This is a genomic window from Cupriavidus sp. 96C5-1 (genome assembly GCF_057798855.1).
Genome location: NZ_JBYOJU010000014.1, coordinates 56,589 through 114,259, shown reverse-complemented (window position 1 = coordinate 114,259; position 57,671 = coordinate 56,589). Strand labels below are relative to the sequence as shown.

48 protein-coding genes (1 of these 48 only partly in view) are annotated in these 57,671 nt (G+C 66.2%); 19 read left to right on the top strand and 29 right to left on the bottom strand.

Features of this window, described 5'->3' with window-relative positions; translation table 11 throughout:
- The 12 genes from AC3FOF_RS17535 to AC3FOF_RS17480 form a co-directional block, all read right to left on the bottom strand.
- A protein-coding gene (locus tag AC3FOF_RS17535) for a polysaccharide biosynthesis tyrosine autokinase (protein WP_488727275.1) crosses the window boundary here: on the bottom strand, positions 1-2,272 show its 5' portion. The gene continues 194 nt to the left of window position 1, outside the view; 2,272 of the gene's 2,466 nt are visible here — the first part of the coding sequence; its start codon is at positions 2,270-2,272; its stop codon lies off the left edge, out of view.
- Between the two features lie 45 nt (positions 2,273-2,317).
- Positions 2,318-3,040, bottom strand: a complete 723-nt coding sequence (locus AC3FOF_RS17530) for a Crp/Fnr family transcriptional regulator (RefSeq protein ID WP_017230717.1) — start codon at positions 3,038-3,040, stop codon at positions 2,318-2,320.
- Positions 3,041-3,321: 281 nt separating this feature from the next.
- Positions 3,322-5,961, bottom strand: a complete 2,640-nt coding sequence (locus tag AC3FOF_RS17525; RefSeq protein WP_488727274.1) for a glycosyl hydrolase 2 galactose-binding domain-containing protein — start codon at positions 5,959-5,961, stop codon at positions 3,322-3,324.
- A 12-nt stretch (positions 5,962-5,973) separates the two neighbouring features.
- A complete protein-coding gene (locus tag AC3FOF_RS17520) occupies positions 5,974-6,966 on the bottom strand; it encodes a DUF1839 family protein (RefSeq protein WP_276269187.1) in 993 nt (330 codons plus the stop codon).
- Positions 6,966-7,970, bottom strand: coding sequence for an amino acid--[acyl-carrier-protein] ligase (locus AC3FOF_RS17515; protein WP_488727273.1), 1,005 nt, complete (start codon positions 7,968-7,970; stop codon positions 6,966-6,968). The genes AC3FOF_RS17520 and AC3FOF_RS17515 overlap by 1 nt, the downstream gene beginning before the upstream one ends.
- A 10-nt stretch (positions 7,971-7,980) precedes the next feature.
- A complete protein-coding gene (locus AC3FOF_RS17510; protein WP_051078413.1) occupies positions 7,981-9,141 on the bottom strand; it encodes an acyl-CoA dehydrogenase family protein in 1,161 nt (386 codons plus the stop codon).
- A gap of 35 nt (positions 9,142-9,176) precedes the next feature.
- On the bottom strand, positions 9,177-9,428 hold the full coding sequence (locus AC3FOF_RS17505; protein ID WP_017225097.1) for an acyl carrier protein: 252 nt from the start codon (positions 9,426-9,428) through the stop codon (positions 9,177-9,179).
- A gap of 127 nt (positions 9,429-9,555) precedes the next feature.
- Positions 9,556-10,965, bottom strand: coding sequence for an undecaprenyl-phosphate glucose phosphotransferase (locus AC3FOF_RS17500; protein WP_276269188.1), 1,410 nt, complete (start codon positions 10,963-10,965; stop codon positions 9,556-9,558).
- Positions 10,966-11,086: 121 nt separating this feature from the next.
- Positions 11,087-11,755, bottom strand: coding sequence for a phosphatase PAP2 family protein (locus tag AC3FOF_RS17495; RefSeq protein ID WP_488727272.1), 669 nt, complete (start codon positions 11,753-11,755; stop codon positions 11,087-11,089).
- 702 nt (positions 11,756-12,457) lie between these two features.
- Positions 12,458-12,769 carry a hypothetical protein gene (locus AC3FOF_RS17490; RefSeq protein WP_276269190.1) on the bottom strand — a complete coding sequence of 104 codons (312 nt, stop codon included), beginning with the start codon at positions 12,767-12,769 and terminating at the stop codon, positions 12,458-12,460.
- Positions 12,770-12,869: 100 nt separating this feature from the next.
- Positions 12,870-13,319, bottom strand: coding sequence for a response regulator transcription factor (locus AC3FOF_RS17485; protein WP_017228335.1), 450 nt, complete (start codon positions 13,317-13,319; stop codon positions 12,870-12,872).
- 204 nt (positions 13,320-13,523) lie between these two features.
- Entirely contained in the window at positions 13,524-14,384 is an 861-nt protein-coding gene (locus AC3FOF_RS17480) for a helix-turn-helix transcriptional regulator (protein ID WP_488727271.1), read from the bottom strand.
- A gap of 470 nt (positions 14,385-14,854) precedes the next feature.
- Between AC3FOF_RS17480 and AC3FOF_RS17475 the strand changes: the two genes are divergently transcribed.
- Complete coding sequence (locus tag AC3FOF_RS17475) at positions 14,855-16,549, top strand: phage integrase family protein (protein WP_488727270.1); 1,695 nt, start codon at positions 14,855-14,857, stop codon at positions 16,547-16,549.
- Positions 16,550-16,599: 50 nt separating this feature from the next.
- Here the strand turns inward: AC3FOF_RS17475 and AC3FOF_RS17470 are convergent, their stop codons facing one another.
- Positions 16,600-17,613 carry a ParB/RepB/Spo0J family partition protein gene (locus AC3FOF_RS17470; RefSeq protein ID WP_488727269.1) on the bottom strand — a complete coding sequence of 338 codons (1,014 nt, stop codon included), beginning with the start codon at positions 17,611-17,613 and terminating at the stop codon, positions 16,600-16,602.
- 2 nt (positions 17,614-17,615) lie between these two features.
- Complete coding sequence (locus AC3FOF_RS17465; RefSeq protein ID WP_276269193.1) at positions 17,616-18,275, bottom strand: AAA family ATPase; 660 nt, start codon at positions 18,273-18,275, stop codon at positions 17,616-17,618.
- Positions 18,276-18,640: 365 nt separating this feature from the next.
- Between AC3FOF_RS17465 and AC3FOF_RS17460 the strand changes: the two genes are divergently transcribed.
- The gene (locus AC3FOF_RS17460; RefSeq protein WP_006159056.1) at positions 18,641-18,844 is read left to right on the top strand and encodes a cold-shock protein; all 204 of its coding nucleotides are present in this window, start codon (positions 18,641-18,643) and stop codon (positions 18,842-18,844) included.
- 319 nt (positions 18,845-19,163) lie between these two features.
- Here AC3FOF_RS17460 and AC3FOF_RS17455 read toward each other — a convergent pair whose 3' ends face one another.
- From AC3FOF_RS17455 to AC3FOF_RS17445, 3 genes are all read right to left on the bottom strand, one after another.
- Complete coding sequence (locus tag AC3FOF_RS17455; RefSeq protein ID WP_236702259.1) at positions 19,164-20,207, bottom strand: replication protein RepA; 1,044 nt, start codon at positions 20,205-20,207, stop codon at positions 19,164-19,166.
- Between the two features lie 1,311 nt (positions 20,208-21,518).
- Positions 21,519-21,671 (bottom strand): hypothetical protein, encoded by a 153-nt coding sequence (locus AC3FOF_RS17450; RefSeq protein ID WP_488727268.1) that lies wholly within the window; start codon positions 21,669-21,671, stop codon positions 21,519-21,521.
- Between the two features lie 437 nt (positions 21,672-22,108).
- Positions 22,109-22,312 carry a cold-shock protein gene (locus tag AC3FOF_RS17445; RefSeq protein WP_017228340.1) on the bottom strand — a complete coding sequence of 68 codons (204 nt, stop codon included), beginning with the start codon at positions 22,310-22,312 and terminating at the stop codon, positions 22,109-22,111.
- 1,280 nt (positions 22,313-23,592) lie between these two features.
- Here AC3FOF_RS17445 and AC3FOF_RS17440 point away from each other — a divergent pair.
- Positions 23,593-24,063, top strand: coding sequence for a hypothetical protein (locus tag AC3FOF_RS17440; protein WP_035813677.1), 471 nt, complete (start codon positions 23,593-23,595; stop codon positions 24,061-24,063).
- Positions 24,064-24,188: 125 nt separating this feature from the next.
- Positions 24,189-25,559, top strand: coding sequence for a sigma-54-dependent transcriptional regulator (locus AC3FOF_RS17435; RefSeq protein WP_017228342.1), 1,371 nt, complete (start codon positions 24,189-24,191; stop codon positions 25,557-25,559).
- Positions 25,560-25,722: 163 nt separating this feature from the next.
- Here the strand turns inward: AC3FOF_RS17435 and AC3FOF_RS17430 are convergent, their stop codons facing one another.
- From AC3FOF_RS17430 to AC3FOF_RS17420, 3 genes are all read right to left on the bottom strand, one after another.
- Positions 25,723-26,094: a hypothetical protein gene (locus AC3FOF_RS17430; protein ID WP_017228343.1), complete on the bottom strand. Its 372-nt coding sequence runs from the start codon at positions 26,092-26,094 to the stop codon at positions 25,723-25,725.
- Between the two features lie 18 nt (positions 26,095-26,112).
- Positions 26,113-26,526, bottom strand: a complete 414-nt coding sequence (locus AC3FOF_RS17425) for a hypothetical protein (protein WP_276269197.1) — start codon at positions 26,524-26,526, stop codon at positions 26,113-26,115.
- 488 nt (positions 26,527-27,014) lie between these two features.
- Positions 27,015-27,188, bottom strand: a complete 174-nt coding sequence (locus AC3FOF_RS17420; protein ID WP_488727267.1) for a hypothetical protein — start codon at positions 27,186-27,188, stop codon at positions 27,015-27,017.
- A gap of 292 nt (positions 27,189-27,480) precedes the next feature.
- Here AC3FOF_RS17420 and AC3FOF_RS17415 point away from each other — a divergent pair, with 292 nt between their 5' ends.
- From AC3FOF_RS17415 to AC3FOF_RS17405, 3 genes are all read left to right on the top strand, one after another.
- Positions 27,481-27,648, top strand: a complete 168-nt coding sequence (locus AC3FOF_RS17415; RefSeq protein WP_017228346.1) for a DUF1328 domain-containing protein — start codon at positions 27,481-27,483, stop codon at positions 27,646-27,648.
- An 85-nt stretch (positions 27,649-27,733) separates the two neighbouring features.
- Complete coding sequence (locus tag AC3FOF_RS17410; RefSeq protein ID WP_276269195.1) at positions 27,734-28,723, top strand: YihY/virulence factor BrkB family protein; 990 nt, start codon at positions 27,734-27,736, stop codon at positions 28,721-28,723.
- Between the two features lie 136 nt (positions 28,724-28,859).
- A complete protein-coding gene (locus AC3FOF_RS17405; protein WP_035813690.1) occupies positions 28,860-30,434 on the top strand; it encodes a peptide chain release factor 3 in 1,575 nt (524 codons plus the stop codon).
- A 42-nt stretch (positions 30,435-30,476) separates the two neighbouring features.
- Here AC3FOF_RS17405 and AC3FOF_RS17400 read toward each other — a convergent pair whose 3' ends face one another.
- The gene (locus tag AC3FOF_RS17400) at positions 30,477-31,241 is read right to left on the bottom strand and encodes a TSUP family transporter (protein WP_488727266.1); all 765 of its coding nucleotides are present in this window, start codon (positions 31,239-31,241) and stop codon (positions 30,477-30,479) included.
- A 278-nt stretch (positions 31,242-31,519) separates the two neighbouring features.
- Between AC3FOF_RS17400 and AC3FOF_RS17395 the strand changes: the two genes are divergently transcribed.
- Complete coding sequence (locus AC3FOF_RS17395) at positions 31,520-32,419, top strand: LysR family transcriptional regulator (RefSeq protein ID WP_276264189.1); 900 nt, start codon at positions 31,520-31,522, stop codon at positions 32,417-32,419.
- Positions 32,420-32,507: 88 nt separating this feature from the next.
- Here AC3FOF_RS17395 and AC3FOF_RS17390 read toward each other — a convergent pair whose 3' ends face one another.
- Positions 32,508-32,747, bottom strand: coding sequence for a hypothetical protein (locus AC3FOF_RS17390; protein ID WP_488727265.1), 240 nt, complete (start codon positions 32,745-32,747; stop codon positions 32,508-32,510).
- Positions 32,748-33,025: 278 nt separating this feature from the next.
- Between AC3FOF_RS17390 and AC3FOF_RS17385 the strand changes: the two genes are divergently transcribed.
- From AC3FOF_RS17385 to AC3FOF_RS17360, 6 genes are all read left to right on the top strand, one after another.
- Positions 33,026-34,288, top strand: coding sequence for an MFS transporter (locus AC3FOF_RS17385; protein WP_488727264.1), 1,263 nt, complete (start codon positions 33,026-33,028; stop codon positions 34,286-34,288).
- Positions 34,289-34,882: 594 nt separating this feature from the next.
- Positions 34,883-36,664: an N-acetylglutaminylglutamine amidotransferase gene (locus tag AC3FOF_RS17380; RefSeq protein ID WP_488727263.1), complete on the top strand. Its 1,782-nt coding sequence runs from the start codon at positions 34,883-34,885 to the stop codon at positions 36,662-36,664.
- 110 nt (positions 36,665-36,774) lie between these two features.
- Positions 36,775-38,565 carry an N-acetylglutaminylglutamine synthetase gene (gene ngg, locus AC3FOF_RS17375; RefSeq protein WP_488727262.1) on the top strand — a complete coding sequence of 597 codons (1,791 nt, stop codon included), beginning with the start codon at positions 36,775-36,777 and terminating at the stop codon, positions 38,563-38,565.
- A 55-nt stretch (positions 38,566-38,620) separates the two neighbouring features.
- Positions 38,621-39,826 carry an osmoprotectant NAGGN system M42 family peptidase gene (locus AC3FOF_RS17370; protein WP_017230391.1) on the top strand — a complete coding sequence of 402 codons (1,206 nt, stop codon included), beginning with the start codon at positions 38,621-38,623 and terminating at the stop codon, positions 39,824-39,826.
- A 50-nt stretch (positions 39,827-39,876) separates the two neighbouring features.
- Positions 39,877-40,761 (top strand): mechanosensitive ion channel family protein, encoded by an 885-nt coding sequence (locus tag AC3FOF_RS17365; protein ID WP_035817036.1) that lies wholly within the window; start codon positions 39,877-39,879, stop codon positions 40,759-40,761.
- Between the two features lie 190 nt (positions 40,762-40,951).
- Entirely contained in the window at positions 40,952-42,133 is a 1,182-nt protein-coding gene (locus tag AC3FOF_RS17360) for a porin (RefSeq protein ID WP_488727261.1), read from the top strand.
- Between the two features lie 16 nt (positions 42,134-42,149).
- On the opposite strand, the gene edd is transcribed toward AC3FOF_RS17360, so the two are convergent.
- On the bottom strand, positions 42,150-43,976 hold the full coding sequence (gene edd / locus AC3FOF_RS17355; protein WP_017230394.1) for a phosphogluconate dehydratase: 1,827 nt from the start codon (positions 43,974-43,976) through the stop codon (positions 42,150-42,152).
- A gap of 616 nt (positions 43,977-44,592) precedes the next feature.
- Here edd and fusA point away from each other — a divergent pair.
- Positions 44,593-46,632, top strand: coding sequence for an elongation factor G (fusA, locus tag AC3FOF_RS17350; RefSeq protein ID WP_488727260.1), 2,040 nt, complete (start codon positions 44,593-44,595; stop codon positions 46,630-46,632).
- A gap of 109 nt (positions 46,633-46,741) precedes the next feature.
- Here fusA and AC3FOF_RS17345 read toward each other — a convergent pair whose 3' ends face one another.
- Entirely contained in the window at positions 46,742-47,719 is a 978-nt protein-coding gene (locus tag AC3FOF_RS17345) for a LysR family transcriptional regulator (protein ID WP_017230396.1), read from the bottom strand.
- A gap of 161 nt (positions 47,720-47,880) precedes the next feature.
- Here AC3FOF_RS17345 and AC3FOF_RS17340 point away from each other — a divergent pair, with 161 nt between their 5' ends.
- The gene (locus AC3FOF_RS17340) at positions 47,881-49,185 is read left to right on the top strand and encodes an L-fuconate dehydratase (RefSeq protein ID WP_488727259.1); all 1,305 of its coding nucleotides are present in this window, start codon (positions 47,881-47,883) and stop codon (positions 49,183-49,185) included.
- Positions 49,186-49,505: 320 nt separating this feature from the next.
- Here the strand turns inward: AC3FOF_RS17340 and AC3FOF_RS17335 are convergent, their stop codons facing one another.
- Positions 49,506-50,441 carry a LysR family transcriptional regulator gene (locus tag AC3FOF_RS17335; RefSeq protein ID WP_276265420.1) on the bottom strand — a complete coding sequence of 312 codons (936 nt, stop codon included), beginning with the start codon at positions 50,439-50,441 and terminating at the stop codon, positions 49,506-49,508.
- 155 nt (positions 50,442-50,596) lie between these two features.
- On the opposite strand from AC3FOF_RS17335, the gene AC3FOF_RS17330 reads away from it, so the two are divergent.
- The 3 genes from AC3FOF_RS17330 to AC3FOF_RS17320 all read left to right on the top strand — a co-directional run bounded on the left by AC3FOF_RS17330 (position 50,597) and on the right by AC3FOF_RS17320 (position 54,538).
- Positions 50,597-51,874, top strand: a complete 1,278-nt coding sequence (locus AC3FOF_RS17330) for a CoA transferase (RefSeq protein ID WP_017230399.1) — start codon at positions 50,597-50,599, stop codon at positions 51,872-51,874.
- A complete protein-coding gene (locus tag AC3FOF_RS17325; RefSeq protein WP_488727258.1) occupies positions 51,867-53,006 on the top strand; it encodes an acyl-CoA dehydrogenase family protein in 1,140 nt (379 codons plus the stop codon). The genes AC3FOF_RS17330 and AC3FOF_RS17325 overlap by 8 nt, the downstream gene beginning before the upstream one ends.
- Positions 53,007-53,095: 89 nt before the next feature.
- Entirely contained in the window at positions 53,096-54,538 is a 1,443-nt protein-coding gene (locus AC3FOF_RS17320) for a purine-cytosine permease family protein (protein ID WP_276265423.1), read from the top strand.
- A gap of 14 nt (positions 54,539-54,552) precedes the next feature.
- Here the strand turns inward: AC3FOF_RS17320 and AC3FOF_RS17315 are convergent, their stop codons facing one another.
- The 4 genes from AC3FOF_RS17315 to AC3FOF_RS17300 form a co-directional block, all read right to left on the bottom strand.
- Positions 54,553-54,849, bottom strand: a complete 297-nt coding sequence (locus tag AC3FOF_RS17315; protein ID WP_035817045.1) for a cupin domain-containing protein — start codon at positions 54,847-54,849, stop codon at positions 54,553-54,555.
- 51 nt (positions 54,850-54,900) lie between these two features.
- Positions 54,901-55,605 carry a glutathione S-transferase N-terminal domain-containing protein gene (locus AC3FOF_RS17310; RefSeq protein WP_488727257.1) on the bottom strand — a complete coding sequence of 235 codons (705 nt, stop codon included), beginning with the start codon at positions 55,603-55,605 and terminating at the stop codon, positions 54,901-54,903.
- 167 nt (positions 55,606-55,772) lie between these two features.
- Positions 55,773-56,051, bottom strand: a complete 279-nt coding sequence (locus tag AC3FOF_RS17305; RefSeq protein WP_017230404.1) for a hypothetical protein — start codon at positions 56,049-56,051, stop codon at positions 55,773-55,775.
- A gap of 217 nt (positions 56,052-56,268) precedes the next feature.
- Positions 56,269-57,417 carry a GGDEF domain-containing protein gene (locus AC3FOF_RS17300; RefSeq protein WP_488727256.1) on the bottom strand — a complete coding sequence of 383 codons (1,149 nt, stop codon included), beginning with the start codon at positions 57,415-57,417 and terminating at the stop codon, positions 56,269-56,271.
- Positions 57,418-57,671: the final 254 nt, after the last annotated feature.

Genomic DNA, 57,671 nt, shown 5'->3' with positions numbered 1-57,671 from the left:
GGCTGACCAGCGTGGCATCGGCGACCGCCAGTACCGGCGGCGTGTCCACGATCACCAGGTCGTAGCTTTCATCGCAGCGCTGCAGCGTGTCGCGCAAGGCGGGCAGCATCAGCAGCTCCGAAGGATTGCCCGGCGGCGTGCCTGCCGCCAGCAGCGACAGGCCGCTGACGGCCGTGGGCCGGATCGTCTGCTGCAGGCTCACGCGTCCGCCCAGCAGGTCAGCCAGGCCCGGCGAAGCCGGCTGGCCGAAGCGCGCGGCCACGTCGCCGCGCCGCAGGTCGGCATCCACGATCAGTACCCGCCAGCCGGCCTCGGCGGCGAGCACCGCCAGGTTGATGGCGTTGAATGTCTTGCCTGCGCCAGCGGTGGCGCTGGTCATCGCCACGATGACATTTTCCGCCGTGTCCATGCTGAAATGCAGCGCCGCCCGCAGGCCGCGCAGCCCCTCCACCGCCAGCGCATGCGGATGCTGGCGCGCAAGCAGATGGCGATCGTGCAGGGGCGTGGCGGGTGCGGCCGGCACGCAGGCAGCGGCGGCGGCAGTGGCCACCAGCGGCGACAGCACCGGCAGCCCGTGCATGGTGCGAGCCACCAGTTGCGGCAGCGCCGGTGTGGCATTGCCGAGCAGCAACGGCACCGGCGCGGCGGCTGGCGCGGCGCCGGCGGCAAGGCAAGCCTGCGCAGGCGGCTGGCGCTCCAGCCGCGCCTGTTCCGGACTGAAGCAGATTTCACCGACGATGGGCAGCGCGCAGTTCCGCTCCAGCGTGACGGCGTCGGCCATATGGAAGCGTGCGCGCGCCGCCAGCCATGCGCCGCCGCCCCCAAGCAGCAGCCCCAGCAACGCGCCCGCGCCGCTGATCAACAGACGGTCGGGACCGGCCGGTATCAGGGGCACCGCAGCTGCGTCCAGCAACTGCACGTCGCTGCGGCTGTCTGACTTCGTGAGCGAGAGCATCTGGGCGCGATTGCGCAGTGACATATACGTGTCCTCCGCCACCTTCACGTCGCGCGTGAGCGAGACCGACTCGCGCTCGGCCTCCGACAGGCCCTGAAGCCTGCTGTCGAGCATGCGACGATCCCCCTTGAGTTGCGCGATCTGCTGATCGATCGCCCGTACCTCCTGGCTCTCCGGCATGTACTGGCGCAACAGGCGCGCGCGTTCCAGGCCCAGCGCGGAAATCTGCCGCTGGTATTCGATGCTGCCGCTCAGGTAGGACTGCGCGTCCTGTGTCGGCTGCATCGAGCCGGCATGGGCGCGGTAGCGGGCCAGCGCGCCTTCCGCCATTTCCAGCTCCGCGCGTACCCGCGGCAGCTCGGCGTTGACAAAGGCGAGCGTGCGCGCGGCCTCGTCACTGCGATGCCGGACCTGGCTTTCCACATAGGAGCGCGCAATGTCGCCGACCACGGCCACTGCCAGCCTGCGATCGGGATCGCGCCAGGCGATGCGCACGCCCTCGCCGGCCGATGCGGCGGCGGGTGCGCCGGCAACGCCTGCCAGCCCGCTGCCAGGGTCGCGCTCGCGCGTGCGGTCGTCCACCACCAGGGTGCGGGCAAGCGCGTCGACGGCGCTGACTTCGTCGCGGCGCATCAACACGAACCCGGTGCCCGGACGCGCGCTCAGCCTGGTCACCCGCAGCACGATGCCGCCCGCCTGCGCCAGCTGCCCGACTTCGCCCGCCAGCAGCACATGCCCGTCGGGCCCCACCAGCCGATAGTGCGTGCCGTCGAGCGCGGTGAGGGCCAGGCGCTGGTTGAGCATGGCCTCGGGCAGTTCGAATTCGCCCACCGAGATCTGCTCGCCGCCCCAGGCATATTGCGCCAGCGCACCCAGCGGTGGCGCGACCGGCGAGCCGGATACGGCCCCCTTCAGGCGCGCCCAGAGCGGGCCGGCCACCGGCAACTGGTGTCCCGCGGCAACGATGTCCAGCCGGTTGTCCCGTACCACCGCCGTCAGCACGGCGCGGCTGGTGAGCGCAGCCAGGTCGAGATCGGCGGCCTGGGAGCCATTGCCAGGCTTGCGGCCGGAGAACCCGCGCACCTCGTCGGTCTCGGGCCGCAGCACGACGTCCGCCTGGTACAGCGAGGGGAGCGACCATGCATAGAGCGCGGCCAGCAGCGCGGCGACGGCGGCCGAAGCCAGCACCCAGCCGGCATGGTCAAGCGTCGCCCGCCACAGCCCGGGCCGGGAAAAAACAGGCACGCCCGGCGCGGCGGGGGGCACGCCGGATTGCGCGAAGGAACTCACGTGCGGCTCTCCGATGGAATTGGACATGCAGGTACGCCGGAGCGCAGCCTCGAAACATCGCCGACGCCCGGCTCAGACGTTCGCGAGCGCGGGCAGCAGCCGATCGAACTCGCGCTTGACGAGCTTGTAGCACTCACAGGAATGCGCCTCCAGTCCACGCCGGTCCAGCACCGTGATGTGGCCGCGGCTATGCTGGATCAGGCCCAGGTCCTCCAGCTTGCCGGCCGCTTCCGTGACGCCTTCGCGGCGCACGCCGAGCATGTTGGCGATCACCTGTTGCGTAATCACCAGTTCGTTTGAAGCCATGCGATCCAGCGCCAGCAGCAGCCAGCGGCACAGTTGCTTGTTGAGCGAATGATGCCGGTTGCACACCGCGGTCTGCGCGATCTGGGTGAGCACGGCCTGCACATAGAGCAACGTGACGCGCTGGATCGCCGGCGAGTGCATGAACTCCTGCCTGAGCGTGGCGGCCGAGAGACGATAGGCGAAGCCGGGCGCGCGTACCTCGACGCGGCACGGCATGGTGTCGCCACCGGTCAGCACCGGAATGCCTACCAGCCCTTCATTGCCGATGGCGGCGATTTCCACGGTGGCGCCATCCTCCAGCAAGGAGAGCATCGAGACAATGGCGGTGGTCGGGAAGTAGACATGATGAATGCGCTGCCCGGAATCCGTGAGCAGCTGGCCGGCACGCATGCGCACCAGTTCAAGGTGCATGGACAATGACTCCCAATCCTTGCGCGGCAAGGCCCCAAGCACGTGATTGACGTGCAGATCCGAACGCTGACTGATCATTTCCCTCTCCCCATGACCAGCCGCACGCAACCTTCGACCGGGGCCGGCCCGCCGTATTCCTTTCCGGGGGACCCGCGCCGACCACCTATTCTCTGACCCTGGTTCGCACGGCATTTGTGTCTGTATTAAGTGCCATATGTGGCCCGTCCAACAGTAGCCGCACGGTTGAAACCAGATCATCCTTCGGTCGGTTTGAGATGCGCGCGGCCGCAGCGCCAGCGCGCGAGGATGACGGTCGGGAGACGCCTGGCAGCCCCCGGCACCCACCTTCAGGGCTCGCCTCAGGCGCATGGTCCGCAGTAGGCGATCGCTCGGCGTGCGTTGAGCGCATGCACCTCCCCCATCGGGATAGGGTCCGGCATCGCCGCGCCTGCGCCCCGGCCTCCACCTTTCGCACCCTCATCGGGAAGAAGTTTCACGCGCCGCCGGCTCCCCGGCGCGAGATGGAACCAATCGTACTCGGCATGAAAGGCCACATCGTCGATATGGACCCAGCGCGCGAAGCGCCGCGTCGATACCGTGAGCCACCAGTCTCCGTCTTCGCGCGCCAGTTCGGCCGCCAGCTCGGGCGGCTCGAGCGCGTCGGCGCCGCGGTCGGGCAGGTAGCAGGCCTGGCTCAGCAGGGCGCCGGTGCCGGGGTCGGTCAGGGCCGCGCACACGACGTCATGCAGGCGCGGCCCAAACCGATAGGCATAGGTGAAATCGAAGAACGCACCGGCCAGCTCCGCGCCGCCGATACGGCACACGGAACGTGGCGCCAGGCACAGCTCCCGCGCCACGTCGAGCAGCACGGTCTCGCCGTCGCGCCAGCATTGCAGCCGCAGGCGTACCGCGCGCGGCGCGGCGCTCTCGTTGATCAGATGCAGATGAATGCCATTGAGCCCTTCGTCGGTGATCAGCACCTGCAGCGGCTGCCACACCTGGCGCAAGGCGTGCCAGGCCGACTTGGGCCGCGCCAGCGCATCGACAATGCCCCAGCCTGCCCCGGGCAGCAGGTCCTGCAATTGCCACACGAGGCCGCCCGAGCAGGTGGAGCCGGCGCGCCGCCATTCGCTGAAAACGTCGGTCATCAGTTCGGACACCACGGCGCGGGACAATTCCAGGTAGCGCGCGCTGTCCTCGTAGCGCACGCGCGCCGGGTCCACCCTGAACAACGCGCGCAGATAGAAATCCCGCACGTCCTCGAAATCCCACCCGCTGCCGGCGTCGCGCGGCACGCGCGCCTTCCAGCGCGGATCGTGCACCGGCGGCACCGGCAGGGCGTCGGCCATGGTGCGCGCGCACGGCACATTCGAGAACGCAAGGCATTCGGAGCTGAAGCGCACGTTGGCGCGGCGCGCGTCATCGAGCGAGCGCTGGTAGGCGCCCACGCCGTAGTAATGCGTCACGCCGCTGTCGGCCTGGAAGGGCCAGGCGCCGCCGGACGGCGAGTTGCGCACATAGACCGCATCGGGATGCCAGGCCGCCACGCAGGCCGGGATGATTTCGTCGAACAGGGGCTGGCGCCAGCTTTGCGCGGGCGTACCCATCATGGCGGCCTGCTGCTCGGCCTCGCTGCCGCCGCACAGCACCGCCACGCTGGGGTGATGGCGATGTGCCGCGAGCCATTCGCTGACCTCGCGCGCGGCCTGCGCCGCCAGCGGCCGCGCGGCGGCATCGGTAGCGCCCGCGTAATCGAAATTGGCGAACATGAAGTCCTGCCAGACCAGCAGGCCGAGCGCGTCGCAGGCTTCGAAGAAGGCCTCGCCCTGGTAGCAGGTGACGCCGCTCACGCGCACCATGTTCATACCCGCGCGATGTGCCAGCGCCAGCCATTTTTCCACTTCGGCGGGCGTATCGGCATGGCCGGCGAGATCGTGGCTGGTCCAGCAGGCGCCCCGGCAGAAGATGCGTTCGCCATTGATGCGAAGCGCGAAACCGTCGCCATCCTCCGCCTCGCCGGTGCTGCTTTCCCCACCCACGCCACGGTCGACCTCGATGCGGCGGAAGCCAACCTGCCCGCAGTCGATACGTTCTTCGCCTAGCCGCAAATGCACGGGATAGCGTTCGGGCGACCCGTGCGTGTGCGGCCACCACAAGCGCGGCCGGGAAATACGCAGTTCGCCCTCGTAGACAATGCCGGCGGCGCCGGCCTCCATCGCCACCAGCGGCACCTCACGGCCATCGGCGCACAGCATGAGCGGCATCGCGGGCGGCAGCATGGCGACATCGCGCAGGCGCAGCCGGATCGCGCCGTCCCCGCCGGCATCCCGCTGCGCACGCGCTTGCCCGCCTTCCAGCGTGTCGAGCCGCGCCTGCAGGTCGAAGCGCGCGCTCAGCAAGGGACTGGCATCCGCCGACAGCGGCAGCAGGTCGACCCCGCGCCATGGCCCGATGGTATGGACGGAGGGGCACCAGCCGGGCATGTGGCCCAGCAGCGTGGTGCGCACCAGGCGCAGCGAGGACGGTGTGATCATGCGCGGCTTCCAGCGCACCGGGCCACGCTGGCCGCGCAGCCAGCGATGCAGCGAACGGAAGCAGATGCACAGCACGTGCGCGCCATCGAGATGGAGTTCGGCTTCGTGCGCAGCGAACATGTTCTGCGCGTCGAGCACGCGCGCTTGATCCAGCCAGACTTCCGCCACCGTGGCCAGCCCGTGCAGGCGTAGCCGGTAAGCGCCAGCGCCGGACAGCGCGACCCGGTACCAGTAGTCGTGATCGTGCAAGGGCCGCGGGGCCGCGGGCTGCCATTGTCCCGCCGCTTGCAAGGCCTGGGCAACGGTGCCCGGCACCTGTGCCTGCAGCCACGGGCCGCGCCCCGCCAGCGCCGCCGGCGAGGCCACGGCGCCGGCGGGCGTCTCGAGCAGGGCCCAGTCGCCGGCGAGCGGCCGGCGGTGGGCAGGCCGTCCCGGAGCAGGCGTCAGCACGAGCGGCGCATGCATGGCGGGCAAGCCTCAGTACTCGGCTTCACCCACATAGCTCGCCAGCGCCGGCACCGCTGCCTCATAGGATGTCTCGAGCTGGTCCAGGCAATCCTGGCAGCGGTCCAGACGGCGGCCGATGATGGAGCGCACCAGCCGGAACTGCATCACCATGGCCTCGGAGGCCACTTTCTGGCAAGCCACGGCGATGCTGTCCGGCATCGGCTGGCCGTGTTGCACCAGCCAGCGCAGATACTGGGCTAGCAACTCGAAGTTGGCGCCCAGCTGGCGCAGCACGCTGAAGGCGTAGGGATGGAAGCTCTCCTCGCCACCCGCCATCAAGGCTTCCTGGTGCGCCGGGAAGGCCGTGCGGAAGGCCGTGATGGGATTCTGCCGCGGACGGCGCGCCAGATGCTTGCGCAGCAGCGCAAGCGAGGCGCGCACCAGCATGGGCCCCTCCAGCGCAGGAAAGCGGCGGCGCACCACCTCGGCATAGGGGAACAGCAGGTTCACATCGTCGGCCAGCACGGGCAGGCACCGGAACAGGCCGGCATAGTCGTCGCCGCTGGCCACGTGGTATCCCTCGTTATGGTAGTAGCCCACCGACTGCGCATCGGGCATCATCACATCGATGCCGATGGTGGTCTTGGCATGCTCGCGGCGGTACGAGGTGGCACGGTTGTCCGGCAGATAGAAGCCATCCACCTCCAGCAGCACCACATGCCCCCGGCAGGTCTGCGCCGCCACCCGCGCTTCCAGCGATTCATAGAGCGATAGTTCCTGCACCACCACGCCGTACAGACGCTCGAGATCGTCGGGCGGATACTTGAAGAAGGTGAACTGGTCGCCCTCGAAATCCTGCGCCACCGTGAACCCGAGGGCCGCCACCGGGTCGAGCGCCCAGCCGTGCAGCAACTCGATCCACAGATCCACATAGCAATTGGTCTGCGGCCAGACCGGGTTGCCATTGTGCAGGGCGTGCGACACATGGGTGCCGCGCTCCAGGGAACGCGGGTCGACGAACATCACAGCCCTCCCAGGGTAGTGCGCACGTCCTTGGGCCAGCGTGCCACATCGAAGCCGTGATGGCGCAGCAGCGCCAGCGTCAGGCGCTCGATGCCAAAGCCCACGCAACCGGTGTGGGCCAGCGCGCCATCGGCGGTGCGCAGATCCCAGACATGGCCGAAATGGTCCATGTGGTAGTTAAAGCTCATGCAAGCGGTGGGCGGCGCGCCGTCGTTGATCGGGATCAGCAGCTCGAACTTGAGCTTGAGCTCGCGCTGGCTGTCGGCCACGATCTTGCCGCCGCGCCCGAAGAACGGATCGTTGGCCACCTCCACCTCGTGCGGGAGCGCGAGCGCCGTCGCGAGCTGCTGGCCACGCTCCATCCAGAGCTGGCGGAAGGCGATGATCTGCCCGGCATTGCCCAGGCGCACATATTCGCGCTGGCGAAACATCTGCATGCGGGCAGGGTCGATCGACGGTTCGTGGCGGAAGCAGTAGGACAACGCATCCACCACGCGGCCCCCGGCCGGCAAGGGCCCGCGCCGGGCCAGCGCCGGATAGATCGGATAGCACGCCGCCGGGGTCATCACCACACGGGTGGGCCGCTGCTCGTCGGCCCATTCCTCGCCGGCTTCCAGCCGTGCCAGCAGGCGGTGCTGGTCACGATCGTTGCCGCAGAAGCTGTGCACGGTGCCGGCAAGCTGCGGGAAGCTCTTGAGATATTCGCTGGCTTCGAAATCCTTGCGCGACATGGCCGGTGGAAAGCGCATCACCTCGGCATGCTGGTCCGCGCCCAGCGCGGTGACGGCAAAGTTCAGGCCGTCGGCGATGGCCTCGAACACCGCGCTGCGGCCATACACGCCGTCGACCCCGCCCGGTATCAGCAGGCCGGCCTCGATCAGCGCCTGCTGGTAGCGGCGCTGGCCCGCCTGCGGATCGCTGTAGGAAGGCGCAGCGGCATTGGCAGCGGTGTCGGCCGCCGGCGCGGAGCCGGTCCGATCATCCGCGCTAACATTGGCATCCATGTCGTGCTCCTCAGCTGGAACGCTCGGCCAGCAGCAGACTGGCGGTATTGGTCAGGATCCGGTCGTTGTTGATCATCAGCGGCGCCGACCAGAGATCGCGCAGGTGGCGTCCCAGGCTGTAGGGCGTGCCTTGCTTGTAGCCCGCCATGCCGCAGATCATCATCGCCTGCTGCACCACCTCGAGCGCCATCGTCGAGACGCTGGTCTTGAGGCCGTTCATTTCCGCCGCCAGCGAGAACAGCGCCGACACCGACAGGCCGGCATGCCGCTGGCGCTGGTGCGCCAGCGCCAGCTCCAGGCGGCCCTCCATCATCTGCACCATCGCCACCGCCTCGGCCACCCGCATCGCGGAGGGCGGCAGCGAGCCCGGGCGCGCACGCGCCTGGCCCTGGAAGAAGGCCTTGGCCCTTTGCACGGCGTCGCTGGCGATGCCGGTCCACAGGGCGGACCAGAGGATGTGCGAGACCGGGGTCATGGTGCCGTCCGCGATCTCGCCGAACGCTACCGGCAGGATCTGTTCGCACGCACCGCGCGCCTCCAGGCGAAAGCCATTGCTGCAGGTGCCGCGCATGCCGATGGTGTCCCACGTGCTGAGGCTCTGCAGCGTGAAATCGGGCTTCAGCAGGCACACCATGACCTGGTCCGAGGGCGAGGCATCGGCATGACGGCGCGCGGTCGCCAGGATGGCGTCGGATTGCGCGCCATAGGAAATCGTGGGCGCCATCTTGAGCAAATGGAAGCGATCGCTGTCAACGCTGACCGCGCAGCCGCTATTGCGCAGCGCTCCGCCTATCGCCTCCTCCGAAGTGGCCGAGGCAAGCAGCAGCTGCTCGGCGGCAATGCGCGCGAGCAATTGCTCGTGCCAGGGGCTGCCCGTGCCATGCTCGACGATGCAGGCCACCTGGATCTGGTGCATGGCATAGACCATCCCGGTCGACGAGCAGGCCGCCCCGAGCACGCGGCAGATGGCCGCGACCGTATCGAGCGAGGCACCGGCGCCGCCGTGCGCTGCTGGCACCATGGCGCCAAGCAGCCGGTGCTGCCGGATGGCGGCAAACGCCTCATGCGGGAATGCGGCATCGCGGTCGACCCGGTCGGCGTGCGGCGCCGCTTCGGCTGCGGCCAGCTGCGCCGCCGCAATCAGCGCGGCGGCATCGGTATGGGCCGCCATCGGACGCGCCAGTTCCACGCTGGCAAGTGGGCGGATCATGCTGCCTCCTGTTGCTGTCTGAGCTGCTCGGCCGCCGCCGCCAGCGAGTTGACGCTGCGAAAGAGCTGCCGGGTCAGCATGGCGTCCGGGATTTCGATATTGAATGCGTTCTCGATGGCCAGCATCACATGCACGGTGGCGAGCGATGACAAGCCCGCTTCATAGAGATCAGCCTGATCGTCGAGAGCGTCGACCGACACATCGAGCCGTGCCACCTCGGCAAGAATTTGTCGAATGGTTGCCTTCATCTCAGTTTCTCCTCCGTGAGGATGGTCGTGTTTGACGATTGAGCCGCAGTTGCCGCGCGGTTTCGGTGCGCTGGCCCACCAACGCCGTATGGCTCTTGTCAACGCGGGAGCCAGCTTCCTCCGCGGCTCAATAGGCTTCGCGTCCCGTCCATCCGTGCACTGCGGTGCGCAGGATGATGCGCAGGTCCAGGGCGAACGACCAGTTGCGGATATAGAAGATGTCGAACTCGATGCGCTTGCGCATCTTTTCCACGGTGTCGGTCTGGCCGCGCAAGCCGTTGATCTGGGCCCAGCCGGTAATGCCCGGCTTGACACGGTGGCGCAGCATGTAGCGATCGATGACCTCCTTGTAGATCTCGTTGTGTTCGATCGCATGCGGGCGCGGACCCACCACCGACATCTCGCCGCGCAGCACGTTCAGGAACTGCGGCAGCTCGTCGAGGCTGGTGCGGCGCAGGATGGCACCCAGCCGCGTCACCCGCGCATCGCCGCGCACGGCCTGCGTCAGGCCGCCCGCCTCCTGATGCTGCACCATGGTACGAAACTTGTAGACATGGAAGGGCCGACCGTCCATGCCCAGGCGAGCCTGATGGAACAGGACCGGGCCCGGGGAAGAGTGCTTGACCAGCACGGCAATCACCAGCAGCAAGGGCGACAGCCCCACCAGCGCCACCAGCGCGAAGACGCGGTCGAAACTGGCCTTGAGCAAACCCGTGATACCCGACTGCGGCGGGCTGTTCAGGTCGATGACCGGCAAGCCGAGGAAGTCGCTGAACCGGTGGCCCAACAGCTCGACCGACATGACGTCGGGCACCCAGCGAATGTCGATCAGGTCGTTGCGGAAGTGGGAAACCACATCATAGAGATCACGGCAGGCAGCCATCGGCAGGGTCAGCCAGATTTCCCGCACATTGTTGCTGCGCACGAACGCGCAGACCTGTTGCAGCGAATCCAGCCGCGTCACGCCGGCGGGCAGCGGCTGCTCGATGCCTTCGTCGTAGATGCCGGCAATGCGATAGCCGGCGCCCCGGTTATTCCGCACTCGCTGGTACATTTCATGCCCAAGCGAGCCGTAGCCCAGGATCACGACACGCTTGGCATTGATACCCAGCTCGCGCACGCTGCCCAGCATGCCGTAGAGCAGCACCCGCGAGGCTAGCAGCGCCACCACCACGCTCAGCAGCCAGCTCATCGACCATAGCCGCGACAAGGCGGCCGACTGGTGCATCAGGAACACGGTGACCAGGCCCAGCATGCAGACCGCCCCCCAGGCGGCAAGCGTACGTGCGGCCAGCACAGTACGGCTGCGGCCGCGCCAGGAGTTGTACAGCCCGCAGGCGGGAAACACCAGCAAGGTGCTCACCGAACACAGGGCAGTGATAAAGCCATGAACCGGGGGGGCGCCGCGCAGGCCTTGCGGGAAGATCAGCTCGCCGATCGCCACGCCGCACACGGCGACGATGCCCGCATCGGCGAAGCGATACATGATTTGCAGCGCAGCTTGCCTCTCGGCGAAGAATGCACGGATCTTCGACATGGTCTGCCTCCGTCCGGCAAGCCGGATATGCAATGCAGAACATGGTTGCGCCGCGCCACGGCGCCGGTCTGTTGGCTGGCGCACATATGGGCTTGCGGCGAGTGCCGGCGATGCAGGTTGCTCAGCGCTCCCGCCGCGCTTCGGGCAGGCAGGCCAGCAAGCCGGCGCCGTCGCGCTGCCAGGCCCATTCGCGCCACTGCCCGCGCTGGTACGGCTTGTCGCGCCCCGCCAGCCGAGCGGCAAACATCTCGATCCACTGATGCGTGGGCGCGGCCACGCCGGCCGCCGGCACGGCCAGCATCAGCACCAGCACCAGCGCGCCCGCCAGGGCCGGCGCGGAGCGTGCCGGCCTTGCGCTCCACAGCATGAAGGTCAGGCTTGCGCCAAAGCCAAGCGCCAGCCCGCTCAGGACTTCGGAACCGGAATGCGCCTGCAGCTTCAGCCGCGACACGCCGACCAGCAGCGCAAACAGCAAGCCAAGACAGCCCGCGCCGACGGCGAGGCGCGGGTGCCGTGCGGGCACGACCAGGTAAAACAGCACCGGCAGTACCGATGCGGACATCATGCTGTGGCCGGAAAAGCCCGTGAAGTTGATGGCCGCGCAGCCAATGCCCCAGCCCAGGAAGGCGAGCTTGGAGACCAGCACCACCGCGGCCGTCGCGCCGAATGCGATCAACCAGCGGCGTGCGCTGTCAGCGGCGCCGGCATGGAACAGCCACGCGGCGATCAGCACGGCGCATGGCAGCAGCAGGGAGGTCTCGCCGAATCGGGTAATGAAATTCCAGGGCATCTTGAGGGCCGTCTTGGTCGGGCAGGCAAAAAAAATAATACAGTTGCGCGGCAGGCAGGCCTGGCCACACTGGCCGGCATGCCTGCCTAAACCCAGCCAGAAGCATGAAGCAGCCAGGATACCGGCTCGTGTCCCGCGGCACCGCACGAAGCGCACATTGGGCTGGCGGGCTTCGTGCAAGGGCGGCGCACCCGGGCCTGGGTCATGCGGCGAATGGTGCTTCTGGTCGATACAGTTGCTGCCGGTGTTTGGCTATCGTCGAACAAGTGGCCGGTCGAGCGGAATCGCGCCGGCCACTTTGGAGTCCGCATGGTCCCCCGGTCGGCGGGCTCTTTTTTTTGGGGCCGGCCAGGCCGGGGAGGCGCAAGCGCAAAGCTGCCTGCGGCAATGGCGCCGCGGGGCGGACGTGCCGTGAGAAGCCGCGATCGCCGTGCGCCCCATCCACACGCGCAAAAAAACAAAGCCACGGCTTGCCGCCTGTGCCGGCCGGCTCGACCGTGGCCCTCAAGATCCGGCGCAGCATGCGCTGCGACCGCATCACGCGTGCGCGCATCCTGACTGGCATGCGCACCGGATTGCTCCGGTCCCCCGAACACGCGCGCTTCGTCGCTCCCCTCTTTGTGCCTTGCGGCGCCGCCAATGCTGCTGACCGGCGCTTGTGCCTGATTTGCTTGACTTGCCTATCCCGACGACGTCGACGACCTAGCCTGCCGCCGGCTCGGGCTGGGACTCGCGCACCGGCTCGCCGGCGACCATCACGCAATACTCATGGCGTGCAAGCATGCCTTCCCTCACTGTCGCCAAATGCCTTCGTGCTTCCTGCTCGCCGGCAAAGGTGGCAGCGGCGATCGCGGCTGCCTCGCAGGCATAGCGCATGCCATGCAACTCGCCGCGATACAGCAGCGGCTCGTCGCGTCCGGTGGTCAGCCTGATTTCGTAGCAGCATGCCCACTTGCCCCGGCCCTCCGGCACGGCGAAGCCGCGCACGACCAGGATGTCCAGCCCGTTGTCCATATGACCCCCTGTTACAGCGCGCGGCGGCCACATCGGTATTGATATCCCCGGCTTCGTTCTCCGCGCGACTCAAGCATAGGAGCCTGCGTCGTCCGGCGCATCATCCCCTTGCCGTAGACCCACCTGAACCGATGGGGGATGGGGCTGGCATGGCAAAGGCCTGGCGCGGGAAACACTGGCCGCCGGCGCGCACCAGCACCACGGCCGCGCGCGTCTGCTCCGGCGTGCAGGGCACGGTCATGCAGCCGCTGGCCCCGAGCCGGGCTGCATGACTGGTGAACAGCAGGTCAGGGGATTCGCACAGGACCAGCCAGCGCCGCGGCGCGAGCCGCTGGCACAGTGTATCGAGCAACAGAAACGGATCGGCCTGCGCCCCGCTGCAGTCGAGCAGCGCGAAATCGACTGGCCGCGGCGGCACGTCGGCCGGCGCGGCTTCCAGCAGCCATTCGGGCGTCTGCGATATCACGGGGGCTAGCGCGGAAAGCTCGCGCAGGTGGCGCAGCACGCCCCGGCGCAGCATCATGTTGTGGGCAAGCAGGAGCGTTGTCATCGGCTGGGGGTGACAGCGGGTTGGCAGGAGGCATCGCGATGCGCCACGGTCCGGCGTTCCGCGTTAAGCACTTCTCGATTAGCGTAGCAAGAACGATGGTGCGCTGCCTCGTGCATTCGGATGAGGCCGCGTATCGCCAAGGATGAAGCCGAGGGTGCGTCGAACCGCCCCGCGCCATCGCGGGCAACAGGGCGGAACGGATGATCAGGCAGCCTGGCAGACGCTGACCAGTTCGACAGGCGACGACGCACCGCCACGTGCGGGCGCGGTGGCCGGTGCTGGCCCGGGCCAGCTCAGCTTGGCACCGCGCTGCAGCGCCACGTAAACCGCCTCGCCCTTGTTGCGCACGTGCAGGCGCTGGTACAGCGTGCAAGCGTGGGTCTTGGCCGTGGCCACCGAGATATTCAGCAGGCGGCTGACGGTCTTGATCGGATAGCCTCGCGCCAGCAATGCCAGCACCTCGTACTGACGCTCGGTAATATTCAGCAGGTGCGAACCGGCGGAAGGCGTCTCCAGTTCGGGGGCGCCAGCGAGCGCGCTCTGCAGCGCCGCCTGGCCGCCGGGCTCATGGGCGTCGACCGGCTGGATCCTGCCCGCCTGCCTATGCAGGGAGGAGGGAGCAGGCCTTGCCTGAACTGCCGGCCATGGCGCGGCGCCCTGGTCGCCGCAAGCCGCCTGGGCGCGAGCGGGAAAACACTCCCCATCGGCAAGCACCAGGCGAATCGCCGCGTCCAGCATCTCGGCGCTGCAGGCCTTGGACAGCAGGCCGCGGACATTGCCTGGCATCGCGCCATCGAAGTCGGGTGAGGGAATCTGATCGGACAACACCAATACCCGCTTGGGCATCAGTGTCTGGCATGCCTGATCCAGTTCCTGCCAGCCGGCAGCCGGTTCCGGCGACAATCCGTAGATCATCAGGTCCGCATGGCAAAGCCACTCAGCAGGGTAAGGCAGGGAGCCGGGGTCGATATCAACCAGGTCGCCGTGGAGACCCGCCTGTGTCAACAAATGGCGCAGACCCAGGCGCAGCAGGGGGTGAGGCTCGATCAAGAGGATTGTGGCCATGGCCGCTCTCTTTTTTTGTTACGGCATGGCGAGCCCCGCGACAACCCGCACATGCTATAGAAAATGCCCGCTATGCTGCAGTTGCATTTCCATACGATCCGTCTCGACTCCAGACCGTGGCAGCGTACCCGTCCAGGTTGCACTGCTGGGTGACCGTCCCTTGGAGTCCTTTCGAATCGCCCCGTTTGCGTTCTTATTACGCTGTAGATGCTTCTTAATTCAGAGTTAAAAGAATCTAACTCTGGGTCTCAGGATAGGCACAGCATGGGGGGAATGCAAGCGAGGTTACACCCGGGAAAGTATGTACCGGAACACTGCCGATACGCTGTGCGTCAGCGCACGGAAGTACATTTTGGCGCTCTGGCGGCGGCGTATACCAGACTTCCACGCTATAATTATCGGCATTGTACTTCACTATGCATTTATACCCGGATGCATTCAGCAGCTGCCTAAGTGCCTTATGAATCAATATGTTAGCCTTCAATCCAGGCATCGCCATGCAGCCTGGTAAAGCCCCGAATCTCAGCCTCACGCGCAGCGAATTTGCCGCCGTACGGGCCTATGTACAAGGCATGCCGGCGGCGATGGTGGCCGACCGCTACCTGTCCGACGACAGCGACGATGACGCCGGTGGCGAATCCGCGCTGCGTCTGCTGCTAGCCTTGCGAGACCGCATGGTCCAGCTGGCTCACCTCCACAACCGCCAGGATCTGGCCGAATTGCTCGAGATGGGTCCGGGCCGCTCCAACCGCGGCATGGACCGCCGCGTGGAAGCGCTGGCCGAGCTGGAACGGCTCGGCACGGCACAGCCGCGCGCCGATCATGGTATCGAACTGTGGTTCTCGCCGGCTCTGGCCCGGCGCTTGCGCGCCCAGAAGATATCCAATCTGCATATTCTGGTGGAGCTTGCCAACCGGCACGGTAACGCATGGTGGCGTTCGGTGCCACGCATCGGCTCGCTGGCTGGCGCCGTCATCAACCGCTGGCTTGCCGATCATAGGGGCGTGGTCAAGGACGAGCAGGGCCGGCCACTGCTGCGCGATCATGTTGGTGCCCGGGGGCGCCTGGCCGAAACGGCGCTGGGCCCGCAGCTTCGGCAGTTGGTGCCTTTTGAGCTGATGCGGGATGAAGAAACAGGTACGGGGTGCGATCACCCACCTATTAGTGATTCAAGAGTCACCTATAGGAGCGATCTCGCTGCCGTCCGCGCCTGGCTGTCGGCAAATTCGGCACAACGGAGCACATGGCTCGCTTATCGCAAGGAAGCCGAACGGCTGCTGCTATGGGCTGCTGTACAGCGAAAGAAACCACTGGGTATGCTGGATCGGCAGGACCGGCAGGATTTTTTTGTGTTCTTGCGTAATCCGGGGCCGGTGCATCTCTGGGTCGGGCCCCGCGCATCCAGGGAGTCGGCTGCCTGGCGTCCATTCACGGGACCGCTGTCGGAAAGCAGCGTACTCCATGCTTCGCGCATCCTCGGTGCCTTGTACGAATGGCTGCAAACGCAGGGCCATGTCTCGGCGCACGCCTGGCAGCCCGAGGCGCGGTCCAGGTTGCCGCAACGCGCGGCTGCCCCGGCGGCCGTCGGTAGCATGCTCGACGAGGCAGCCCTGGCGCGGTTTCTGGACTGGCTGGCGAAGCAGGGGCGGGACCCGGATGGCGTGCGGTATCGTGCCGCCGAGGCTGCTGTCCGATTGCTGCAGGAACAGCACATCGGCTTTGCCAGCCTGACGAATTTCACGCACGACCAGCTTCGGGGTTCGGACGCAGAATCGCCTGCCGGTGTAGATGGCCTGGGCGAGGCAACGCGCATGGCTATGGCGCGTCACTGGCGCGATCGTGGACTTGACTGGGACAACCGGGCAGCAGAGCCTATCGTGATGGTCGGCCCTCCCCGCCTCCCACCCACGGGCCGCGCGATGCGCAAGGCGGATCGCGCCCCTGGCGCGGGCTATTCGGTGCGGGGGCTGCACGCCCTCCTGAGCCAGGCCATCGAACGCTACCGGGAAGACGTGGAGGAAGAATTTGCGGCGCGTTCGCCGCGCGACCTCGCGGGCCGGAGAACCCGCGCGAAACCGTTGGGGAACCACGGGGAGATAGCCGCGGTGCCGGTCGTTGTCCCCACCGGCGCTGAGGACCGGGACGGCGCCGCGACGGCTGGCTGAGCGGCTGAAGACCGGCCGGAGACGGCCATCCCTGCGCTCGGGTACGGCTTTCAGCCGGCGGTCTTCTCCAGGCCGAAGCGCGCCTTGAGGGCTTCGACCAGCGCTTCGCGCGCGCCTCGGTCGCCTACCTGCACGTCCAGCATCACGCGCCCTGAATCCCATTCCTTGATCGTTCCCAGCAGTTGGCCGCCATCGCTGCGGATCTTGTACTGACGGCTGATCTCCTTGATCTTGCGGGCCTTCCCTTCTTGCGCATGCTTGCGAATGGCCTCGACTTCACGGCTCGACAGGCCTTCGGCCATGATCCGGGTGGCCAGGTCGCGAGTCCGGTCTTCGCCGACGATCTTGCAATAGAGCGTGAGTTCGTATCCGGTGGCGATACCGATGGCGCTGGGGCGCTCCCGCATGACGCCCAGGACGGACTCAGGCAGTCTTAACAGGGCCAGGGTCTTGTTTACCGTCCCGGCGGACATCCCGGTCAGTTCGCAGATGTCTTCCTCTTTCTGGACCTTGCCCTCATCCAGCAGTTGCCGCCAGGCGATCGCGTTGTCCAGCGCCGACTGGTCAGAGCGTTGCTCATTGAGCAGGAAGGACAAGCGATAGAAATCGAGTTCGCTCAGGTCGCTCTCGATGAAGCATTCCATCTCGAGCTTGCCAGCGGAGGCTAGCGCGCGCTTGCGGTAATGCCCGTCGATCAGGATGTAGTGCCCCGGCCGAGCAGGATCCGGCGTGGCCAGCCCTGGCGTCTTCTGGCCGTGAGTCGCAATCGAAGCCGCACGTTCCTGGACAACGGCCGAGTCGTAGATGCGACGGGCATTGAACGGATTGTCGTGGAGTTGCGCCAGCGGGACCTGCATCAGGATCCGCCCCCCCTCCTCCGGCAAGTCACTTTCAGCGCTGAAAATGGGGCTCGGCTCGCGGGTGCGAGCCTGCAGCAGACCATTGGGATGCTGCGAAATTGCCGCTTCGGCGCGTGCAAAGCGGTCGAGCGAGTCGCCCCGCGTTTTTTCGGCTGCCATTCCCGCCAGCATGCCTGCCTTGAGGCTTTTCAATTTTGTGGCCATTCCTATTGCTCAATCAAAGACAATATCTCGTCGACCATCATGTCGACTTCCTGCACTGACTCGCGTGCCCCTGCCACGCCGTGAACAGTACAACCGATCGCCTGGCATTCGCGGAAGGCGGAGCGCGATCCGATCATGGCATTCATCAAGGGCACCTCGGCATCGTCACCGAGAATCTCGATCGCCTGGCGTGCAATGGAAACACGACGCTGCACCATATTGGCCATCACCCGGATACGGAGCGTCTCGTTCTGGACCTGGGCATGCTGGGCCAGCGTTTTGGCAGCCACGGCGGCCCACAGGTCCGGAGGCGACGGAACCACGGGAATAATGGCGAGATCGGAAATCAACAGCGCGCTGGATGGCGCAGCCGAGTGAACTGCCGGAGGACAGTCCACTACGATGTAGTCGTAGTCCTGGACAAATTTCCTCACTTCGCGGTGCATCGCCCCGCCCGACGGCGCCAAGCCAATCACTGATGCGGGAAAGGGCCGCTCGTCGCTGGCCTGGGCCGCCCAGCGCGTGGCGGTACCCTGTTCGTCCATGTCCACCAGCATGGAACGCGCGCCTCTCAGGCCAAGCGTGCCGGCAAGATGCATGCTGACTGTTGTCTTGCCGCATCCGCCTTTCTGGTTAAAGACCGTGATGATTTTAGCTGGCACTACGACCTCTCTTTCAGCGCTGAAAGCGCGATTAACTCTAGCCGCAACTTTAGTCAATGTGACGTGCTGGCTCAACTGTTTTTTGAGTTTATATTTTTAATATAAAATTAGGAAAAGCATTCCGCGTTATGGAAATAACAGAATAGCGCTTGAAATGCGGCATGGAATGCGCCTACATTAAATGTAGTGCGTCTTACGCCGCACATGACACAACAAGACAAACTGGTTATGATGCCCGCTACAGTCGAGTCAAGTCGTGTCACCTCGTCGGCATCCGTTCGGTAACTACGAGAACTTAACGTGCTTGAACGGTTGTTAGCGTTGTTTGCGTTGTGTACAAGAACTTGCTTCGAAAGGAAATTCACATGGCAACCGGTACGGTCAAATGGTTCAATGAGACCAAGGGCTTTGGCTTCATTACCCCGGACGACGGCGGTGCGGATCTGTTCGCGCACTTCTCCGAAATCCAGGGTTCGGGCTTCAAGACGCTCAAGGATGGTCAGCGCGTCACGTTTGAAGTAAAGCAGGGCCCGAAGGGCTTGCAGGCATCCGCCATCAAGCCGGCCTGATCTCACGAATCACGCCGAAGTCGCAGACCGCGCGGGGCTCCCGGGCCAGGCAAGGTCAGCAAAGCAAAAGGCAAGCGTTCCACGCTTGCCTTTTGTGTTTCTGGCAGTCTGAAAACCATCCTCCCGCCTCATCCTCCGGACTCCCCTTCAGGAGCCCGTATACGCCGTATACGCCGGCGCCAAGCCTCTCACACCCAATCGTCCCATAGCGGCAGTCAGACCGCTGGCATTGCGCCTGGTTCGCCCCGAATTCCTGCGGGGGAACGAAAAACCCGCGGGCCAAGTCAGCGCGCGGGTTCGGCAATGCAATCGACATACCCTACGCCAGCTTGCGAACGCTGGTTCTGGAGGGTTGCAGGATCAGGGCCTTGGAAGAGTCGGCGTCTACCTTGGCACCCGGGTAGACAACCAGCACATCTTTGAGCGCCTTGCGGAACAGAGCACGGAACTTCCGCTCGCTCTCGGTCTCGGTGCCGAACTGCATTTGCAGTGCTTCCCACGGAATCTCGGTACGGCGCTGAATCGTAAAGAAGCGATAGGTCAGCCAGGAGTATACGTCGAGCGCGAAAGGTGATTGCTTGAGGGCCTTTAGCGCCCGCATATCGACCGGTACCGGCCGGTTAACCAGCTCGTTGAAAAACGGTTCGGACAATACCACAAAACTCTCGAACATCGAGCCCTGGCCCGGCTGCATCGGGTCCCACCAGGTCGACAACTGGTCAGCCAGCAGATAACCGACGCGATCGATGGATAACGGCTCGTGATTCGGGTTCTGGTTCTGGCTCGGCGTGGACTTGTTCTGCACGATCGCGATGGTCGCCGAGAACAAGCGAATCATCTGTTGCCGAACCAGCGTCATGGTGCCGCGCTTGCCGCCGGTAGCCATCGGTATACCGAGGTTGTACATGAACTCCGACAAAGAATTGCCAAGCGAGATACGGCGGTCTTCCACGGTACCGGTAAACTCGCCGCGCTTTTTCTTGGCCATGATCTCCTTGCCGATCCAGGCAAGCATCAGGCGCGGATAGGAACCATAGGGATAGCCCAGCGACACGGTTTCGGACACCAGTTTCTGGCGTCCGTTGCTGGCTTTCTCGGAGCGCTGTTGCGTGAAATAGCCAGGCTGGATCATCAGCGAAATATTGCCGCTTGTGCGGGTCCACACCGGCGGTGCCCCCTTCGGGGCCCGGTAAGGCAGGGTGACCTGCACGCTGGCGCGGCTTAAAAAGCCGACTTCGCCACTTTGCCAGGCATCTTCCCGTTCCATTGCCTGTGCTTCGTCGAACAGACGCTGGAATTTCTCGGACGGAACCAGACTGTTCTCGTCGCCGGGAACGATGATGCGGGAGGGCTCGCTGTCCATATCGGCTGGACCGCGAGACCCCAGGATGGTCTGGGTGCGTTTGATGGGCATATTGGCGTGCTTCGGAATACCCGACTTTTTACGCGAAGCAATCAGCCTTGTCACGCAGAAACAGGTTCGGTAAGCGAATTTCCTGCAATGCCGCGTGTTTTAGGGTTGGCGGGTCTCATGGCTGGTCGCATGGTGGACTGCGGTGGGCAACCCGGGAGGGTTGTCCACGGTGGGCCAGCCATCAGCTACCAGTAAACGATAAGGGTATGGGTTAACTACTCGTAAACCGTATACGAGGGGTCCATGCCCTTGATTCGTATACGTAAACGGAGACCTTCCGAACCAGATTCTGCGTGAAACCGTACTCGATTCTGCGAAGTGCTGTACCAGATTCTGCGGTATACCGAACCCGTTTCAGCGCAAAGCCCGAACCGGTTTCTGCGGGGATAAGTCCGCTTCAGCACAGGCTTTTCCACAGATCCAGAGGCGAAAAGCGTACCTGTTTCTGCGTGCGCTGCCCGTTTACCGGCACTTTTGGTACAGGAATCGGGTTGACGGGGAAGTTATCCCCGCAGAAACGGGTACGCACCCCAGTCCGTCAGGGTCTTGATACTCGCCTTCCGTACCCATTTCTGCGCAGCGTAGCCCTCTGGCGCCCCATTTGCGTACCCAATTCTGCGTAGAACCTTTTCGCGGCGCCGCTTCCGTACCTTGCCAGGCTGGAGCGTACCCGTTTCTGCGGCGTACCCAATTCTGCGTATTGCCCTTCCCGACTTGAGCGCGCCGAAGCGTACCCAATTCTGCGTGCCCATTCCCGGTGCATTCTTGGCGGAAACGTACCCGTTTCTGCGTGCACCCGGTGAGGTGTTTTCCGGAAAGCGTTCCCTTCTTTCTATTATACACAACCTTTTCCTTGAAAGCGAGTGCTTGCACTCAGAAAAACCAAATAGCCAGAACGAATTTGATGCGCGTACCTGTTTCTGCGTGTGTTGGCGACCGCCGCAGTGTCATTTGCGTCCGGTCGTGGGCGACGCGGGATCCTGGCGTACCCGTTTCTGCGGATCGGAGGCCGTCAAGCCGGCGGTTGGCGGCGTACCCATTTCTGCGGCCTCGGGGACATTTACTTGGTGTGGCAAGGAATTGGCCTGACGAGACATCGAGGACGCGGTCCCAGAAAGCGAAAAATGGCCTGCCAGAGCGAAGCTCAGCGGTTTTTAGCGCCCGTGCGTACCCGTTTCTGCGTAGATGCGCGCCGCAGCGCCCGTAGGCGAACCGGGAAGAAAATCTCGGGCGTACCCATTTCTGCGTTGCGGCAATACGTCACTGCTCCCCTTGCGCTGGCTGGCAGGTGCGGAGGTGTAGCCAGTTCTGGCGTGTGCGCGGGTCGATTTCGGTGTCAGGCGTACCCGTTTCTGCGTGGTTTTTCTTGCCCTTGCCGTGTTGCAGATGCGCATCGACGAAAAAATAGGGCAAGGAAGGCGCCTGTGCGTACCCGTTTCTGCGGGCGTCGGCGGGGCTCAATTGGAGCAAGTGCGGCAGATCCGGGCTGCCAGATCACTGCTTGCGTACCCGTTTCTGCGTGGCAAGCCCGGTCACTCCAAGGCAGCCGCGGGCCACCGGGCTGTCCAGGTTTGGGCGCAGGCGTACCCGTTTCTGCGTCAACGGCCTGCGCAACGTTCGCGCTTCGGATAGGGGATGCCCAGCCAGGAGAGGCGGCAAGACTAAGCGTGCAGGCCAGGGCTCGGGCGCCGCCGCGCTAGCCGGGTACCAACGCAAGTGCGTCTATGGCAGGCGGCGAAAAGGGCCCCCGCTGGCGATTGCCGCGTTGTGCATGGGCGAAAAAAAACCCCGCCTCGAGAGGCGGGGTTTTCCTGACTGGGTGCGCCCCGAGCGGGGCGCCAGTCTACTGCTTACAGCGGCGTGATGTTCGCAGCCTGCAGGCCCTTCGGGCCGTTCTTGACTTCGAACGACACGCGTTGGTTTTCCTGCAGCGACTTGAAACCGTCGGCGCGGATTTCAGAGAAGTGCGCGAAGAGATCGTCACCGCCTGCGTCCGGCTTGATGAAACCGAAGCCCTTGGCGTCGTTGAACCATTTAACGATACCGGTTTGCATGGTATTGCTTTTCCTGGGAAAAATTTAAAAGAAACGGATAGCTCACGCGTATCCGAGCAAAGCAACTCAAGGAAAGGACACCATGGACAACGGAAGTACCATGACGGTGGCTAACGAATGTGCTGTTGCCTCGTCGCTTGAATCTAGCGGGGTTTATACGGCGGATTAGCGCTAGCGTCAAGGTAGGGTCATTCTGGATGTCTGCCTGGATTCACCGCCTGCGGTGGGGCATTACCACGCCTTTTGCATGGTGCTTATTCGGTAAAAGTGCCGTTATGGGCACAAAACTGGACGAAAGTACGCTCGATCCGACGTCCGGGCATCCCACGACAGTAGTGTAAAAAAAGTGCTGATCAGAGCATAGATTCAGGCAATTTTTACATGCTGCCCCCGGAGTCCCTCTTCAAGCCCGGTGCATTCGCCTCACCCTCCCGCGCCTCTCGGGCCTCCTGTTCCTGCTAGTGACCCAGTGCCGTGCGCGTGAGAGGATCGTCAACGCCATCCCGCATGCGATCCGCGTGGCCATTACCGCGGGGATGGGGCTGTCTCGCCATTGTCGCGCCCAAGGATGGCGGCATCGTTGCGGCCGGTCTGGCTACCCTGGTGACGCTCGGGGACCTGCTCCAGGTACCGGCCCTCCTGGCCGTCGTCAGCTTTTCGTCATCGTCGTGCTTTCGTGCCCGCAGTACTGACGCGCCGGGCATGTCTTTTGCCAATTCCGTGTCCCACTGCAAAGCGTACCCGTTTCTGCGTTATTCCCGGGACGCCTTCCCGGCCCGGAAAGCCTGCAGGGCGTACCCGTTTCTGCGTTGCATCCCGCCTGATTTCTCACCGCGCCAGCCGGCCCGGTGCGTACCTGTTTCTGCGTTAAATGTGAGTGATCATTTACGTCGAAAGGCATATGGAATGCCGCACGCTGCTCATACTAAAGGATGATATTAGGCTGAATACCGATACGGAGGGCTGGACAAACAGGTGCAAATGCACTGAACTAGAGTCGTGGCAGATTGTGGGGCGCTTCAGGGCGCCCCTTCTTGACTCCGGCAGTCCGGAGATGCGCCGGCTGGCGCAGGGTAGTCAAGCCAGGATAACGACAGTAACAAGTCCGCCGCGGGCAGAACGGCAAGGACTGACCGAGCAGACCATCGTTCAGATGGCTTCGCCACCACGAAAAGAGCGCGCGGATACACGCCCGCCTGATCAATGCAAACAATAAGACTAAACATAAGTGGTAATCGCGAACGTGTAGTGCCGGGGGTGTTGTTCAACGGGGATCAATCATGACTGCAGGAGAAATCCGGCGACCCGCCATAGGGCCCATCAGCGAGTCAGCCAGTCTTTCCATACACCGTGCCTGGGCAGCTTTGGGAGAAGCCGCCGCCGAGGCACCGCACCGACAACGCATCAACGAGCGGGACGACCCTGCTGTCGGCACTGTCGAAACGTTCCTGAGCCAGGACCAGATGCTGCCGCCCTACGCGCGTGCCGCCATCGAACAACTGCTGCAGCGACAACGTGCCCTGGAAGCCGAGTCATTCCGGCAGCGCGCGCTGCTGCAGGAATGGATCCTCAGCCAACTCACCTACAAAGCGCTCTATTACCGTTACTCCGGCCAGTCGCCGGAAGCGCCGCGCAGCGAATTGATGCACGAAAAAGACCAGGTGCGGCGACGTATTCGCGACCAGCTTCAGGCCGGTGGCGACCATGAGGCCATTCTTGGCGAGCAGTCCCGCAGTTTGTCCAGACCGTAATGCCGGCGTTGCGCGCGGGGGCAGATCCCCGACCGACTCGGCTTGACCGCGAACGCAGCCTGCTTCAGGGCGGGATCGCGGTGGAAGCCGGAATAGTCAATATGCTCAACGTCCGGGAGACCGCTATGGACCGACTGTGCAAGGTGGCGACACGCACCGCGCAAGTGCTGGTCGTGTCGCGCCACGAACCCTATGGATTCGATCCGGCCCAGTTCGGGTCTGGCTGGGAAATTCGCCATATCCAGCAGATCCGCGATCTGAGCCGGGTGGTACGAGGCAGCGCGCCGATGGCCGGCGTCATCGACCTTGAAAGCGAATACAGCGACGCCGAACTGACGCAGCTCGAACAGAGCCTGCAATACCTGCATGTGATGTGGGTGGCGATCACGTCGTCGCGCATGCTGGAAGACGAGCGCGTGCGAAGGCTGATACGCGACTACTGCGTGGACTACGTGCGCACGCCGTTCTCGTTCAGCGAGCTGCTTTACACGCTCAAGCATGCGCACGGCATGGCCTGCCTGCACGGTGCGCGCAGCCACGAACTGATTGGCCATGGCCCCATGATCGGCGAGTGCGCGGCGATGCGGAGCATGTTTCGCTCCCTCGCCAAGGTGGCCCACAACGAAGCGCCTGTCTTTATTTCCGGCGAGTCCGGCACCGGCAAGGAACTGGCGGCGCAGGCCGTTCATGAAGCCTCGAGCCGGCGCAAGGGGCCGTTCGTTGCAATCAACTGCGGCGCCATCCCGCCGCACCTGGTGCAGTCGGAGTTGTTCGGCTACGAGAAAGGCGCGTTCACGGGCGCCAACCAGCGCAAGATCGGCTGGATCGAGCAAGCCCAGGGCGGCACGCTGTTCCTCGACGAAATCGGCGACCTGCCACTGGAGAGCCAGGTCGCCCTGCTGCGCTTCCTGCAGCAAGGCACCATTACCCGGCTTGGCGGGCACCAGTCGATCCCGCTGGATCTGCGCATCATCTCGGCGACGCACGTCGACCTGGTGGCGGCGCAGTCCGACGGCCGCTTCCGTGCCGACCTGTTCCACCGGCTATGCGTGCTGACCCTGTCGATTCCGCCATTGCGCGAACGCGGCGAGGACATCCTGCTGCTGGCCAACTCGGTGCTGGCGGAACACGGTCACGAGGCGCATCGGCGCATACGCGGTTTTTCTCCGTGCTCGACGCAGGCCATGATGCAGTACGAGTGGCCGGGCAATGTGCGCGAACTGATCAATCGGGTACGGCGCGCCATTGTCATGACCGACAATCGCAAGATCACCGCGGAGGACCTGCAATTGCACGGCGGCACCGACACGCCGCGCAAGACCCTCGACGCGATTCGGGAGGAAGCCGAGCGCGAGGCGATTCGCACCGTGATGGCGAGCCACGGCTTCCACGTAGTGCCGGCCGCGCGCGAGCTCAATGTGTCCCGGGTCACGTTGTACCGGCTGATGCACAAGCACAATATCCGCATTGAAGCGCGGCCGGGCGCCGGCGAATAGTCGGCAAGCCGAGGATACAGGCGGGCTTCGGCCCGCCTTGTTCCCTGGCGCCATCCACCGCGCACCGTGGCGTGCGCAGGCGCAGGCCCGGCATCCCGCTACGGACGCGCTGTTTCCCCCAGAACCCGGTTCCCCCTGAATCCGAGCTGCGTTGTTGCGGTGCTCAATGGGTCGTGCTGAAGCTCGCTGGCCCGTCGCCCTGCACGTCGTCGTCTCCGGCGGCGACATTCACGCCGGCACCGCCCCGGGCCTTGAACAGCGCGCTGCCGCCGCCGAATGCGTGCTTTGCGGACGTGCCGATGGGGGAGGGATGGTCGCGCGCGCCGAGTTGGCTGTTGCGCCCGGCGCCCGGTTCCGCCTTGAAGCGGATATCTCCCCAGGCAAAGCCAAAACCGCGGACGTAGATGTCATTGCTGACGGTTGTCTGGTTAAAGGCATCGGCGTCATCCGGGCGATCGAAATAGCTGAAACCGACTGCCGACGCACTGGTGGAAAGCAATACCAATGCCGCGATCGCGAGCATCTTCGTTTTCATGGCTATCTCCCTCCCCTCTTAGAAAAAAGTGCCCGCCGGGGGACGGAGCACAAAAGCATTGAACGAGGCATTCGCCGCGCCTGCCTTCTGGTTTTGCTGTACCAGGCCCGTGGCATTGCCGCCGGACGGGCCGCGCGCTACGGCGGCGGCGGATTGCTGGAAACGTGCGGACGGAAACAGCCCGACAGCGGCAGCTATCGGCATGTCCCCCTGCGGAATGCCGCGATCGGCAGTATTCGGCTCGACGCCGCGCAGAACGACGAAATCGCCTGGATCTGCAAGCGCGGAGAAGGAAGCAACGGCGGCGACAAAAGCTGCAAGACCGAGGGCGCAGGGCGCGCCAGTCGATACGAGCGCCTTCGTGCCGTCATTCGCGCTGGCGGCTGACGCATGGCAGAACTCACTCCCGAGTGATTGGGCTCGTCGCGTCATCTTTTTGTGTCTCCCCGCTCGGAACAGAGCGACAAGCGTGCCAATGCCGCGAAAACCAGGGCTGGTAAGGGTTTGCGGGTGGCTCTCGAGGGTGGGGAGAAGTTCCCCACAAGAGGGGGGACATTTTCGTTGCAACGCTGAAACACGCGGATACCGCCGCCGCAGGGGCGCGGCCCCGGCCGAATCGCCGCGCGGGCCTTACGTTTCGGGCGCATGGACGCGCCTTGTCCGCCCGGCAGGCCTGTCCGGCGCAGGTTGCATCGTTGAAACAGGCGCCAAGGCCGCTTGCATGCGAGGCCTACCGCTCTGCGACGCCTGTTTGTGCTCCGCTGCGCAACCCTGGCGGCGCGCAGGTAGTCACGCAGAAACGGGTACGCTCCAGTCTTGCCGAGGTGTGACCGTGGCTCCGGAACGCGGCTCGTCGGGGCGGTTGCGAAGCTGTCAAGCCGCCAGGGTGGCCAGCCTCTCGGCGCTGTGGCCTGCGGCCGCTATCGCTGCGGGCCAGCGACGGAGGAAAGGGGGGCGCTGCCGCCGGCCTGCCCGCCAAATTCACTGGAAATCGGCTTGGGCCCCGGCTGGCTGCGTTCGCAGCCAGCGGTGGCGAGCAGGCCAAGCGCCAAACAGATGGCCATGCCAAGACGGCGGTTGTGCTTCGGGTTCATGGTGCCCCCTTCCGACGGTGAATGGATTGCGCACGATGGGTGCCCGTGGGGCTCGCGCGTCCGGCGTGGCGTGGGGCCTGCCTGCCGGCTGGTTCCCGCCCGCCGTGCCGCAGAACGGCAATATTCCCGCTTCCAGTTTAGGCGCTCGCTGTTCCTGCCGAGCCCGGCATGCTCCCGGGGCGTGCTTGGGCAAAGCGCACAGCGGGCTGTATCATGAACTTGGAAATGGGCAACAACGAACGGACAACAAACGGACAACAAACGCGGGAGATGGTATCTCTGGAGTCTCATCATGTTGCGTTACGCCGTAATCTTCTTCGTCATCGCCGTGATTGCCGCCCTGTTTGGCTTCGGCGGCGTTTCCGCGGCGGCGGCCGGGGTGGGCAAGCTCCTTTTCATCGTCTTCCTCGTGCTGTTCATGGTGTCGCTGATCTGGGGCCTGAAGAAAGACAGGTCGTAGGACGGCGCACCTGCCGGCCCGGCAGGCCGCCTCCCTTCCAGACCAACGGGCTGCCAGGCTGGTAGTCCCAACAGTGGATCAACGCGTGAATCCAACAGATTCCCCCGACCGGTCCGTGGACCGCGAACCTCAGGAACACCGCCCAGGCGGGGGTTGGCTGCCCAACCGGCATACCGCCGCCCACACGGTCAGCGTGGTGCTGGCCTCGGTCCGCTCGTGGCTTGCGCACCGCGCGGCCAGCAAAGGCGCGGCATTGTCTTTCTACATGCTCTTTTCGCTGGCGCCGATCCTGGTGCTGGTGATCTCCATCGCCGGCCTCTTCTTCGGCGCAGAAGCGGCGCGCGGCGAGATATTTGCCCAGATCGACGGCCTGGTCGGGTCCCAGGGCGCTGCCGCCATCCAGGAAATCCTTGCCGCCACGCATCGCGCGGGCGGCGGCGGGCTGGCCGCCGCCATCGCCACCGGGATCCTCTTCGTTGGCGCCACCAGCGCCTTTGCCGAACTCAAGGGCAGCCTCGACGAGATCTGGGCGGCGCCGGCGCCGACAGGTGCGGGCTGGCAGCAATTGCTGCGGGCGCGGCTGCTATCTTTCAGCCTGGTGCTGGTGCTGGCTTTCATGCTGCTTGTATCCCTGATCGTCAACGCTGCGCTGGCGGTGATCGATCGCTTCTGGGGACAGCTATGGACCGAGTCATGGTTCGCCCCCGTCGCCGATGGGCTGTCCACCGCCTTTTCCTTCGGCGTGGTGACCCTGTTGTTCGCCGTCATCTTCAAGATGCTGCCCAACGCGCGCATTGCCTGGCGCGACGTGATCATGGGCGCGGTCATTACCGCCTTGCTGTTCGCGGCGGGCAAGCGGCTGATCGGCCTCTACCTGGGCAATAGCGCGGTGGCCACCTCCTACGGTGCGGCCGGCTCGGTGGTGGCGCTGATGTTGTGGGTGTATTATTCGGCACAAATATTCTTCTTCGGGGCCGAACTGACCCGCCAGTACGCGCTGCAGTTCGGCAGCCTGAAGGGGCAAAACGGCAGCCCTCCTCCCGATCCCCGCGCCGCTGGTCCCGCGAACCGGTAAAATACGGCCCGATTCCCTTCGTGCATGCCCGCAGTGCCCGGCCCCCGACCGCAAGCTGATGGTCGCGCCGGCTCCTGGCGCCGGTCCGCTGCGCCCCGGGCCCTTATTTCATCCTCTGTTTGCCGAATCCACTGCCGTGAGCTCGCTCGTATCCGAAATTGCGCGTCGTCGCACCTTTGCCATCATTTCGCACCCTGACGCGGGTAAGACGACCCTGACCGAAAAATTGCTGTGGTTCGGCGGCGCCATCCAGGTCGCGGGCGAAGTGCGCGCGCGCAAGGCGGATCGCCATGCCACCTCGGACTGGATGGAGCTGGAAAAGCAGCGCGGCATCTCGGTGACCTCGTCGGTGATGCAGTTCCCGTACCGCGAGAACATCGTCAACCTGCTCGACACCCCGGGCCACGAGGACTTTTCCGAAGACACCTACCGTACGCTGACCGCGGTGGACTCCGCGGTGATGGTGATCGATTCGGTCAACGGGGTGGAAGCGCAGACCATCAAGCTGCTCAACGTCTGCCGCCTGCGCGACACGCCCATCCTGACCTTCATCAACAAGCTCGACCGCGAAGGCCGCTCGCCCATCGAACTGCTCGATGAGATCGAGGACGTGCTGAAGATGCAGTGCGCGCCGATGACCTGGCCGATCGGCATGGGCAAGTCGTTCCGCGGCGTATACCACCTGATAGACGACCGCGTGCAGCTGTTCGATCCGCACGGCGACAAGGGCACCTCGGCCATCGTCGACGGCCTGGACAACCCGGAGCTCGACCGCGTGCTGGGCAGCCAGGCGGAAGAACTGCGCATCGAGATCGAGCTGGTGCGCGGTGCTTCGCATGCCTTCGACAAGGACGCCTTCCTGAGCGGCAAGCAGACGCCGGTGTACTTCGGCTCGGCCGTCAACAACTTTGGCGTGCAATCGCTGCTCGACGCGCTGTGCGCGCTGGCGCCGCCGCCGCAGGCCCGCAATGCCGAGTCGCGCGTGGTGGAGCCGCAGGAGCCCAGGTTCACCGGCTTCGTGTTCAAGATCCAGGCCAATATGGACCCGCGCCACCGTGACCGCATCGCGTTCGTGCGGGTCTGCTCGGGCCGCTTCGAGCGCGGCATGAAGGTGCTGCATGTGTCCACCGGCAAGACCATCGCCATCAATAACGCCATCACCTTCATGTCGCAGGACCGCAATACGACGGAAGAGGCGTATGCCGGCGATATCATCGGCGTGCCCAATCACGGCACCATCCGCCTGGGCGATGCGTTCAGCGAGGGCGAGGCGCTCAAGTTCACGGGCATCCCCTCGTTCGCGCCGGAATTCTTCCGTCGCGCGCGCCTGAACAACCCGCTCAAGGTGAAGCAACTGCAGAAGGGCCTGCAACAGCTGGCCGAGGAAGGCGCAACGCAGATGTTCCGCCCGATCGCCTCCAACGACCTGGTGCTGGGCGCCGTGGGTATCCTGCAGTTCGACGTGGTCGCGCACCGGCTGGAACATGAGTACGGCGTCGACGCCATTTTCGAGTCGCACGAGTGCGCCACCGCGCGCTGGCTCAAGGGCGATGCCGCCGAGATCGAGAAGCTGATCGAGAAGGCCGGCCACAACGTCGCGCTCGATGGTGCCGGCGATCACGTGTACCTGGCGCCCAGCATGGTGAACCTGCGCCTGACGCAGGAGCGTTTCCCCAACCTGCAGTTCATGGAGACGCGCGAGATCGTCTGATCCCGCGCATCCTGCTCGCGCCGCCCCGGCGGGCGGCGCGCGTCAATCCACCCGCAGCAGGTAGTGCAGGATCAGCGCGCCGCCGGAGCACAGCACCACCGCGTTGACCATGCGCAGGAACTGCTCGCGCGACAGCCGCAGCGTGATACTGCGCCCGGCCCATAGCCCCAGCGCCATGGCCGGCGCCAGCAGCAGAGCCAGCTTCAGGATGGCCGCACCCGCATACACTCCCGCCAGCGCAAACAGCACCAGCCGTGTCAGCGTACTCAGGCCGATCAGGGTGGACTGTGTCATGCGCATCGCATCCTTGCCGAGCCGGCCCGACAGGTAGATCGCATACAGGAAGCCGCCGCTGCCGAACATGGCGGAGCAGACCCCGCCGCCCAGTCCGAAGGGCAGCGCCGCGCGCGGCGTGAAGCCGGCCGGCCGCTTGCCCGCGAGCGACCACGTCGCATAGGCCATCGCGAATATGCCCAACAGCAGCGGCAGCAGGTCCGATTGCAGCTTGAGCAGCAGCGCGGCGCCTGCCAGGCTGCCGGCCAGCATGCAGGGCAGCAGCCGGCCCAGCTCGGCACGGTCGGCGGCGCGGCCGTCGCGCGCCAGGGCAAAGGCGGCGGCGCTGCAGTCCATCAGGGCCAGCAGTGGCACGATCTGGCTGACCGGCATCAGGTAGGCCAGCAGCGGCCCGGCCACCAGGGCGGTGCCGAAGCCGGCCATGCCGAAGATCACGTAGGCGCCGGCAATCGCCGCGCACATGGCGAGGTAAGCCGGCAGGGAGAGGCCGGGCAGCAGGTAGCTCAGGTCCATCGGGCAGGGTTCGGAGTCGGGGTTGCGTGTCCCACAGCTTAAGGACGCGCCCGCCCGGACACCAATATCAAAGCAGGCCGCGATCCATCGCAAAGCGGCATGGCAGCGCGCTGGGCGCGGCGCCCGCACCGTGGCACACTGCGCGCGTGGCCTCGCGCGCAGCGCGCGCCAGGCCACGCCGATGCGTCGTCGCGTGGCGCGATTGCGCTGGTTTCTTGGCGGCCGGCTTGCGGCCCGCTATCCGCGTACCGTCCAGGCCGACATGAGCCCGTCCCTCAATGAGCCCGTCCCTCAAGCAGTTGCGTTACTTCGTTGAAATCGTCGATGCAGGCAGCTTCAGCCTGGCCGCCGAGCGGCTCTTCATTGCCCAGCCGGCGCTGAGCCGGCAGATCAAGGAGCTGGAGGGCATGCTGCAGGTGGTGCTGCTGGTGCGTAAGGCGCGCCACGTGGAAACCACGCTGGCCGGCCGTGCTTTCCATGAAGCCGCGCGCCGCATCCTGGCCGAACTGACCGAGGCCTCGGCGCAGGCGCGCCAGGTCGAGCGCGGTGAACAAGGCACGCTGCGCCTGCTGCATTCGAGTTCGGTGCCGCTGACGCCGGCGTGCACGGCGGTGCTGCGCGAGTACCAGTCAGCGCATCCGGGGATAGGTTTCGAGGTTTCGCAGGCGTCCAGCGAGCAGCAGGCGCTGGAGATCGCCGAGGGCCGGGCCGATCTGGGGCTGGCGCGCGAGCCGCTGCTGCGCCGGCTGCCAGGCGTCGACGTCGATCCGCTCTACAGTGAACGCCTCGAACTGGCGGTAAGCAGCGCGCACCCGTTGGCACAAGCCGGGGCCGTGGCGCTGGCCGCCTTGCGGGAGGCACCCTTCGTGTCGCTGCCGCATCCGGATCGTGGTGGCCTGAGCCAGCGGGTGGCGCAATGCTGCCAGGAGAGCGGCTTCTACCCCCGCGCGGCAGCGGCAATCTCGCGCAAGCTATCGCAGCTGGCGCTGGTCGAGGCGGGGTTTGGCGTGGCCCTGGTGCCGGCCTCGCTCAAGCGCATGGCGCCGCCGGACGTGCGTTTCGTGCCGCTGGCCGATGCCGGCTGCGATACGCGCGTGGTGTTGCTGTCGCGGCGCGACGCCGCGCCGGCCGCGGCCGCGCTGGCAGACAGCCTGCGCGCGGCGCGGCTGGCTCAATAGGCCAGCGAGGCCTGGATGTAGACGGTGCGCGAGGCTTGTTCCCCGCTGGCTTGGCGCAGGAAGCGATAGCCCACGCTCACTTCATGGCTCATGTTTTCGCCGCGCAACCGTTGCCAGTAGCGCGGCTCGAAGTGTCCGGGTGTTCCAGCACCTTGGTCTCGTTGGGGTTCCACAGCCCGTTGCCGACCACGGTGACGGCGTTGAGCGTGGTTTCGGCGCTGAAAGCGCTGGCGGCTTGCGGCGTGGCGCCGGGCTGCGCGTCGGCCGTGGTCAAACAAGGCAAGGCAGCGCCAAGCGCGGCACCGGTGAGCTTGATGGTGGGATGCAAGATGGAATTCCTGGGAAGCGCGGACGCCATTGGGTGACGGTTTCGCAATATCCAGGCAATGCATCATTCTTGATACATGAAAGGCCATGGCATGCACCTGCATACAGGCCGGGGCTCGGATAGAATCCGAAACTTGCGGGAGCAAGGGCAAAGAAAGGTAAGAACCGTGACCGGCGCGTGGTGCCATTCACCGGACGAGCCGCTTCGGGCGCTTTTGGGTTTTCCCGCTGCGTGGGGCAAGCCCTGTCCCGCCGCCCGTTTCGTCATCGCCACCACCCATGCCGACCCCTGCCACTGTTCCGTCCCCCGAGCCGGATTCCGTTTTTCGCGACCCTTCATTTCGGCTGTTCTGGTTTGCCCGCCTGTGCACCACCATCGGCTACCAGATTTTCACGGTGGCGGTAGGCTGGCAGATGTACGACCTCACCCGCGACCCCTTCATGCTCGGCATGGTGGGCCTGGTGCAGTTCCTGCCGTCGGTGATCCTGCTGTTGATGTCCGGCCACGTGGCCGACCGCTTCGACCGGCGCCTGATCGTACGCACCTGCCAGACGCTGGAGGCACTGATCGCGGTGTCGATGGCGGTGGCGAGCTGGTCCGGCTGGATCACGCGCGAGCACATCTTTGTCTTCGTGGCCATGATCGGCGCGACCCGCGCCTTCGAGACGCCCACGCTGCAGGCCTTGTTGCCGAGCGTGGTCACGCCGCGCCTGTTGCCGCGCGCGGTGGCCCTGTCCAGTTCCGCGACCCAGACGGCCATCATCATCGGCCCGGCGCTGGGCGGCTTTGCCTACGTGGCCGGCCCCGGCGTGGTCTACGGCATCAGCGCCACGCTGTTCGCGGTGGCCGCCTGCCTGATCAGCGCGCTCAAGCTGCGCCAGGCGGCGCAGCGCGTGAGCACGCCGGTCAGCATCGCCACGCTGTTCGCGGGCATTGCCTATATCCGTAGCCGGCCGGTGTTGCTCGGGGCGATTTCGCTGGATCTGTTCGCCGTGCTGCTGGGCGGCGCCACCGCCCTGCTGCCGATCTATGCGCGCGATATCCTGCACACCGGGCCCTGGGGCCTCGGCCTGCTGCGTTCCTCGCCCGCCATCGGCGCGCTGGCGACCGCGCTGTGGCTGGCGCACCACCCGATGAACCGCCGCGTGGGACGCATCATGTTCAGCGCGGTGGCGGTGTTTGGCGTGGCCACGATGGTGTTCGGCATCTCGCACTGGCTGCCGTTGTCGATGGCGGCGCTGGTGATGCTGGGCGCCTCCGACATGATCAGCGTGGTGGTGCGCTCCACCCTGGTCCAGCTGGATACGCCGGACGATATGCGGGGGCGCGTGGGAGCGGTCAATTCCGTCTTTATCGGCGCGTCCAATCAGCTCGGCGAGTTCGAGTCGGGGGTGACGGCGGCACTGCTGGGCCCGGTCGGCGCCGTGCTGATGGGGGGCATCGGCACGCTGCTGGTGGTGGCGGTGTGGATGCGGCTGTTCCCGTCCCTGGCCTCGCGCGACCGCTTGCACGATCATCCCCTGGCGACCAGGCCGGCCTGAGCGCCGCCCGGTTTGCCGCCGGGTCACCAGCCGCGCCGATGCAAACGCAGCGCCAGCCTGTCCGCCCAACCGCAAAAGCGTACCCAATTCTGCGTGCCCCGACGCTGCTTGTCCGGTGCCGGCCCCCGGGCCGGCAAGGGTTGCGCGGCGCTTCCCGCCGGGTTCCCCGGCGCCGGCTTCCATTTCCCTTGCCTTCATCGCCTTCATGCTCATTCTGGCAGTGCGCATGGCCTGGGTCCCGCCGCGCAGCAGATGTTATATGTGCTCCATGCGCCATTTTATGTATTGGATCCGCGTCCACTCAGAGTACGTTAAAAGGCACTCCGGCGAAAATTTCTGAATCGGCGCCAGCCCTTGCCGCACAAGGGCTGGCGCCGATTCCCCTGGCGCGCCCCGAATAATCCGGGGAACCCAATCCTCCCGTCATCTGTCCTGAAAGTATCCCCAATTTCAATCAACTGCAGGTGATCGTCTGACATTCAGTCAGGCCGCAGCGGGCAGCCCCGGCCCCCGCGCCATGCGAAAAAAGCCATGGCGCGGGGGGCCGGGGTTTGGCATTCCCGCCACCGGCAGTGGACAGGAGAGCGGCTGAATATGTGTGGTATCGCTGGAGAATTGCGTTTTGACCAGGCCATGGCCGACCTGCACGCCGTCGCCGGCATGACCCGCGCGCAGGCGCGGCGCGGCCCCGACGGAGAGGGCCTGTTCGGCCTGGGCAACCGTGCGTTCGGCCATCGCCGGCTGCGCATCATGGATCTGTCGCAGCGCGCGCACCAGCCCTTGATCGACAACGCGCTGGGCCTGGGCATTGTCTTCAACGGGGCGATCTACAACCATCGTGAGCTGCGCGAGGAACTGGCCGCCAAGGGCTATCGCTTCGCTTCGAGCGGCGATACCGAAGTCATCGTCAAGGCCTGGCACGCCTGGGGGCCGGCCGCGCTCGACCGCTTCGCCGGCATGTTCGCCTTCGCGTTGTGGGAGCGCGATTCCGGCGTGACCCACCTGGTACGCGACCGCCTCGGCATCAAGCCGCTTTACTACGCGCACACGCCGCAGCGCCTGCGCTTCGCCTCCACCCTGCCCGCCCTGCTGGCCGGCGGCGATATCGACCCCACGCTCGACCCCGTGGCGCTGCATCACTACCTGAGCCTGCACGCCGTCGTGCCGGCGCCGCACACCATCCTGCAAGGCGTGCGCAAGTTGCCGCCGGCCACCCATATGGTGGTGCAGCCGGACGGCCGCACCGAGAGCCGCACCTGGTGGCGGCTGGATTTCAGCCGGGACGCCGCCGATCTGGCGCGCCCGTTCGAAGACTGGCGCGAACTCACGCTGTCCACGCTGCGCGATGCCGTGCGCCGCCGCACGGTCGCCGACGTGCCGGTGGGTGTGCTGTTGTCGGGCGGCGTGGACTCCAGCCTGATCACCGGACTGCTCGCAGAAACGGGTACGCCCGGCCTGCGCACCTATGCCATCGGCTTCGAAACGGTGGGCGGCGAGGCGGGCGACGAGTTCCAGTATTCGGACCTGGTGGCCAGCCACTTCGGCACCCGCCACGAGAGGATGCGGGTTCCCGCAGCCGATCTGCTGGCTGCCCTGCCAGACGCCATCGGCGCCATGAGCGAACCGATGGTCAGCCACGACTGCGTGGCCTTCCACCTGTTGTCGGCCGCAGTGGCGCGCCACAGCCGCGTGGTGCAGAGCGGGCAAGGCGCGGACGAGGTCTTCGGGGGCTACCACTGGTACCCGCCGCTGGCCGGGAACACCGACGCGGATGGCGGCGTGGCGGCCTACCGGCGCGGCTTCTTCGACCGCACCCACGGCGAGATGGGCGAACTGCTGGCGCCGGAGTGGCTGGCCGACGATCCCAGCGGGCGCTTTCTTGCCGGACACTTCGCGCAGGGCGGCGCCGCCAGCGCCATCGACCGCGCGCTGCGCCTGGACACCACCGTGATGCTGGTGGAGGACCCGGTCAAGCGTGTCGACAACATGACCATGGCGCACGGGCTGGAGGCGCGCGTGCCTTTCCTCGATCACGAACTGGTGGCGCTGGCGGCGCGCATGCCGCCGCATCACAAGATCGCCGCCGGCGGCAAGCATGTGCTGAAGGAAGCCGCGCGCCAGGTGATCCCGGCCGCGGTGATCGATCGCCCCAAGGGCTACTTTCCGGTGCCGGCGCTGAAATACCTGCGCGGTCCGTTTCTCGAATACGTGCGCGGCTGCATCGGCAGCGAACGCGCGCGCAGCCGCGGCCTCTATCGCGCCGGCGTGGTAGAGGCCATGCTCGACGCGCCCGACCGCCATATCACCCCGCTCAAGGGTTCCAAGGTCTGGCAGATCGCACTGCTCGAAGCGTGGTTGCAGACCCGAGGGCTTTGATCGCGGCCGCGAGCGGGCCCGCGATTCAGCGGCGAAGCGATAAAGCGATAAAGCGACAGAGTACCCGCCCGCCTGCGGGCAAGCGGGACACCAACAGGAGGAAAAGCAGGATGCCACCCACCCATGCCGCCAGTCTTGCCAAACGCAGCCGGAGCCGCGGCCGGAGCGCTCTCCCACCGCACGCCGGCAGCGCAATGCACGATCCGGCCGGCGATGCCGCGTCGCTCGGCACCGGCGTGCCGCACGCACCCGCGCCGGTATCGGCCCGCCCCAATGCCATGATCGATTGCGGCTGGGGCCGGCTGATGTTCGCCCCGGCCTTCGCTTCGCCGGCACTGCTGGCGGCCGAGCTGCAGCAGGAAGCGGCCGGCCGGCGCGACATCGCGCTTTATGTGGATGCGCCCCAGCTGGTCCTGGCGCAGGCGCCGCAAACGCTGTTCCTGGATCCCTCGCTGCTGTTCCGCCGCCGCCTCGACGCGCCGCTGGCCGACAGCGCCGCCGCGCCGGGCATCACCATCCGGCGCCTGGCCACGCGTGCCGATATCGCCGCCATCAACCGCCTCTACGCCATGCGCAAGATGGTGCCGCTCGATGCCACCGCGGTCTGGCAGCAGCGCGGGCAGGACGCCGTGGCCTACCTGATCGCCGAGGACGAGCAGAGCGGCGAGATCGTCGGCTCGGCCATGGGCGTGGACCATGTGCTCGCCTTTGGCGACGAGCAGGGCGGCAGCAGCCTGTGGTGCCTGGTGGTGGATCCGCAGACGCATCTTGCCGGCGTGGGGCGCTCGCTGGTCACGCACCTGCTGGCGCTGTTCGCGCAGCGCGGCCGCCAGTCGCTCGACCTTTCCGTGCTGCACGACAACGAGCACGCCATCGGCCTGTATCACAAGCTCGGCTTCACCCAGTTCGATGGCTTCATCATCAAGCACAAGAACGCCATCAACGAGCCGCTGTTCGCCGGCAGCAGCGGGTGCGACCAGCTCAATCCGTACGCCGCGCTGATCGTCAAGGAAGCCCGCCGGCGCGGCATCGGGGTGGAGATCGTCGACGCCGCTGGTGGCATTTTCAGCCTGCGCTACGGCGGGCGCGAGGTGCTGTGCCGCGAATCGCTCTCCGAGCTGACCGGCGCGGTGGCCATGACGTGGTGCCAGGACAAGGCGCTCACGCGCGCACGGCTGGCAGCGGTGGGCCTCGCGGTGCCGCGGCAGCGGCCGGCGGGCAGCGCTGAAGACAACGCCGCCTTCCTTGCCGCGTGCGGCTCGGTGGTGGTGAAGCCTGCCTGCGGCGAACAGGGGCGCGGCATCAGCGTGGACGTGCGCGATACCGCTCACCTCGCCGGCGCCATCGAGGCCGCGCAGCGCGAAGGCGGCAACGTGCTGCTGGAATCCTTCTGCCCGGGCCAGGACCTGCGTATCGTGGTGATCGGCTACGAGGTGGTGGCCGCCGCCATCCGCAAACCGGCCGAAGTGGTGGGCGACGGCGCCACCGACCTGAAGACGCTGATCGAGCGCCACAGCGCGCGCCGCGCCGCCGCCACCGGCGGCGAGAGCCGCATTCCGATCGACGCGGAGACCGGGCGCTGCATCGCCGCGCAAGGCCTCGGGATGACCTCCGTACCCAAGGCCGGCCAGCGCGTGCCGGTGCGCAAGACCGCCAACCTGCACACCGGCGGGACGCTGCACGACGTCACCGCGCAATTGCACCCGGTGCTGCGCGAGGCCGCCGTCACCGCCGCGCGCGCCCTGCGCATCCCGGTGGTGGGGCTCGACTTCCTGGTGCCCGCGCACGACCGGCCCGAGTATGTGGTCATCGAAGCCAACGAGCGTCCCGGCCTGGCCAATCACGAACCGCAGCCGACGGCGGAACGCTTTGTCGACCTGCTGTTCCCGTTCACGGCCTGACCCGGGCCGGCCCCCGTACCAACCTCTTCCCGCATCGAATCATGAACCCGCCCGCATGCAGACACTGAAGATCGACCCGCATTACCTCAAGACCACGCTGCTGGAACTGCTTGCCATTCCCAGCCCCGCCGGGCTCACCGACGAGATCGTGCACTACACCGCGCGCGTGCTCGACAGCCTGGATATCCCGTACCAGCTCACCCGGCGCGGCACCATCCGCGCCACGCTGCGCGGCAATCGCGCGCAAGCCGGGCTTGGCCCCGACTGCGCCATCGTGGCGCATCTCGACACGCTCGGCGCCATGGTGCGCGAGCTGAAGCCCAACGGCCGTCTCGCGCTCGCGCCTATCGGCACATGGTCCAGCCGCTGGGCCGAGGGCGGGCGCGTCACCCTGTTTACCGAGAGCGGCCGCCATCGCGGTTCGGTGCTGCCCTTGCTGGCTTCGGGTCACGTATACAACGAGGCGGTCGATAGCCAGCCCGTTAACTGGGACCAGCTCGAGCTGCGGCTCGACGAAGATGCCGCCACGCCGCAGGCGCTGCGCGACCTCGGTATACAGGTGGGCGATTTCGTTGCCTTCGACGCCAACCCCGAGATCCTCGACAACGGCTTTATCGTCTCGCGCCATCTCGACAACAAGGCCGGCGTGGCGGCGGTACTGGCCGCGTTGAAGGCCGTGCGGGAAAGCGGCGCGGCGGTGCCGATGGACTGCCACGCCGTGTTTACGCTAACCGAAGAAGTTGGTTCGGGCGCCACCGCGGTGATCGAAGACGACGTCAGCGAAGTGATCGGCATCGACATCGGTCCGGCGGCGCCCGGGCAGGGCGCGCGCGAAGACGGCGTGACCATTCCGCTGATGGATTCGGCCGGCCCGCACGACTATCACCTCACGCGCCGGCTGCTGCGCCTGTGCGACGAGCACGGCATCCCCAGCCATCGCGACGTGTTCCGCTTCTACCACTCGGACGCGGGCGCGGCGGTCAGCGCCGGACACGATGTGCGTACCGCGCTGCTTTGCTTCGGCGCGGACGCCTCGCATGGCTACGAGCGCACCCGGCTGCCCGTGCTGGTGCATCTTGCCGAACTGCTCACCGTCTATATTCAGAGCGGGCCCACCTTGCCGGAAGACCGCCAGCGCCGCACGGGCTCGGTGGCTGGCTTCTCGCACCAGCTCGATCCGGGCCAGCTGGCACGCAGCGAAACACCGCTGCCCGACGCCGGCGAACTGGTGCATCGCCGCCGCGACGACGCCGCATCGTGAGTGAGTCGCGCATGACCAGTCTGTCCCAATTGATCGCCGGAGCCGAATCCATGAATCTCAATTTCATCGAACCACACAAGCTGGAGGCCGCCTGGGCCTACCTGCTGCAACTGGTATTGCAGCAGGGCCTGAACTGCATCGCCGCCATCCTGATCCTGATCCTGGGCTGGTGGATGTCGGGACGCACCCGCGCGGCCGTGCTGCGCGCCTTCGACCGGCCCAGCGTGGACGCCACCTTGCGCCCGATGCTGGGCAGCGTCACACAATGGATGGTACGCGTGATCACGATCGTGCTGGTGCTGTCACAGTTCGGCGTACAGACCGCCAGCATCATCGCCATGCTCGGCGCCGCGGGCCTGGCCATCGGCCTTGCGTTGCAAGGCACGCTGCAGAATATTGCGGCGGGCATCATGCTGGTGCTGCTGCGGCCGTTTCGCGTGGGCCAGTACATCGATGCCCAAGGCGTGGCCGGCACGGTGCGCGAAACCGGCCTGTTCATGACCGAGCTGACCACCTTCGACGGGGTTTGCCTGCGCGTGCCCAACGGCAAGCTCTGGGGCAGCGCCATCACCAACTACAGCGAGAACCCTACCCGCCGGCTCGATATCGAGGTCACGGTCACTTTCGGCGCCGATATCCAGGTCGCGTTCGATGCGCTGCGCGCCATGCTCGCGGCCGAGGCACGCGTACTGGCGGACCCGGCGTCCGAGGTCATGGTGTTCAACTACGCCGCGCAAGGCGTGACGCTCAACGTGCGATGCTGGGTAGCGGCGGGGGATTACTGGAGCGTGCGCTTCGCGTTCTACCATCGCATCAAGCAGGTGCTCGAAGCCGCCGGCTGCGCCATCGCCGTGCCGGTGCATGAACTGCGCGTGCCCGACGACGCGCAGGCCGCGGTGTCCGGCGCGGCCAGTCCTGCGCGCCGGCTGAGCTGACACGTCCCGCCTGGCGGCTTCCACCGCCGCGGCGCGCAAGCGCCCTGCCGGTGAGCCGTTTTTTTTTCGTGTGGCGCGCGCGATCTGCGCCACAGCATCTTCGCCCCTCCCTTTGGGTCTCTCACGCATGCCGATGGCCCGCTGCAGGCGCAGCGGGCCATCGGCATGCTCTTCATCTCTGGAATTGGCATTGACGTTTGACATCACGCCTGCACTGAACACCGCACTGAACACCGCACTGAACGCCGCACTGAACACCGCACTGAACGCCGTCCCCGGCGCCACCCGGAAGTCCGCATCGCGGTCCTTTGGCGCTCGCGCCGCAAGACAGGCTTGCGAAGGCGCGTCCCGCTGCCTGCCAGCACTCGCATGCGCCGCCGTACTCGCCCCGACCGCGCCACCGGCGCATGCGCAGGGCAGCCTGACGCTCTATGGTCTTGCCGACGTCGGCATCTTCCGGCCCGCGCCCGGACAACCGGTCCAGATCGGCACCATGCAGCGCAGCCTGATCGGCCTGCGCGGCAGCGAGCCGCTGGGCGCTGGCTGGGCTGCCACCATGCATCTGCAAACGCGCTTCGACATGGGCGATGGCCGCCTCGAAGGCAGCGGCGCCTCGCCGTATTTCCAGGGCGAGTCCACGGTCGGCATCAAGTCGCCATATGGCGACCTGCGTTTTGGCCGCGCGCTCACGCCCATGTGGCAATACGACTGGCAGTACGACAGCTGGGACAATTTCAATCGTCTCAGCTCGGTGGCGTGGTACGTGTACCACCCGTCCTATCGCACCGATCCGCACCACAACGGTCCGGCGGGCGAATACTCGCGGCTGAACAATGGCGTGTTCTACGATTCGCCGAAGTGGGGCGGCGTGCATGTGCATGTCTCCGCCGGCGTGGAAAAGAACGAAACGCCGGACGCCGCCGGCAACCGGGACCGCGCGCGGCCGCTCGCCGCCTCGCTCAACTACGATGCCGGGCCGTGGTCCGCCATGCTCACGGCGGAACGCAACGCTGCCTACGACAACACCTGGTTCGCCGGGCTGGCCTATGCGTTCAGCAAGGTGCGGCTGATGGCCTCGTACAGCCAGACGCATCTCAGCGTCGCCAGCCAGGCCTTCCTCGGCGATGCCAGCGCCAGGCGCAGCGCCGCCACGCTGGGCGTGAACTGGCGCGTGGGCGCCGCCACGCTGAAGCTCTCCGGCGCGCGCGATTTCCAGGGCTATGGCCAGGCGGGCGTCACCGGCTACGTCACCAGCGGGCTGGACTACGCGCTCTCGAAACGCACCACGCTGTATGGCGCGATGTCGTACCGGCACAGCCGGCACGCCGGTGGCGGCACCGGGTTTGGCGCGGGCATCAGCCATCGTTTCTGAGTCGCGCGGCTGGTGTCTAGCCCTCCTCCGCGAACAGCGAACACGCACCGGCCTCGGCCGTGCCGACATGGCGCCGGAAATTGGCGAACAGGTCGCGCCCCACGCCGTGCCGGTTGGCGGAGAGGTCGGGAGGCGTCACGTCGCGCGCGGCCCACTCCGCTTGCGGCACCAGCACCGTCAGCACGCCGGCGTTCGCGTCCACGCGCATCGGATCGCCGTCGCGCACGCGGGCGATGCCGCCTCCGCTCAACGCCTCGGGGCACACGTGGATGGCGGCCGGCACCTTTCCCGATGCGCCGGACATGCGTCCGTCCGTCACCAGCGCCACGCGGAAGCCGCGGTCCTGCAGCACGGTCAGCGTAGGGGTCAGCTTGTGCAGCTCGGGCATGCCGCAGGCGGCCGGCCCCTGCCATGGCAGCACGGCGATAAAGTCCCGCTCCAGCTCGCCGCGCTTGAAGGCGTCGATCAGTGCGTCCTGCGTGTGGAACACAAGCGCAGGGGCTTCCACGAGATGGTGCTCGGGCTTGACCGCCGAGATCTTGATCACTGCGCGGCCGAGATTGCCGTCGAGCAGCTTGATGCCGCCCTCGGGTGCGAACGGCTGGCTGGCGGGCCGCACGATGCTGTCGTCCAGCGGCGCCTCGGGTCCGTCGATCCAGGTGAGTTTGCCGTCGCGCAGCACCGGCTCGCGGGTGTAGTCCGCGAGCCCTTTGCCCACCACGGTGGTGACGTCGTCGTGCAGCAGCCCGAGTTGCAGCAGGCCGCGAATCACCACCGGCAGGCCGCCGGCCGCCTGGAACTGGTTCACGTCCGCGCTGCCGTTGGGGTACACACGCGCCAGCAGCGGCACCACTTCCGATAGTTCAGCGAAATCGTCCCAGCCCAGCACGATGCCGGCCGTGCGCGCCATCGCCACCAGGTGCAGGGTGTGGTTGGTGGAGCCGCCCGTGGCCAGCAGGCCCACGATGCCGTTGACGAAGGCGCGCTCGTCGAGCACGTCGGCCACCGGCGTATAGCGCCCACCGCCGTGCACCAGGCGCAGCGCCTGGCGCGCGGATTCGCGCGTGAGCGCCTCGCGCAGGGGCGTGTTGGGATTGACGAAGGCGGTGCCGGGCAGGTGCAGGCCCATCATCTCCATCAGCATCTGGTTGGAGTTGGCGGTGCCGTAGAAGGTACAGGTCCCGGGGCCGTGATAGGACTTGCTTTCCGCCTCCAGCAATTCCGCGCGGCTGAGCTTGCCCTCGGCATAGCGCTGGCGCACACGGGCCTTCTCCTCGTTGCCCATGCCCGTGGTCATGGGCCCGCCGGGCACGAAGATGGCCGGCAGGTGGCCGAAGGACAGCGCGCCCATCACCAGTCCGGGCACGATCTTGTCGCACACGCCGAGATAGAGCGCGCCGTCGAACATCTGGTGCGACAGCGCCACCGCCGTGGACAGCGCGATCACGTCGCGCGAGAACAGCGAGAGATCCATGCCGTCCTGGCCTTGCGTCACGCCGTCGCACATGGCGGGCGTGCCGCCGGCGAATTGCGCGGTGCCGCCCGCTTCCAGCGCGGCCTCCTTGAGCCATTGCGGATACTCCGCCAATGGCTGGTGGGCCGACAGCATATCGTTGTAGGAGGAAACGATGGCGAGGTTGGGGCGCTCCTGCGCCTTCAGGCGGATCTTGGCCTGCTCGGGCATGGCGGCAACGGCGTGGGCCAGGTTGGTACACGAGAGCTGGGCGCGCTCCACCTTCTGCCCCGCCATGGCGCGGGTGCGCTCCATGTAGGACCGGCGGGTGCCGGCACTGCGCGCCACGATGCGGGCGGTGACCCGTTCCAGGACTGGATGACTTGGCATGGGGAGCTCCTGCGTGGGGATGTTTTTTTCAGCCTAGCGCACTTTGGGGCGGGGTGCACGTATGGTGCGCTGCACGTTTCTCCAACAAGTGCTAGACTCCGCTCCATTCTCTGGAGTGCAGACGACATGAAGCAAGCAGCGCAACGCATCGCCATCGCAGCATATGCCGCGGCACCTTACGGTGAGCGCGTGCTGCTGGCTATTCACGTCTAGTCTTCCGAGCGTCCCGCCCGGAAGGCTGCAAGGCCGGTTCCGGAAACGACGAAGAAGATCATCGCCAACCCCGGACGGCCCCCAGGCCTCCGGGGTTTTGTTTTTCCGATTCGCCACCATCTGACACGCCATGCGTACCTACGACAAGCTGATCGCCACGATTCAAACCGGCCAAGGGAACGGGAGCTTGCGCTCGTCCCTTGGTGCGGTAACGGCGTCGGCTGGCGTAGCCACCACGATGGTTGCGTGCCGCATGCGGCATGCCGGCGCCGCCCCGCAAGCGATCCCATAGCTTCCCGGCTGCACATGCAGTCCGGGAGGCCTCGCAGATCGCCTCCCAGGGACCACGGACACCCTGGCAGGCACGCACCCGCCAGGGTGTTTGCATTGTAGGCAGCCCATCATGGAAAGCAGAAAAGAGCGCAGGAAACTCAGGAATATCGGCATCATCGCCCACGTCGACGCGGGCAAGACCACCACCTCGGAACGCATCCTGTTCTACACCGGCGCCAGCCACCGGCTGGGCGAGGTGCATGACGGCGCCGCCGCCATGGATTTCGATCCGCAGGAGCAGGCGCGCGGCATCACCATCAACAGCGCCGCCACCACCGTGTTCTGGCGCGGCCACCAGATCAACCTGATCGATACACCCGGGCACATCGATTTCAATATCGAGGTGAACCGTTCGCTGCGCGTGCTCGACGGCGCCGTGGTGGTGTTCGACGGCGTGGCCGGCGTGGAGCCGCAGACCGAGACCAACTGGCGCCTGGCCGACCGCTATCGGGTGCCGCGCCTTGCCTTCGTCAACAAGCTGGATCGCACCGGCGCGGATTTCCTGCGCGTGGTGGGCATGATCGAGGATCGGCTTGGCGTGGTGCCGCTGGTGCTGCAATTGCCCATCGGCAGTGAAGGCGATTTCACCGGCGTGGTCGATCTCGTCACCATGCAGGCCTTGCTATGGCACGACAGCACGGGCGGGGCCGGCTACGCGACGCAGGCCGTGCCCCAGGCGCAGGCCGAACGGGCCGCGGCATGGCGCGAGCGGCTGCTGGAAACCCTGGCCGAGCATGACGACGCCCTGCTGGAGGCTTATCTTGCTGGCCGCGCGCCAACCGAAGACGCTGTGCGCGCAGCCATCCGGCGCGCAACGGTCTCTGGCGCCGTGGTGCCCGTGCTCGCGGGCTCGGCCTTCAAGAACAAGGGCGTGGAGCCGCTGCTCGATGCGGTGACCGCTTATCTGCCGGCTCCGGGCGAAGTGGAGCGGCATGAAGTCAGCGCGGCGCCGGACGAGCCGCTGGTGGCGCTTGCCTTCAAGGTGGTGCACGACGCGCATGGCACGCTGACCTTTGTCCGCCTGTATCGCGGCAGGCTCGCCGCGGGAGACACCGTGCTCAATGCCGGCAGCGGCAAGCGCGAACGCGTGGCCAGGCTGTACGAGATGCACGCCGACAGGAAGCAGGAGCGCGACGTTGCCGTGGCAGGCGACATCGTGGCGATTGCCGGCCTCAAGGCCACCATGACCGGCGACACGCTGACCGATCCTGCGCATCCCGTCGTGCTGGAAAAGATCGATGCGCCCGAGCCGGTGATCGATGTCGCCATCGAGCCGAAAGGGCACGCGGACCAGGCCGGCCTGTCGCGCGGCTTGCAGGTGCTGGTGCAGGAAGACCCGAGCCTGCGGCTGCGGCAAGACCCGGAGAGCGGGCAGATGCTGCTGTCCGGCATGGGCGAACTGCAGCTGGAGGTAACGCTGGAGAAGCTGCGCACGCGGTTCAACGTCGAGGTGACGGTAGGCCGCCCGCAAGTGGCCTATCGCGAAACGCTGAGCCGTGCCGCGGATGCTCGCTATCTGCATCGCAAGCAAAGCGGCGGCCCGGGCCAGTACGCGGAAGTGCTGTTGCACTTCGAGCCGCTGGCGCGCGGTGAAGGGCTGCAGTTCGAGAGCCGCATCAGCGGGGGCGCCGTGCCGCGCGAGTTCGTGCCGGCGGTGGAAGCCGGCATCCGCCGCGCCGCGGCGCAAGGCGTGCTCGCGGGCTATCCGGTGGTCGACTTCAAGGCTACCTTGCTGGACGGCGGCTACCACGAGCGCGACTCCTCGGCGCTGGCTTTCGAGACCGCTGCGGCGGCCGCGTTCCGCGAAGGCGCGCGTGATGCGGCGCCGTTGGTGCTGGAGCCGGTGATGGCCGTGGAGGTGGTGACGCCCGCCGATCACGTGGGTGACGTCATCGGCGATATCCACCGGCGCCGGGGCCTCGTGCGGGGGCAGTCGCAGCGGGGTGGCAGTGGCAACACCGTCGTGGTCGAGGCGCATGTGCCGTTGGCCGGCATGTTTGGCTATATCGGCAGCTTGCGCGCGCTGAGCTCGGGGCGGGCAGGCTTTGCGATGCAGTTCGATCACTATGCGGTGGCACCGGCCAGGGCAGTGGCGGAGTCGGCCGGCTGAGGCGGTTCGTTGACCGGCTGCCGGCAATGCCGGATCTGCGCAGGCGGTCTCCCCTCTCCCGCAGGTGGGAGAGGGGAGACCGCCTTGTTCGTAGGATCCGCCGGATCGTCTACCGTGGATCGGAGCTTCCAGCCTCGCTGTCCCTGCCGTGCTCCTTCAGATAGCCGAGCACACCGCGCACCGCTGCCGACATGGGCCGCGAGCGCCGGGTCAGCAGCCCCAGATTGACCATCGGCACGGGCAACGCCACGGGAAGCACGGACACCATCGCATAGCGGGCGTAGTGCTGCGCAACCTCGTTCGGCACCACGGAGATCATGTCGGAGCTTTCCATCATGGCGGTGGTGGCAAGAATGGAGGCGGTCTCGACGATATCCAGGGGCTCGATCATGCCCGCTTGCGTCAAGGCATGCTCGACCCTCAACCGCATCGGACTGCCTACCGGGTGAAGAATCCAGGTCATCGGCACCAGGTCGCGCAGGGTCAGCGGATCGATCCTGGCCAACGGGTGGTCCGGCCGGGCGATCACTCGCATCTGCTCGCCCTTTTCGAACAGTTCAATGTCCAGGTCCGGATGGCTGAGCCGATCGGGCAGGCGGCCCAGCACCACGTCGAAGTCTCCCCGGATCAGGGATGGCAGCAGGGTGTCGCTGGTACCGACCTCGATGGAAATCCGGACCTTCGGGTTGGCCGCCTTGAATGCCAGCAGCCCGCGCGTCAGGACCGCCGGCACCGGTCCCATGACGGTGCCGATACGCACCAGTCCGGAGGCGCCACTGGCCAGTTCCGCGATTTCGGCCTCCGCATGGCCGAATTCGTGCATCACCCCTTGGGCAAAACGGATCAGGACCTCGCCGTAGAGCGTCGGCTCCATGCCCCGGGGCAGGCGCTCGAACAGCTGGACGCCGAGTCTCTCCTCGAGTTGCTGGAGCAACAGGCTGGCCGCGGGCTGGGTGGTGTGCATCGCCGCGGCCGCCCGGCGCAGGTTGCGGTGCTCCGCCAGCGCGTTGATCAAGGCGATCTGCCGGCTCGATATCTTCAGCGGTGCAAACGCGTTCGCGGCGGTTTCGATCGGCTCGGGCTTCACATGGAAAAGATACGAATTTTGGTATCGATATATATGGAAACACGATTATGCAGGTATCGATAGGGGCTGTACAGTCGATGCGTCCCAGAACCCCCCTGACGTTCCGGATGTCCCGCAGGGCTCCCACAACCAACCCCCACAACCAACCAGCCGAGCGTCCCATGCGCATTCGAATTACCCACCTCAGCGTCCACGACATTCGCTTTCCGACGTCCAGAACCCTTGACGGCTCCGATGCCATGAATGCCGCTCCGGACTATTCGGCGACCTACGTGGTGCTGCATACCGATGCCCCGGGGATGGAAGGCCACGGCCTGACCTTCACCATCGGCCGCGGCAACGAGATCTGCGTTCTCGCCGTACAATCGCTGGCCCCGCTGGTGGTGGGGCTGAGCCTCGACGAAATCACCTCGGACATGGGCGCCTTCTGGCGCCGCTTTACCACCGGCGACAGCCAGTTGCGCTGGCTCGGCCCGGAGAAAGGCGTGATCCACCTTGCGAGCGCGGCTATCGTCAACGCCATCTGGGATCTGTGGGCAAAGTCGGCCGGCAAGCCGGTATGGAAGCTGCTGGCGGACATGACGCCGGAAGCGCTGGTCCGTTGCCTGGATTTCAGCTACGTGACGGATGCCCTTACGCCGGAGGAAGCGGTCGCCCTGCTCCGCCGCCAGGCCCCGGGCAAAGCACGGCGCGAGGCGCAGATGCGCGAGCAAGGCTACCCGGGCTACACCACTGCCGCGGGCTGGCTGGGCTACCCGGAAGACAAGATGCGCCAGCTGGCGCGCGATGCCGTCGCGGCGGGATGGACGCACTTCAAGCAGAAAGTCGGCGCCGGCCTGGAGGAAGATATGCGCCGCGCCACGATCCTGCGCGAGGAGATCGGCTGGGATCGAACGCTGATGATGGACGCCAACCAGGTCTGGAGCGTGGATCAGTCGGTCGATGCCATGCGTCGCCTCGCAGCGTTCGATCCCTGGTGGATCGAAGAGCCGACCAGCCCGGACGATATTCTCGGGCACGCCGAGATCCGCCGGCGCATCGCACCGATTGGCGTGGCTACCGGTGAGCACTGCCACAATCGCGTGATGTTCAAGCAGTTGTTCCAGGCGCAGGCATTGGATTTCTGCCAGCTGGACGCGGCGCGCCTCGGCGGCCTCAACGAAGTCCTGATCGTCGTCTTGCTGGCGGCAAAGTTCGGCATCCCGGTCTGCCCCCATGGCGGCGGCGTCGGCTTGTGCGAATACGTGCAAAACATCGCGCTGTTCGACTACATCGCGGTATCGGGTTCGCTGCAGAACCGGGTGCTCGAATACGTCGACCATCTGCACGAGCACTTCATCGAGCCGGTGGTGATCCGCAACGGCCGCTATATGCCGCCGCAACGCCCGGGCTACAGCATCGAGATGCATGCCGACACGCTCGAGCGCTACCGGTTTCCGCACGGACCGGTCTGGTCCGGCAGCTGATGAAGCACGCACCGGCGCCTGCATCGTATATGGACTGCTGTCGACCCCGCTGTAGGCGCCGACCTTGATTTCGCCACCATAAGAGTCGACGAGACCGGGGAACGCATCCTTGCACCGATGCTCAGGGTGGCTTTCGGCGAGCGCAACAGGGGCGAGATCCATGGCGATGGGCAGAACGGCTTCGTGCCTTGGCAGATCGGCGCATCACTGGAAGAACGTGGGCTTCCCGGCTCCGCTGCCTACCCGCGGATAACCGGCGCAAGCAGCAGGCTCATCAGCTTGCAGATCAGCCGCCGTCTTCCACGGTCGCATCGTCCGGATCAGGCCGGCATCCGTCCGCGCCTGCCCTTCCCCACCCGCGCGGCCATCGCCTCATGCACCGCCTCGCGCACGCATTCGGCCAGCAGTTCCGCCGCAGGCGTACGCGACAGGCGAGCCGCACGGGCGATCACCAGCGGCTGCCGGATGGTTTCTTCACGGATCGGCCTTTCGACCACGCCGCTTGTCAGGGCCGCCGACGGCGCCTGGGTGATCAGCAGCGATACGCCCAGCCCGTTCGCCACCATGCTCCTCGCGAGTTCCAGCGAGGTGGCGCGATAGCGGATCTCCGGTTGCAAGCCATACTGCCAGAACGGCGCCATCAGGAAATCGCGGCTGTGCGGCAGGTCGATCAGGATCAGCGGTTCGCTGGCCAGCTCCCGCAGGGAGATCCCGCCCCTTCCCCTGGCCAGCTTCGAGCCGGCAGGGACCAGTCCGTACGGATGCAGTTCGGCGATGCATTCGCGCTCGATCCCGCTGGGCAAGCCCACGTCGTAGGTCAGTGCGAATTCGATATGGCCGCCGTGCAGCCAGTCTTCGATCTGCGCCAGATCGCCTTCGACGAAGCGCACCGCCAGATCGGGAAAACGGGCGCGCGCGATCCGCAGCAGCACGGGCAGGTACACCGGGGCAAGCGTGCGGAATACGCCGATATGGACCTCGCCAGAGGCGGCGTCGCCGCTCTCGTCGGCCTCGAACGCAGTCGCCGCGGCGAGGATTTGCCGCGCCTCGGCCAGCTTGCGCACGCCGAAGCGGGTCAGCGTCATCCGCGATCCGGCGTCCCGCGCGAACAGTTCTTCTCCGAACAGCGCTTCGAGTTCGCGAATGGCAACGGAGATCGAGGGCTGCGAGACGTTCAGCGTCCGGGCCGCTGACGTGGTGCTCCCGGCCTGCGCCGCCGCCGCGAAATAGCGCAACAGGCGCAAGGAGATTCTCATCAAGAAATCGTATAGGTGATAGTAGATATCAATATTTTACTTGATAGCCATGGCTGACCAGAATCATGGCATCGGCAAGCACGCCGCGCTGCATCGCCCTCGCGGCGGCGATACCACGCTGGCGAGGCTGCCCTGGCTACCTGGAGGAGTGTGAAGTGAACCATCCTGACCTGCCGCTTGCCGGCATCCGCGTGATCGATTTTTCGCGCGTGCTTGCCGGGCCTTACTGCACGGCCCTGCTCGGCGACCTCGGCGCCGAGGTGATCAAGATCGAGCCGCCGGGCGGTGACGACTACCGCGCGGTCGGCCCCTTCGTGGATGGCCGGAGCGGTCTGTTCTCCGCCATGAACCGCAACAAGCAGAGCATCGTCATCGACCTGAAGGCGGAAGCCGGCCTGGCGCTGGCGCGTTCGCTGTGCGAGCGGGCCGACGTGGTGGTGGAGAACTTCCGCCCGGGCGTCGCGCAGAAGCTGGGCATCGGCTACGCGGCGCTGCGCGAGCTGAATCCTTCGCTCGTCTATGCCAGCGTGTCGGGTTTCGGCCAGACCGGGCCGGAGTCGCATCGGCCGGCCTACGACATCATCCTGCAGGCGATGTGCGGCCTGATGGACGCCACCGGCGCGCCGGACGGCACGCCCACGCTGCTGGGTGAAGCCGTGTCGGATGTGGTGAGCGGCCTCTTTGCTTCGTGGGGCGTGCTGGCGGCCCTGCTCTCGCGGGAGAAGACCGGCAGGGGCACGCATGTGGATGTGTCGATGTTCGATGCCACCCTGAGCCTGAGCGCCACCCTGGTCGCCCGCTACGCCGCGACCGGGCTGGCCCCGCGCCGCGTCGGCAACCGCCACCCGTCGTCCGCGCCGTTCGGCGCGTATCGTGCCGCGGATGGCTTCTACGTGGTGGCGGTGCTGAACAACAAGCTGTTCCAGACGCTTGCCGGCACCATCGGCCAGCCGGAGCTGGCCGCCGATCCGCGCTTCGCCGACGATCACTCGCGCTGCAGCGCCGAGGCCGATCTGCGGGCATGCATCGAGGCATGGTCCGCCACGCGCACGGTCGAGGAAGTGAACCGCTTGCTTAGCGCCGCGGGCATTCCAGTCGCCCCCATCCGCAATGTGAAACAGGCGATGGAGAGCGACCATGCCGCTTACCGCGGCTTGCTGACCGAGGTGCCGGATGCGCGCGGCGGCAAGGTCCGCCTGCCCTCGCAGCCCGTGAAGTTCTCCGGCTACCGCGCCAATCGGGTGACCACCGCTCCCGCGCTGGGTGAGCACACGGACGCCATCCTGGCAACCCTCGGCATCGCCGGCGACGCCGTGCCGGCCCTGCGCGCGAGCGGGGCGCTGGGACCTGAAGCGCTCAAGCCTGCCGTGCACCATCGCCCGGGCGCTGGCACAACACCGGAAGACACCAACATGGAGAATCAACATGCATAAACGATTGGGCGTGCAGCCGGCCGACCTCGAGATCGGCGATGCCATCGGGCGGTTCGCCCGCAGCGAACTCGCGCCGAAGGCGGCCGAGATCGACCGCGACGAAGCCTCGACCACGCGTTATGTTCCGCTGCTTGCCGAACTCGGCATCATGGGCATGAACCTGCCGGAGCGTTGGGGCGGCATCGACGCTTCTCCCGTTGCGCTGATCCTGTCGCTGGTCGAGATTGCCAGGGCCTGCGCCTCCACCTCCTCGATGATCGGGGCGCATTACCTCGCCACCGATTCGATCCTGATCGGCGGCGACGACAGCCTGCGTGAGCGCTACCTGCCCGACGCCGCGGCCGGCGCGAAGCTTGGCGCTTTTGCGCTGACCGAGCCACGGGCCGGGTCGAATCCCGCGGACATGGCGACGCGCGCCACTCCGGAGGGCGATGGCTACCGCCTGCGCGGTGTGAAGCATTTCATCTCCAATGCCAACGCAGCGGATTTCATCGTGGTCTACGCGAAGACCGATCCCGAGGCGGGGACGCGCGGTATCAGCGCCTTCGTGGTCGACCGGAAGACGCCGGGGGTGGAGGTTGCCCCGGCTGAAAAGCTGATGGGCATCCGCGGCGCACCCGCGCACGAAGTGGCGCTCGACTGCTTCGTCCCGGCCGCGAACCGGCTTGGCGCAGAGGGCAGCGGCTTTCGCACGGCCATGAAGGTGCTGGACAACAGCCGCCTGGACGTGGCCGCCACCAGCCTCGGCATTGCGGAGGCCGCGCTCGAAGCGGCGGTCGACTGGGCCAGGCAGCGCGAGGTTGGCGGCGAACCGCTGTCGCGCAAGCAGGGCCTGCAGTGGATGTTTGCCGACATGAAGACACGGCTCGAAGCCGCCTGGCTGCTTACCTTGCAGGCCGCGGTCATGCGCGGGGCCGGCGAGCCCTTCACCGACCACGCCTCGATGGCCAAGCTCTACGCATCCGAAACCGTGGCCTTCGTGACGGATACGGCCTTGCAGATCCACGGTGGCTACGGCTTTACGCGCGAGATGCCGCTGGAGCGCCTGGTGCGCGATGCGCGCATCCTGCGGATCTACGAAGGCTCCTCCGAGATCCAGCGCACGGTGATTGCGCGGTCCTTGCTCCGCTAGGCGATCGCCCACCCCTCTCGGCAACCGACTGCCCATCGGCGTCCCTCGGGCCGCCGCATGGCAGCGCACAACATATTCAGGAGACAGAGATGGAAGCCCCAGGATCCGGCGCGGCCCCGCGCAAGCTGATCGAACGCCGCTCGATCGATTACATCCCCGAGTCGGAGCGGCACGGCAGTCTGTTCAGCCAGTTCACCCTGTGGCTCGGCGCCAACCTGCAGGTGACCGCCGTGGTAACGGGGGCGCTGGCGGTGGTGCTCGGCGGCGATGTCTTCTGGTCGCTGGCGGGTTTGCTGGTTGGCCAGGTGATCGGTGGCGCCGTGATGGCGCTGCATGGGGCCCAGGGCCCGCAACTGGGGCTGCCGCAGATGATCTCCAGCCGCGTCCAGTTTGGCGTCTACGGCGCCATTATCCCGCTGGTGCTGGTCTGCATCATGTACGTGGGCTTCTCCGCCGGCGGCATGGTGCTGGCCGGCCAGGCGCTCGGCCACTTCCTTGGCATCGGCAGTACGAGCGCCATTCTCGTGTTCGCCGCACTGGTGGTGATGCTGGCCGCGCTCGGCTACCGGACCATTCATACGATGGGCCGCATCTCCAGCATCGTCGGCGTGCTGGCCTTTCTCTACCTGTTCGCCAGCCTGCTGCATGGGCACGACATCGGTGCGCTGCTGCAGAACCGCCACTTCACGGTGGGCTCGTTCCTGCTTGCAGTGTCCTTGTCGGCTTCGTGGCAGATTGCCTATGGCCCGTACGTGGCCGACTATTCCCGCTATTTGCCACGCTCTACCTCTGCGCTCAAGACGTTCCTTGCGGTGGGCGCGGGTTCGGTGCTGGGTGCGCAAGTCTCCATGGTGTTCGGCGTGTTTGCCGCGGCCCTGGCAGGCGACCGTTTCGCCGGACACGAGGTATCGTTCATCGTCGGCCTTGGCGCCAGCGGGGCCGTGGCGGCGCTGCTGTACCTGACCATTGCGCTGGGCAAGCTCACCATCACCACGCTGAATGCCTATGGCAGCGTGATGTCGGTGGCCGCCATCATCACGGGCTTTGGCGGGCAGCGCACCATCTCCAGCCGCGCGCGGCTTGGCTTTATCCTGCTGATGGTCGGGTTGTCGACAGCGCTGGCGCTGGCCGGCGAGCGCGCGTTCCTGAAGGAGTTCTCCGCCTTCCTGCTGTTCCTCCTCGCCTTCTTCACGCCGTGGAGCGCGATCAACCTGGTGGACTATTACTTCGTTACCCGGGAGCGCTATGATGTGCCGGCGCTCTCCGATCCGGACGGGCGCTACGGCCGCTGGAACATGGCGGGCATCGTGGTCTACGCGCTGGGCGTGCTGGTGCAGATGCCGCTGATTGCCACCAGCTTCTACACCGGCGCGTGGGTAGCGGCGCTGGGCGGCGTCGACATCTCGTGGATCGTGGGCCTGCTGGTGCCGGCCCTGCTCTACTACCTTGTTTCGCGGGCCAGACTGGACCAGGTCCCGAAGGCCCTGATCCTGCCGGACGAGCCTGGCGCGGCCAAGGCCACGGGAGGCTGAGCGGGTCCACGAGATCAGACGTCGACGATCACCAGCGTGCCATGGCTGCCCGGCAGCACGGCATGCGAGACCCCGGCCGGGGCGAGGTACATCTGCCCTGGCCGGACCACCACGGTTTCGGCTTCGACCTGTAGCATCAACTGCCCGCTCACCACGAACAGGCCCTCGTTGTAGTCGTGCGTCTCGGCTTCATAGGGCTGTGCGTCCATGCGGAGAACCTTGATGCGGGCGGGGCCGACCTGCCCCACCACCGACGATTTCCACGCCGTCGGCAAATCCGACGCGAGGGCATCAAACTGAATCAGCGGCACCGGCATGGCTCCAATGTTGATCGTCGATCTGCATCCGACGGGTTGGCACGTTCATACGCGCTTCGGAATATCCAGGCCTCTCACCACCGCGGGCCGTGCCAGGAAGGCTTCGAGCGCGCGTGTCACATGCTTGAAATCCCCGATGCCCACCAGGTCGCCGGCTTCGTAGAAGCCGATCAGGTTGCGCACCCACGGGAAGGTGGCGATATCGGCGATGGTGTAGGCGTCGCCCATGATCCATGCGCGGTCCGCCAGCCGGGTGTCCAGCACGGCCAGCAGGCGCCTGGCTTCCGCCACGTAGCGGTCGCGCGGGCGCTTGTCTTCGTATTCCTTGCCGGCGAACTTGTTGAAGAACCCGACCTGGCCGAACATCGGGCCGATGCCGCCCATCTGGAACATCAGCCACTGGATGGTCTCGTAGCGGCCGCCGGCGTCCTGCGGGATGAACTTGCCGCTCTTGTCGGCGAGGTAGAGCAGGATGGCGCCGGATTCGAACAGGCCCAGCGGCCTGTCGTCCGGCCCGTTGGGATCGAGGATCGCGGGGATCTTGTTGTTGGGGCTGAGCGACAGGAACTCCGGCGAGTACTGCTCGTTGGTATCGAAGCGCACCAGGTGCGGCTCGTAGGGCAGGCCGGTCTCCTCCAGCATGATGGAGACCTTGACACCGTTGGGCGTGGGCAGCGAATACAGCTGGATCCGGTCCGGACGCAGCGCGGGCCATTTGGTGGCGATGGGAAAGTCGGACAAAGCGGTCATGGGGATTCCGGTTGGCTGAAGCAATGGAGGGGCAAGGGGCAAGGGGTAAGGTGCAAGGCTCAAGGCATCACACCGTTGATGGGGGGCGGCCGGCGTCTGGCGGCCGCTGCTCGCCCGGGCGGGCAGGGAAGGCTGCCGTCATGGTTCCGGTCTGGCCGGGCGCGGGCTCACTTCGGCTTGTCGTCGTCGACCGGCGGGCTGACGCCCGCGGCCACCAGGCAATCGCGCAGGTGCTTGATTTCCTGTTTGGCGCAGACGTTGCCGTGGTGCGGATGGTGGAGGTAGAACTCGTACTGGTTGAGCACGACCCTGAAGCGGGCGCCCTGGATCGGCTCGACGCTCGCGCCGAGTTGCTGGAGCAGGGTCTCGACCTCGCGCCAGTGGATATTGTTGCTCAGCGGGTGACTGAAAACCGACTGGAGCAGGCTCCGGGATTTGTGGCTCATGGCTGGTCTACCAACATCGGCGGCAATAGCCGTAGCATACAAGAGCGGATGGGTTGCTGCTTGTTTGCCGAGGGTGCGTCTCCTGCCCGGCTTGGCCTCACCCCACCGGCAGGCGCAGAGGCTGGGCCGCGAGACCTGGCATGAGGCCCGCAGGACGCGGATCTGCCGGGTAGAGGGACTATGGGTTCCCGAAGCCCTGAGGCGCGCCCACGCCTGTTCAGGCAGCCATGGCCTGCCCGTCATGTCGCGTCACACGGTTGCGGCCAGCGCGCTTGGCGGCGTAACAGGCGCGGTCGGCAGCCTGGATCCAGGCCTCCCATGGCCTGGTGCCGGTATCGACCCAGGCGATGCCGATGCTGACGGTGATGCGCACCGGCAGTCCGTCGATATCGATCGCCAGCCCTTCGGCGCGCTTGCGCAGCCGCTCCGCGATCTCCATCGCCCTGCCTGCGCTGACTGCCGGCAGGAAAAGCACGAATTCCTCGCCGCCGTACCTTGCGAAGACATCGCCCTTGCGCAAGTGCCCCTGCACGGTCTTTGCAAATGCGGTCAGCACGCGGTCCCCGGCGGGATGGCCGAAGCGGTCGTTGATCTCCTTGAAGCGATCCAGATCGAGGATGGCGACGGCACTGCCGGGCAGTGGCCTGGGGGGCAGGCGCTCGAGAAACCAGCGCCGGTTGCCCACCCCGGTCAGCGCATCGGTTTGCGCCGCCAGCCGGAGATCGGCTTCGGCGCGTTCTCTTACCAGCGCGATGACCAGGATGGCGATGGCGAAATTGCAGAAGATCTGCAGGAAGAACGCCGTGGCCATGTCGAACGACGTACGTATATCGCCAACGATGCAGACCAGCCGCGTCGCATAGATGGCCGCGCTGGCGGCCAGGCAGGCCACCAGGGCGAGGCGCGAGTGCAGCGGCTCGCTGCACCGGTCTTTCCAGATCTCCACGGCGGACGCGGCCAGGAACGAGACCGCGGTCAGGTGGAATGCGCTGGCCCGCAGCGCGTCGGTCGCCGTGAACTCGGTGACGATGCCAGCCAGGAACCAGACGGCCGGCACCAGCACGATCACCGAGCGCAGCGCACGCCGCCTGCCGCTCATGGCGCGCATGCCGGCCCACAGCAGTGCATAGCCGCTGGTGCCGAGCAGCAGGCTCAGATGGGTCCATAGCCAGTGCGGTATCGCGGCCTGCTCGCCCAGGCCCGCCAGGGTGGCGCCGCATGCCAGGCTCGTCAGCGCGAAGGCCAGCCTGCCGAGCCCCCGCGATACCGGCGATTTCCGCCTTATATTCAGGATGCCCAGGGCTCCCGCGATCAGCGACGTGGTGTGAAGCAAGAGTACGGTGGCCAGATCAATTTTAAAAGGCATGGGCCAATCCTTGGCTTCAATATCGCAGTCTGAATGCATCGATCCGTCTGCCGGCATCCTGCCGTTCCGTTCAGGAACATGGCCATTGCCTGCACGGTAGCCGATGTGACTTTTGGCCGTACGTTTCAATTATGCCTTGGCGCGAGCGTTGTCCGGACTATGGAAAACGAGAAATCGGGAGAAACCCGGCGATTGGGGGGAATGCAATCCGAATTACTACCGAGGCGCCGAATTCTTTCAAATATTTCATAAGC

Bases quoted from the DNA above. Each gene is read 5' to 3' on its own strand.
- AC3FOF_RS17530 (WP_017230717.1), bottom strand. From the start codon at position 3,040: ATGATCAGTCAGCGTTCGGATCTGCACGTCAATCACGTGCTTGGGGCC.
- AC3FOF_RS17525 (WP_488727274.1), bottom strand. From the start codon at position 5,961: ATGCATGCGCCGCTCGTGCTGACGCCTGCTCCGGGACGGCCTGCCCAC.
- AC3FOF_RS17520 (WP_276269187.1), bottom strand. From the start codon at position 6,966: ATGTTCGTCGACCCGCGTTCCCTGGAGCGCGGCACCCATGTGTCGCAC.
- AC3FOF_RS17515 (WP_488727273.1), bottom strand. From the start codon at position 7,970: ATGGATGCCAATGTTAGCGCGGATGATCGGACCGGCTCCGCGCCGGCG.
- AC3FOF_RS17510 (WP_051078413.1), bottom strand. From the start codon at position 9,141: ATGGCGGCCCATACCGATGCCGCCGCGCTGATTGCGGCGGCGCAGCTG.
- AC3FOF_RS17505 (WP_017225097.1), bottom strand. From the start codon at position 9,428: ATGAAGGCAACCATTCGACAAATTCTTGCCGAGGTGGCACGGCTCGAT.
- AC3FOF_RS17500 (WP_276269188.1), bottom strand. From the start codon at position 10,965: ATGTCGAAGATCCGTGCATTCTTCGCCGAGAGGCAAGCTGCGCTGCAA.
- AC3FOF_RS17495 (WP_488727272.1), bottom strand. From the start codon at position 11,755: ATGCCCTGGAATTTCATTACCCGATTCGGCGAGACCTCCCTGCTGCTG.
- AC3FOF_RS17490 (WP_276269190.1), bottom strand. From the start codon at position 12,769: ATGGACAACGGGCTGGACATCCTGGTCGTGCGCGGCTTCGCCGTGCCG.
- AC3FOF_RS17485 (WP_017228335.1), bottom strand. From the start codon at position 13,319: ATGACAACGCTCCTGCTTGCCCACAACATGATGCTGCGCCGGGGCGTG.
- AC3FOF_RS17480 (WP_488727271.1), bottom strand. From the start codon at position 14,384: ATGGCCACAATCCTCTTGATCGAGCCTCACCCCCTGCTGCGCCTGGGT.
- AC3FOF_RS17475 (WP_488727270.1), top strand. From the start codon at position 14,855: ATGTTAGCCTTCAATCCAGGCATCGCCATGCAGCCTGGTAAAGCCCCG.
- AC3FOF_RS17470 (WP_488727269.1), bottom strand. From the start codon at position 17,613: ATGGCCACAAAATTGAAAAGCCTCAAGGCAGGCATGCTGGCGGGAATG.
- AC3FOF_RS17460 (WP_006159056.1), top strand. From the start codon at position 18,641: ATGGCAACCGGTACGGTCAAATGGTTCAATGAGACCAAGGGCTTTGGC.
- AC3FOF_RS17455 (WP_236702259.1), bottom strand. From the start codon at position 20,207: ATGGACAGCGAGCCCTCCCGCATCATCGTTCCCGGCGACGAGAACAGT.
- AC3FOF_RS17445 (WP_017228340.1), bottom strand. From the start codon at position 22,312: ATGCAAACCGGTATCGTTAAATGGTTCAACGACGCCAAGGGCTTCGGT.
- AC3FOF_RS17440 (WP_035813677.1), top strand. From the start codon at position 23,593: ATGACTGCAGGAGAAATCCGGCGACCCGCCATAGGGCCCATCAGCGAG.
- AC3FOF_RS17435 (WP_017228342.1), top strand. From the start codon at position 24,189: ATGGACCGACTGTGCAAGGTGGCGACACGCACCGCGCAAGTGCTGGTC.
- AC3FOF_RS17430 (WP_017228343.1), bottom strand. From the start codon at position 26,094: ATGAAAACGAAGATGCTCGCGATCGCGGCATTGGTATTGCTTTCCACC.
- AC3FOF_RS17425 (WP_276269197.1), bottom strand. From the start codon at position 26,526: ATGACGCGACGAGCCCAATCACTCGGGAGTGAGTTCTGCCATGCGTCA.
- AC3FOF_RS17420 (WP_488727267.1), bottom strand. From the start codon at position 27,188: ATGAACCCGAAGCACAACCGCCGTCTTGGCATGGCCATCTGTTTGGCG.
- AC3FOF_RS17415 (WP_017228346.1), top strand. From the start codon at position 27,481: ATGTTGCGTTACGCCGTAATCTTCTTCGTCATCGCCGTGATTGCCGCC.
- AC3FOF_RS17400 (WP_488727266.1), bottom strand. From the start codon at position 31,241: ATGGACCTGAGCTACCTGCTGCCCGGCCTCTCCCTGCCGGCTTACCTC.
- AC3FOF_RS17395 (WP_276264189.1), top strand. From the start codon at position 31,520: ATGAGCCCGTCCCTCAAGCAGTTGCGTTACTTCGTTGAAATCGTCGAT.
- AC3FOF_RS17385 (WP_488727264.1), top strand. From the start codon at position 33,026: ATGCCGACCCCTGCCACTGTTCCGTCCCCCGAGCCGGATTCCGTTTTT.
- AC3FOF_RS17380 (WP_488727263.1), top strand. From the start codon at position 34,883: ATGTGTGGTATCGCTGGAGAATTGCGTTTTGACCAGGCCATGGCCGAC.
- ngg (WP_488727262.1), top strand. From the start codon at position 36,775: ATGCCACCCACCCATGCCGCCAGTCTTGCCAAACGCAGCCGGAGCCGC.
- AC3FOF_RS17370 (WP_017230391.1), top strand. From the start codon at position 38,621: ATGCAGACACTGAAGATCGACCCGCATTACCTCAAGACCACGCTGCTG.
- AC3FOF_RS17365 (WP_035817036.1), top strand. From the start codon at position 39,877: ATGAATCTCAATTTCATCGAACCACACAAGCTGGAGGCCGCCTGGGCC.
- edd (WP_017230394.1), bottom strand. From the start codon at position 43,976: ATGCCAAGTCATCCAGTCCTGGAACGGGTCACCGCCCGCATCGTGGCG.
- fusA (WP_488727260.1), top strand. From the start codon at position 44,593: ATGGAAAGCAGAAAAGAGCGCAGGAAACTCAGGAATATCGGCATCATC.
- AC3FOF_RS17340 (WP_488727259.1), top strand. From the start codon at position 47,881: ATGCGCATTCGAATTACCCACCTCAGCGTCCACGACATTCGCTTTCCG.
- AC3FOF_RS17335 (WP_276265420.1), bottom strand. From the start codon at position 50,441: ATGAGAATCTCCTTGCGCCTGTTGCGCTATTTCGCGGCGGCGGCGCAG.
- AC3FOF_RS17325 (WP_488727258.1), top strand. From the start codon at position 51,867: ATGCATAAACGATTGGGCGTGCAGCCGGCCGACCTCGAGATCGGCGAT.
- AC3FOF_RS17320 (WP_276265423.1), top strand. From the start codon at position 53,096: ATGGAAGCCCCAGGATCCGGCGCGGCCCCGCGCAAGCTGATCGAACGC.
- AC3FOF_RS17310 (WP_488727257.1), bottom strand. From the start codon at position 55,605: ATGACCGCTTTGTCCGACTTTCCCATCGCCACCAAATGGCCCGCGCTG.
- AC3FOF_RS17305 (WP_017230404.1), bottom strand. From the start codon at position 56,051: ATGAGCCACAAATCCCGGAGCCTGCTCCAGTCGGTTTTCAGTCACCCG.
- AC3FOF_RS17300 (WP_488727256.1), bottom strand. From the start codon at position 57,417: ATGCCTTTTAAAATTGATCTGGCCACCGTACTCTTGCTTCACACCACG.